Annotated in this window: 67 protein-coding genes (2 of these 67 only partly in view); 37 read left to right on the top strand and 30 right to left on the bottom strand. The window is 55.2% G+C overall.

Annotation, left to right across the window (positions count from 1 at the left end; translation table 11 throughout):
* The 5 genes in view from FFS12_RS14565 to FFS12_RS14545 are tightly spaced (at most 17 nt apart) and all read right to left on the bottom strand, a layout consistent with a single transcriptional unit that may run on beyond the window.
* Positions 1 to 1,444 carry the start of a type III restriction-modification system endonuclease gene (locus FFS12_RS14565; protein WP_137887654.1) on the bottom strand. Its footprint begins 1,577 nt before the window's first position, so the window shows 1,444 of its 3,021 coding nt (coding positions 1-1,444); it begins with the start codon at positions 1,442 to 1,444; its stop codon lies off the left edge, out of view.
* 12 nt (positions 1,445 to 1,456) lie between these two features.
* Positions 1,457 to 3,463: a site-specific DNA-methyltransferase gene (locus FFS12_RS14560; RefSeq protein WP_218568984.1), complete on the bottom strand. Its 2,007-nt coding sequence runs from the start codon at positions 3,461 to 3,463 to the stop codon at positions 1,457 to 1,459.
* Entirely contained in the window at positions 3,463 to 4,242 is a 780-nt protein-coding gene (locus FFS12_RS14555) for a DUF4391 domain-containing protein (RefSeq protein ID WP_137887652.1), read from the bottom strand. Before FFS12_RS14555 ends, FFS12_RS14560 begins: the two co-directional genes overlap by 1 nt.
* A 14-nt stretch (positions 4,243 to 4,256) precedes the next feature.
* Positions 4,257 to 7,466 (bottom strand): helicase-related protein, encoded by a 3,210-nt coding sequence (locus FFS12_RS14550; protein WP_137887650.1) that lies wholly within the window; start codon positions 7,464 to 7,466, stop codon positions 4,257 to 4,259.
* 17 nt (positions 7,467 to 7,483) lie between these two features.
* Positions 7,484 to 7,732, bottom strand: a complete 249-nt coding sequence (locus FFS12_RS14545) for a helix-turn-helix domain-containing protein (RefSeq protein ID WP_372239467.1) — start codon at positions 7,730 to 7,732, stop codon at positions 7,484 to 7,486.
* A 278-nt stretch (positions 7,733 to 8,010) separates the two neighbouring features.
* On the opposite strand from FFS12_RS14545, the gene FFS12_RS14540 reads away from it, so the two are divergent.
* The 10 genes from FFS12_RS14540 to FFS12_RS14495 all read left to right on the top strand — a co-directional run bounded on the left by FFS12_RS14540 (position 8,011) and on the right by FFS12_RS14495 (position 18,437).
* Entirely contained in the window at positions 8,011 to 9,744 is a 1,734-nt protein-coding gene (locus FFS12_RS14540) for a DUF4942 domain-containing protein (protein ID WP_137887648.1), read from the top strand.
* Positions 9,745 to 9,832: 88 nt separating this feature from the next.
* The gene (locus tag FFS12_RS14535; RefSeq protein WP_137887647.1) at positions 9,833 to 11,968 is read left to right on the top strand and encodes a hypothetical protein; all 2,136 of its coding nucleotides are present in this window, start codon (positions 9,833 to 9,835) and stop codon (positions 11,966 to 11,968) included.
* A 126-nt stretch (positions 11,969 to 12,094) separates the two neighbouring features.
* Complete coding sequence (locus FFS12_RS14530; protein WP_137887645.1) at positions 12,095 to 12,466, top strand: hypothetical protein; 372 nt, start codon at positions 12,095 to 12,097, stop codon at positions 12,464 to 12,466.
* A 65-nt stretch (positions 12,467 to 12,531) separates the two neighbouring features.
* Positions 12,532 to 13,284 (top strand): metallophosphoesterase, encoded by a 753-nt coding sequence (locus FFS12_RS14525; protein ID WP_137887643.1) that lies wholly within the window; start codon positions 12,532 to 12,534, stop codon positions 13,282 to 13,284.
* Positions 13,285 to 13,376: 92 nt separating this feature from the next.
* A complete protein-coding gene (locus tag FFS12_RS14520; RefSeq protein ID WP_137887641.1) occupies positions 13,377 to 14,423 on the top strand; it encodes a hypothetical protein in 1,047 nt (348 codons plus the stop codon).
* A 470-nt stretch (positions 14,424 to 14,893) separates the two neighbouring features.
* Positions 14,894 to 15,292: a hypothetical protein gene (locus FFS12_RS14515; RefSeq protein ID WP_137887639.1), complete on the top strand. Its 399-nt coding sequence runs from the start codon at positions 14,894 to 14,896 to the stop codon at positions 15,290 to 15,292.
* Positions 15,289 to 16,476: a site-specific integrase gene (locus tag FFS12_RS14510; protein WP_137887637.1), complete on the top strand. Its 1,188-nt coding sequence runs from the start codon at positions 15,289 to 15,291 to the stop codon at positions 16,474 to 16,476. The genes FFS12_RS14515 and FFS12_RS14510 overlap by 4 nt, the downstream gene beginning before the upstream one ends.
* A gap of 123 nt (positions 16,477 to 16,599) precedes the next feature.
* On the top strand, positions 16,600 to 17,136 hold the full coding sequence (locus FFS12_RS14505) for a hypothetical protein (protein WP_137887635.1): 537 nt from the start codon (positions 16,600 to 16,602) through the stop codon (positions 17,134 to 17,136).
* Between the two features lie 290 nt (positions 17,137 to 17,426).
* Entirely contained in the window at positions 17,427 to 17,750 is a 324-nt protein-coding gene (locus FFS12_RS14500; protein WP_137887633.1) for a hypothetical protein, read from the top strand.
* A 345-nt stretch (positions 17,751 to 18,095) separates the two neighbouring features.
* The gene (locus FFS12_RS14495) at positions 18,096 to 18,437 is read left to right on the top strand and encodes a hypothetical protein (RefSeq protein WP_137887631.1); all 342 of its coding nucleotides are present in this window, start codon (positions 18,096 to 18,098) and stop codon (positions 18,435 to 18,437) included.
* 610 nt (positions 18,438 to 19,047) lie between these two features.
* On the opposite strand, the gene FFS12_RS14490 is transcribed toward FFS12_RS14495, so the two are convergent.
* The 8 genes from FFS12_RS14490 to FFS12_RS14445 form a co-directional block, all read right to left on the bottom strand.
* On the bottom strand, positions 19,048 to 19,863 hold the full coding sequence (locus tag FFS12_RS14490) for a hypothetical protein (protein ID WP_137887629.1): 816 nt from the start codon (positions 19,861 to 19,863) through the stop codon (positions 19,048 to 19,050).
* A 512-nt stretch (positions 19,864 to 20,375) separates the two neighbouring features.
* Positions 20,376 to 20,996, bottom strand: a complete 621-nt coding sequence (locus FFS12_RS14480) for a hypothetical protein (protein WP_137887625.1) — start codon at positions 20,994 to 20,996, stop codon at positions 20,376 to 20,378.
* An 81-nt stretch (positions 20,997 to 21,077) separates the two neighbouring features.
* Positions 21,078 to 22,031 (bottom strand): ParB/RepB/Spo0J family partition protein, encoded by a 954-nt coding sequence (locus FFS12_RS14475; protein ID WP_137887623.1) that lies wholly within the window; start codon positions 22,029 to 22,031, stop codon positions 21,078 to 21,080.
* 788 nt (positions 22,032 to 22,819) lie between these two features.
* Complete coding sequence (locus FFS12_RS14465) at positions 22,820 to 23,119, bottom strand: hypothetical protein (RefSeq protein ID WP_137887620.1); 300 nt, start codon at positions 23,117 to 23,119, stop codon at positions 22,820 to 22,822.
* Positions 23,116 to 23,406, bottom strand: a complete 291-nt coding sequence (locus FFS12_RS14460; RefSeq protein WP_137887618.1) for a hypothetical protein — start codon at positions 23,404 to 23,406, stop codon at positions 23,116 to 23,118. The genes FFS12_RS14465 and FFS12_RS14460 overlap by 4 nt, the downstream gene beginning before the upstream one ends.
* Positions 23,407 to 23,519: 113 nt before the next feature.
* Positions 23,520 to 24,494, bottom strand: coding sequence for a ParB/RepB/Spo0J family partition protein (locus FFS12_RS14455; protein WP_171011884.1), 975 nt, complete (start codon positions 24,492 to 24,494; stop codon positions 23,520 to 23,522).
* 145 nt (positions 24,495 to 24,639) lie between these two features.
* Positions 24,640 to 25,776, bottom strand: coding sequence for an AAA family ATPase (locus tag FFS12_RS14450; RefSeq protein ID WP_137887616.1), 1,137 nt, complete (start codon positions 25,774 to 25,776; stop codon positions 24,640 to 24,642).
* Positions 25,777 to 25,956: 180 nt separating this feature from the next.
* Positions 25,957 to 26,442 (bottom strand): partitioning protein, encoded by a 486-nt coding sequence (locus FFS12_RS14445; RefSeq protein ID WP_137887614.1) that lies wholly within the window; start codon positions 26,440 to 26,442, stop codon positions 25,957 to 25,959.
* Positions 26,443 to 27,870: 1,428 nt separating this feature from the next.
* Here FFS12_RS14445 and FFS12_RS14440 point away from each other — a divergent pair.
* Positions 27,871 to 28,755, top strand: a complete 885-nt coding sequence (locus FFS12_RS14440) for a replication initiation protein (RefSeq protein ID WP_137887612.1) — start codon at positions 27,871 to 27,873, stop codon at positions 28,753 to 28,755.
* 324 nt (positions 28,756 to 29,079) lie between these two features.
* Here the strand turns inward: FFS12_RS14440 and FFS12_RS14435 are convergent, their stop codons facing one another.
* From FFS12_RS14435 to FFS12_RS14425, 3 genes are all read right to left on the bottom strand, one after another.
* The gene (locus tag FFS12_RS14435) at positions 29,080 to 29,421 is read right to left on the bottom strand and encodes a hypothetical protein (protein ID WP_137887610.1); all 342 of its coding nucleotides are present in this window, start codon (positions 29,419 to 29,421) and stop codon (positions 29,080 to 29,082) included.
* Positions 29,422 to 29,479: 58 nt separating this feature from the next.
* Positions 29,480 to 29,779, bottom strand: a complete 300-nt coding sequence (locus FFS12_RS14430) for a hypothetical protein (protein ID WP_137887608.1) — start codon at positions 29,777 to 29,779, stop codon at positions 29,480 to 29,482.
* A 117-nt stretch (positions 29,780 to 29,896) separates the two neighbouring features.
* Positions 29,897 to 30,184, bottom strand: a complete 288-nt coding sequence (locus FFS12_RS14425) for a hypothetical protein (protein WP_137887606.1) — start codon at positions 30,182 to 30,184, stop codon at positions 29,897 to 29,899.
* A 413-nt stretch (positions 30,185 to 30,597) separates the two neighbouring features.
* On the opposite strand from FFS12_RS14425, the gene FFS12_RS14420 reads away from it, so the two are divergent.
* The 8 genes from FFS12_RS14420 to FFS12_RS14385 all read left to right on the top strand — a co-directional run bounded on the left by FFS12_RS14420 (position 30,598) and on the right by FFS12_RS14385 (position 35,367).
* Complete coding sequence (locus FFS12_RS14420) at positions 30,598 to 31,452, top strand: hypothetical protein (RefSeq protein WP_137887604.1); 855 nt, start codon at positions 30,598 to 30,600, stop codon at positions 31,450 to 31,452.
* 2 nt (positions 31,453 to 31,454) lie between these two features.
* Positions 31,455 to 32,957, top strand: coding sequence for a UvrD-helicase domain-containing protein (locus tag FFS12_RS14415; RefSeq protein ID WP_137887742.1), 1,503 nt, complete (start codon positions 31,455 to 31,457; stop codon positions 32,955 to 32,957).
* A 285-nt stretch (positions 32,958 to 33,242) separates the two neighbouring features.
* Complete coding sequence (locus FFS12_RS14410; RefSeq protein WP_137887603.1) at positions 33,243 to 33,617, top strand: hypothetical protein; 375 nt, start codon at positions 33,243 to 33,245, stop codon at positions 33,615 to 33,617.
* Between the two features lie 141 nt (positions 33,618 to 33,758).
* A complete protein-coding gene (locus FFS12_RS14405) occupies positions 33,759 to 33,962 on the top strand; it encodes a hypothetical protein (protein WP_137887601.1) in 204 nt (67 codons plus the stop codon).
* A gap of 17 nt (positions 33,963 to 33,979) precedes the next feature.
* Entirely contained in the window at positions 33,980 to 34,174 is a 195-nt protein-coding gene (locus tag FFS12_RS14400) for a hypothetical protein (RefSeq protein WP_137887599.1), read from the top strand.
* Positions 34,155 to 34,601, top strand: a complete 447-nt coding sequence (locus FFS12_RS14395; protein WP_137887597.1) for a hypothetical protein — start codon at positions 34,155 to 34,157, stop codon at positions 34,599 to 34,601. The genes FFS12_RS14400 and FFS12_RS14395 overlap by 20 nt, the downstream gene beginning before the upstream one ends.
* 84 nt (positions 34,602 to 34,685) lie before the next feature.
* A complete protein-coding gene (locus FFS12_RS14390; RefSeq protein ID WP_137887595.1) occupies positions 34,686 to 35,153 on the top strand; it encodes a hypothetical protein in 468 nt (155 codons plus the stop codon).
* A 10-nt stretch (positions 35,154 to 35,163) separates the two neighbouring features.
* Positions 35,164 to 35,367, top strand: coding sequence for a hypothetical protein (locus FFS12_RS14385; RefSeq protein WP_137887593.1), 204 nt, complete (start codon positions 35,164 to 35,166; stop codon positions 35,365 to 35,367).
* Between the two features lie 75 nt (positions 35,368 to 35,442).
* Here FFS12_RS14385 and FFS12_RS14380 read toward each other — a convergent pair whose 3' ends face one another.
* Genes FFS12_RS14380 through FFS12_RS14370 form a run of 3 tightly spaced genes read right to left on the bottom strand, consistent with a single transcriptional unit; the run spans position 35,443 to position 37,163 of the window.
* A complete protein-coding gene (locus tag FFS12_RS14380; protein ID WP_137887591.1) occupies positions 35,443 to 35,724 on the bottom strand; it encodes a hypothetical protein in 282 nt (93 codons plus the stop codon).
* Positions 35,725 to 35,749: 25 nt separating this feature from the next.
* Entirely contained in the window at positions 35,750 to 36,727 is a 978-nt protein-coding gene (locus FFS12_RS14375; RefSeq protein ID WP_372239466.1) for an endonuclease, read from the bottom strand.
* Between the two features lie 7 nt (positions 36,728 to 36,734).
* On the bottom strand, positions 36,735 to 37,163 hold the full coding sequence (locus FFS12_RS14370; RefSeq protein ID WP_171011883.1) for a hypothetical protein: 429 nt from the start codon (positions 37,161 to 37,163) through the stop codon (positions 36,735 to 36,737).
* A gap of 239 nt (positions 37,164 to 37,402) precedes the next feature.
* On the opposite strand from FFS12_RS14370, the gene FFS12_RS14365 reads away from it, so the two are divergent.
* From FFS12_RS14365 to FFS12_RS20255, 7 genes are all read left to right on the top strand, one after another.
* A complete protein-coding gene (locus FFS12_RS14365) occupies positions 37,403 to 37,678 on the top strand; it encodes an ASCH domain-containing protein (protein WP_137887589.1) in 276 nt (91 codons plus the stop codon).
* 12 nt (positions 37,679 to 37,690) lie between these two features.
* Positions 37,691 to 37,954 (top strand): hypothetical protein, encoded by a 264-nt coding sequence (locus FFS12_RS14360; RefSeq protein ID WP_137887587.1) that lies wholly within the window; start codon positions 37,691 to 37,693, stop codon positions 37,952 to 37,954.
* A gap of 15 nt (positions 37,955 to 37,969) precedes the next feature.
* Complete coding sequence (locus FFS12_RS14355) at positions 37,970 to 38,197, top strand: hypothetical protein (protein ID WP_137887585.1); 228 nt, start codon at positions 37,970 to 37,972, stop codon at positions 38,195 to 38,197.
* Between the two features lie 17 nt (positions 38,198 to 38,214).
* Positions 38,215 to 38,460, top strand: coding sequence for a hypothetical protein (locus FFS12_RS14350; RefSeq protein ID WP_137887583.1), 246 nt, complete (start codon positions 38,215 to 38,217; stop codon positions 38,458 to 38,460).
* A 28-nt stretch (positions 38,461 to 38,488) separates the two neighbouring features.
* Positions 38,489 to 38,722, top strand: coding sequence for a hypothetical protein (locus FFS12_RS14345; protein ID WP_137887581.1), 234 nt, complete (start codon positions 38,489 to 38,491; stop codon positions 38,720 to 38,722).
* Positions 38,723 to 38,872: 150 nt separating this feature from the next.
* Positions 38,873 to 39,283 carry a hypothetical protein gene (locus FFS12_RS14340; RefSeq protein WP_137887579.1) on the top strand — a complete coding sequence of 137 codons (411 nt, stop codon included), beginning with the start codon at positions 38,873 to 38,875 and terminating at the stop codon, positions 39,281 to 39,283.
* Between the two features lie 152 nt (positions 39,284 to 39,435).
* Positions 39,436 to 39,558, top strand: coding sequence for a hypothetical protein (locus FFS12_RS20255; protein WP_256657397.1), 123 nt, complete (start codon positions 39,436 to 39,438; stop codon positions 39,556 to 39,558).
* A gap of 115 nt (positions 39,559 to 39,673) precedes the next feature.
* Here FFS12_RS20255 and FFS12_RS14335 read toward each other — a convergent pair whose 3' ends face one another.
* Positions 39,674 to 40,924 carry a DUF1173 family protein gene (locus FFS12_RS14335; protein ID WP_137887577.1) on the bottom strand — a complete coding sequence of 417 codons (1,251 nt, stop codon included), beginning with the start codon at positions 40,922 to 40,924 and terminating at the stop codon, positions 39,674 to 39,676.
* Between the two features lie 22 nt (positions 40,925 to 40,946).
* The gene (locus FFS12_RS14330) at positions 40,947 to 41,717 is read right to left on the bottom strand and encodes a hypothetical protein (RefSeq protein WP_137887575.1); all 771 of its coding nucleotides are present in this window, start codon (positions 41,715 to 41,717) and stop codon (positions 40,947 to 40,949) included.
* A 283-nt stretch (positions 41,718 to 42,000) separates the two neighbouring features.
* Here FFS12_RS14330 and FFS12_RS14325 point away from each other — a divergent pair, with 283 nt between their 5' ends.
* From FFS12_RS14325 to FFS12_RS14285, 9 genes are all read left to right on the top strand, one after another.
* Positions 42,001 to 42,567, top strand: coding sequence for a hypothetical protein (locus FFS12_RS14325; protein WP_137887573.1), 567 nt, complete (start codon positions 42,001 to 42,003; stop codon positions 42,565 to 42,567).
* Positions 42,568 to 42,765: 198 nt separating this feature from the next.
* Complete coding sequence (locus FFS12_RS14320; protein ID WP_137887571.1) at positions 42,766 to 43,077, top strand: hypothetical protein; 312 nt, start codon at positions 42,766 to 42,768, stop codon at positions 43,075 to 43,077.
* 184 nt (positions 43,078 to 43,261) lie between these two features.
* The gene (locus FFS12_RS14315) at positions 43,262 to 43,630 is read left to right on the top strand and encodes a hypothetical protein (protein WP_137887569.1); all 369 of its coding nucleotides are present in this window, start codon (positions 43,262 to 43,264) and stop codon (positions 43,628 to 43,630) included.
* A gap of 232 nt (positions 43,631 to 43,862) precedes the next feature.
* Positions 43,863 to 44,075 (top strand): hypothetical protein, encoded by a 213-nt coding sequence (locus tag FFS12_RS14310; RefSeq protein ID WP_137887567.1) that lies wholly within the window; start codon positions 43,863 to 43,865, stop codon positions 44,073 to 44,075.
* A gap of 10 nt (positions 44,076 to 44,085) precedes the next feature.
* Positions 44,086 to 44,352 (top strand): hypothetical protein, encoded by a 267-nt coding sequence (locus FFS12_RS14305; protein WP_137887565.1) that lies wholly within the window; start codon positions 44,086 to 44,088, stop codon positions 44,350 to 44,352.
* Between the two features lie 4 nt (positions 44,353 to 44,356).
* Complete coding sequence (locus FFS12_RS14300) at positions 44,357 to 44,626, top strand: nicotinamide mononucleotide transporter (protein ID WP_137887563.1); 270 nt, start codon at positions 44,357 to 44,359, stop codon at positions 44,624 to 44,626.
* A 79-nt stretch (positions 44,627 to 44,705) separates the two neighbouring features.
* Positions 44,706 to 45,053: a hypothetical protein gene (locus FFS12_RS14295; RefSeq protein WP_137887561.1), complete on the top strand. Its 348-nt coding sequence runs from the start codon at positions 44,706 to 44,708 to the stop codon at positions 45,051 to 45,053.
* A gap of 17 nt (positions 45,054 to 45,070) precedes the next feature.
* Positions 45,071 to 45,430 (top strand): hypothetical protein, encoded by a 360-nt coding sequence (locus tag FFS12_RS14290; RefSeq protein ID WP_137887559.1) that lies wholly within the window; start codon positions 45,071 to 45,073, stop codon positions 45,428 to 45,430.
* Positions 45,431 to 45,497: 67 nt separating this feature from the next.
* Positions 45,498 to 45,836 carry a hypothetical protein gene (locus FFS12_RS14285; protein ID WP_137887557.1) on the top strand — a complete coding sequence of 113 codons (339 nt, stop codon included), beginning with the start codon at positions 45,498 to 45,500 and terminating at the stop codon, positions 45,834 to 45,836.
* A 42-nt stretch (positions 45,837 to 45,878) separates the two neighbouring features.
* Here the strand turns inward: FFS12_RS14285 and FFS12_RS14280 are convergent, their stop codons facing one another.
* From FFS12_RS14280 to mobI, 9 genes are all read right to left on the bottom strand, one after another.
* Complete coding sequence (locus tag FFS12_RS14280) at positions 45,879 to 46,463, bottom strand: GNAT family N-acetyltransferase (RefSeq protein ID WP_137887555.1); 585 nt, start codon at positions 46,461 to 46,463, stop codon at positions 45,879 to 45,881.
* A 110-nt stretch (positions 46,464 to 46,573) separates the two neighbouring features.
* Complete coding sequence (locus FFS12_RS14275) at positions 46,574 to 47,176, bottom strand: hypothetical protein (protein WP_137887553.1); 603 nt, start codon at positions 47,174 to 47,176, stop codon at positions 46,574 to 46,576.
* Positions 47,173 to 48,576, bottom strand: coding sequence for an exodeoxyribonuclease VII large subunit (gene xseA, locus FFS12_RS14270; protein ID WP_256657396.1), 1,404 nt, complete (start codon positions 48,574 to 48,576; stop codon positions 47,173 to 47,175). The genes FFS12_RS14275 and xseA overlap by 4 nt, the downstream gene beginning before the upstream one ends.
* Positions 48,560 to 48,772, bottom strand: coding sequence for an exodeoxyribonuclease VII small subunit (locus tag FFS12_RS14265; protein ID WP_137887549.1), 213 nt, complete (start codon positions 48,770 to 48,772; stop codon positions 48,560 to 48,562). Before FFS12_RS14265 ends, xseA begins: the two co-directional genes overlap by 17 nt.
* Complete coding sequence (locus FFS12_RS14260; protein ID WP_137887547.1) at positions 48,769 to 49,011, bottom strand: hypothetical protein; 243 nt, start codon at positions 49,009 to 49,011, stop codon at positions 48,769 to 48,771. The genes FFS12_RS14265 and FFS12_RS14260 overlap by 4 nt, the downstream gene beginning before the upstream one ends.
* Positions 49,012 to 49,290: 279 nt before the next feature.
* Complete coding sequence (locus tag FFS12_RS14255; RefSeq protein WP_137887545.1) at positions 49,291 to 50,040, bottom strand: hypothetical protein; 750 nt, start codon at positions 50,038 to 50,040, stop codon at positions 49,291 to 49,293.
* A gap of 116 nt (positions 50,041 to 50,156) precedes the next feature.
* Complete coding sequence (locus tag FFS12_RS14250) at positions 50,157 to 50,630, bottom strand: hypothetical protein (protein WP_137887543.1); 474 nt, start codon at positions 50,628 to 50,630, stop codon at positions 50,157 to 50,159.
* Between the two features lie 84 nt (positions 50,631 to 50,714).
* Positions 50,715 to 51,077 carry a hypothetical protein gene (locus tag FFS12_RS14245; RefSeq protein WP_137887541.1) on the bottom strand — a complete coding sequence of 121 codons (363 nt, stop codon included), beginning with the start codon at positions 51,075 to 51,077 and terminating at the stop codon, positions 50,715 to 50,717.
* A gap of 839 nt (positions 51,078 to 51,916) precedes the next feature.
* Positions 51,917 to 52,387 carry a conjugative transfer protein MobI(A/C) gene (mobI, locus tag FFS12_RS14240; protein ID WP_137887539.1) on the bottom strand — a complete coding sequence of 157 codons (471 nt, stop codon included), beginning with the start codon at positions 52,385 to 52,387 and terminating at the stop codon, positions 51,917 to 51,919.
* A gap of 258 nt (positions 52,388 to 52,645) precedes the next feature.
* On the opposite strand from mobI, the gene FFS12_RS14235 reads away from it, so the two are divergent.
* Positions 52,646 to 53,626, top strand: coding sequence for a ParM/StbA family protein (locus tag FFS12_RS14235; RefSeq protein ID WP_137887537.1), 981 nt, complete (start codon positions 52,646 to 52,648; stop codon positions 53,624 to 53,626).
* A gap of 568 nt (positions 53,627 to 54,194) precedes the next feature.
* A protein-coding gene (locus tag FFS12_RS20250; RefSeq protein ID WP_256657395.1) for a transglycosylase SLT domain-containing protein crosses the window boundary here: on the top strand, positions 54,195 to 54,389 show its 5' portion. Its footprint extends 93 nt past the window's final position; the window shows 195 of its 288 coding nt (coding positions 1-195); the start codon lies at positions 54,195 to 54,197; its stop codon lies off the right edge, out of view.

Raw genomic sequence — 54,389 nt, 5'->3', positions numbered from 1 at the left:
TTTCCTTTTTGTCGATAGAGAAATAGCCGTTATGGACTTCGGCGGCATTAGCTTCTAAATCAATTTCATTGAAGAGGCTTTGATAGTCGCTGGACTTCGCAAGCTTGGTATATTCCTCTTCAAACATCGTGGCATATTTGCCTTTGACCGCGTTGCCGTCTTCGTCGTATTGACGATAGTGCTCGACACTATCAATGAAGAAGAGACTCAAAACCTTGATAGGCTGCTTGTTGGCAGCAAAGGTCAGCTCCTTATCGAGATGCTCTTTGATCGTCCGGCGGATCATCAGGCGCTTAATTTCATCAGGGCTAACGCCGCCCATGGCGTCACCGGGGCGCAGAGTCTCGTCGATTCCCGGCGCCTTGATCTGGATGGACTCGTTGTTCTTGCCGCAAGTAATCGTGCCGATCTGCATGTTTTCGTAGATGGCACGATTAGCAATCTGCTCCAGATCGTCGCCATCTTCTACCGTCAGTGTCTCGCGGCTGATTTTCTTGCCACGCTGCACGTCGATTTCGATTTTTGCGGTGATCGAACCTTTACGGTTATGGGTGGATTCGAGCTTTATATAAGGCTTGTTGTTGCCACCCTCGATCTGGAGGGAGGCAACCTCGATCTGCTTGACCAAGCCCTGGTCATAGGCATCGACTGCATCAAGACGATAAACCATATGGTGCTTATCGACGTGCGTCGCTGAATAGCGCAGGGTACAGAGCGGGTTCATGGCATCCAGAGCCTTCTTGCCCTGTCCTTGCAGACCGCCATCAACGCTTTGCGGTTCGTCCACAATAATAATCGGGCTAGTGGCCTTGATCAGGTCGATAGGCTTTTCGCCGCCCGTATTTTCATGCTCTTTATAGAGATTGTTGACGTCCTTTTTGTTGATAGCGCCAACAGTCGTCACCATGATTTGGATATTGGAACTCGTGGCGAAACTACGCACTTGCCCAGGCTTGGATGAGTCGTACAGGAAATACTCGTAGCCTTTCGCCTTGGGATACAGGTTCTCGAAATGGTCGCGCGTAATTTCAAGCGTTTTCTTCGTGCCTTCCTTAATCGCAACAGAAGGCACGACAATTACGAACTTTGTAAAGCCGTAATTCTTATTCAGCTCAAATATCGTGCGCAGATAGACGTAAGTTTTACCTGTGCCCGTTTCCATTTCAACCGTAAAGTCGCCGCTTGCGAGATTGCCAGCAGGGCGTAGACCGTTGTCGAGCTGGATAGTATGCAAATTGTCGAGAAGTTCTTCATCGACCAGTTGCAGGCGGTTGCCAACGCCGAGTTCATTTTCCGCCAAACCAAGTGAAGCCTGCGGCCCGGACTCAGGACGATAAGTGACAGTGAACTCCGAACGTGAGATTTCCTGTCCTTTAAAAAGACTAACGACGGATGCTATCGCCGCCATCTGATAATCAAGATTGTCTTCAAAATGCAGCTTCATCAGTGACACTCCTTACAAGCTGCGAACATGGGTGATACCGTTCTGTTCCAGAATGGCGGCCATGTTGGTCTTTGCTATGTCATCACTGAATGCACTGTCACGGAAAAAGACATGCGTATCTGAAGCTGGGTTAAGCTCCTCATGCCACTTGAGAATTCCCTGGGCAATATTTTCAACATCGGCCTGGGCGATAGATTGATCAAGGCACGCAAACAACACGCCGTAGCCAATACTGTAGATTTCTTTGCCGGATACATTTTTGCTTTCGATAGGCACAGCCAGATCAATGCCGCGCTTGATCAACAGCTCATATAGGATGTCCTGCTCGGTGCGCCCCTCGATTAAATGCTCCTGGTGAGAAAGCAATGTTTGTTCGAGATCGTTGCGATCCGGATTCCAGATCTTAATATTTGAACTAGCTAGTCTAAAGGCTTTAAACCCCAAATCCCCGCTATAGCCAGGGTTTGCCTTTTTTATCTCTTCTGCTGCTCTACGAATTCGGTGCATTGCAATTTCAGCAACGGTTTTATAGCCACCTTTTAACGCGGCAGCGTTGTCTTCGCACTTTTCAGGAAGTTGGATGCCAATGAAGCGCCTTCCTTTGGGTTGCTCTAGTTCAACCTCATAAAGGGCTTGTGCTAGCGTGCCTGACCCTAAGAAAAAGTCCAAGACAATATCGTCGGCACTGGTTCCGTAATAGATGCATCTTTTCAGCAGCTCGACAGATTTTGGATATTCGAGTGGAGCGCTTGGTATCAGCTTTTTAAAAGCCCTTTTCCCTGCGTCAGTAGAAAATTCACCGCCCATCCAAATGGACTTTGGAATTGAGCCATTGGACGAAAAGTCATCTTCGTCCTCGTCAAGATCATCATCACCTTCTATAGGCGTAGATGTGGCTGTTTGAAGATAGATTCTGTAAGAAATATTCCATTTGTCATTTTTCTTGACATAGGACGCTTCTAGATTATCTAGATTATCGATTACTCTTTCCTTTCCCCATCGCCACCGTCCATCTGAACCGTCACTCTTTTTAGGAGTAATTTCGATATCGTCTTCAGAAAGCCTTTCAATAGACAACTTTCGTGTTTTCACCGAGAGGTACAGTGGGAACCACATTTTTTGACGATCTGATCGATTATCCGGGCCGCCACGCTTCCTTAAGTCTCTCAGTTTGTATTTTTTTCCATCAGAATCTATTAATTTATACTCTGCAATCTGGCTTGCGGTTAAGGGGAGCCCGCCTGAGACAAAAGAAGACTTTTTATACGAAATTATATATTCGTGAGCCATGGCAACGTTCGTTTTGTCATTTCTGCCTTTGTAGTTGGTCACGACACTGAACTGAGCGATGAAATTCTCCTCGCCAAATATCTGGTCACAAATCATCCGGAGATTTAGCGATTCCTTTTCATCAATACTAATCATAATGACGCCATCGTCTTTGAGCAGGTTTCGCGCTGCGCAAAGCCGAGGAAACATCATGTTTAGCCAGTTCGTATGTTTTCTCCCAGAGACTTCTACATCACTGGAGAACTTCACGCCCTCATCATCAATCTGGCCAGTATATTTCAAATAGGTATCCAGATTATCTTGGAACCTGTCAGGATAAATAAATTCCTTACCCGTGTTATATGGAGGGTCGATATAGATCAGCTTAACTTTGCCTGCGTAGCTTTTTTGCAAAAGCTTTAACGCTTCAAGGTTATCACCTTCGATAAATAGGTTTTTTGTAGTGTTCCAATCGACGCTCTCTTCCGGGCAGGGTAATAGTGTGCCGGTCGATGGCGTTAGTGCGATCTGGCGAGCCTTCTTTTTTCCATGCCAGTTTAGGCCGTACTTTTCTTCGCCTTCGTCAATAACACCAGCATCACCCAGAAGCTGCCGTAGCGTGTCAAAATTGACGCTACCCTCACCAAAAGCCTCAGGGAATATACTTTTAAGCTGCTCAATATTTTCGCTCACGATGTTCGCGCTTTCACCATCCTGAAGCGTCACTAAGTCCATAGCGGGCTTGTTCATCAAATGCTCTCTCTAATTTTTTCAATTACGTCATTGATCTGTTTGATCTTGGTATTCAGCTCAACCTGCCGTCCCATCTGCCGTTCTTTTTTCAGCTTATTGGCGATTTCTGTTTTTTGCAGATTGAGCTTTTCAAGCTCGCGAAGCCGTTCCAGACGGCCCTCGCTCGGTTTATTTTCTATATTGTCGGCTGCGTCCCGCTCATAGCGTCCGCTATGGGCGGCGCAATTAATAGCTATGACACGTTCAGCCAAACTTTTATAGAAACTAAGGAAATTGGCGAAGGAAAAGCTGTTGATATTGCAGTCTTCCAGGAAAGCCGCCTGCGCAGCTGTTGGTGCGGCCAGGTCTATCCAGTCCGTGTAGAGGGGATCTTCGACGACCCATTTTTCCTTATCCGCCTGGTTGATGCGCTTGTCGGAAAGACTGAGGCAAAGCTGACTTTCGTGCGTAAACAGCAGGATGAGCGGGTACGGAATCGACCGCTGCATAAAGTTCGCGATGCGCTTTAGCCGTTTGGTTGATATGAGGTCTACCCGGAGAACCGCGATTTCAGAGAAGTCGCGCTCGCTGTCAACATAGGCAGCGACGTTGATCGTGGCGGCTTTAAGGGTGTACAACCAGCGTATTTTCTCAACATCGTCCTTCAGGGCCGTTTTATCGGCGATGTCCAGCACCCCGTTTTCAAGAAAGAGCTTCTTGAAAACGGGTTTGTTCAATTCACAGGATCTGGGAATTGAAAGATGGTCAATGAAGGCTTCCAGTGTACCTGGCGTCATAGCGTATCCTTGCCTTACGGAGCGTCCGTGATGATGAGGTAGGTTACAACGGCGAAATCCTCAATGCCCTGGCTGCTGGTCGCGGTGAGCACTGTGCCTCCTCTTGTGAAGAGGCTTTGCACACCTTTCTCTTCGCTCTTGCCTGCAATGCTATCCACCGCGACGGCCAGCAGGTGCTGGTACTGTTCCATGTCGGAACCATTCCTTGTACGGTCGTTTACCTGCCCGGCTGCCTCTCTATCAACGGATGTTGCCGAGAGGCCATGCTTCTTCAGGAGGTCGAGAACCTTCTTGCTCTGCGTGAAGTTGAGCTCGACGACAGCTTCATCTGACACATAAACCAGGAAATATGGCGCAAGCGGATAGTTCTCATCCACCTGGACGGCCCGATGACCATCCCTGATGCTCTTCAGGCAGAAGATGACGCCGGGCTTGAGGCCATCGGCTTTGAGGTCTGCATCAATGGTGACGGCGGCATGAAGGCCGTTAGGTGCCTGCGCCAGCAGGTGCAAACCCTTCTTCATATAGCCTGAAAGATCCATGCGGAAGTCGTTCAGGGTTAAGTCCGTGATGGAAACGCCGCCCGCCATATCTTCCAGATCGACCACGGCATCTTTGAGCTGCTGAAGTTGCGTACGGCGATACTCCAGGTCGTTCATTTCCTGGGCGTTGGCGTCGATGACGTTTTCCTCACCCGTGGCCGAGATGTCCAGAAGCATCATGCGGCCCGCCACCCTGGCTTCAAGGTTGATGTACTCGTCCAGCTCCATATTCGGCCAGAAGTTTATGAGCTGAATTTTCGTGTTTTTCGAGCCCAGACGGTCAACGCGGCCAAAGCGCTGGATGATCCTGACCGGGTTCCAGTGAATGTCGTAGTTGACGAGCGTGTCGCAGTCTTGAAGGTTCTGTCCCTCGCTGATGCAGTCGGTAGCGATCAGCAGATCGATCTCAGCCTTGGCATCGGGATCGATCTTGCCGCGCTCTTTCGACACAGGGGAGAAAGCCGTCAGGAGATTGTTCAGATCCGAGCCCGCCCCGGCCAGGGTCGTCTTGTTGGTGCCACCACCGGTAATGAGTGCGCTGTGGATTCCGAGCTCGTCCCGCGCCCAATCGACAAGATGGGCATAGAGATACTTCGCGGTATCGGCGAAGGCGGTGAAGACGATAACCTTCTTGTTTCCGGGGTTTAATGGCTCCCGGACTTTTTTGGCAATGACCTCTTTGAGCTTTTCGAGCTTGGCATCGCGGTGTTCGTCCACGGTTTGCGCGGATTCGACGATAGAGGTCAGGAAGACTCGATCAGCCTCAAGCTCCTGCCTGAACCGGATGAGATCCATGTCCTGGAGCAGGACACGGGTTTTGTTGCCGATCATAAAAGGCTCAAGCTCGGGCGAGTCCATTTCAAAGTCGTGAATATCCTCGATATTCAGGGCTTCGATGTCGCCGCTTTCGTGAGCGTCGATCTTCTGAAGCAGCACTTCCACCTGCGCCAGAAGTTTTTGCGAGGTCAGCGTGAAGGAGTTGATCGAGCTTTCCATGCGCTTGAGCAGGTTCACGCGCATCAGGTGGATCAGGCTCTCTTCCCGGTCAACCTGTTTGAAGACGCTCTTGCCGTCGCCAACAGCGTTGTCATAGCGCCGAGCGTACTCATCCTTCTTGTCAGTCCGGACGAATTTCATGGGCGAGTAGCCCGCCAGCGAGAGCCTGCGGATCGTTTTGTTCACTTCCTTCAGCGGCGGAAATTCGTGTGTTGAATCGAGATCGGCATAGATGTTCTGTGGTGGCAGTCGCACAGGGAACTCGCCGATATCTGCCGTGCCGTAATATTTCTGAATGTGCTTGCGGGAGCGTGCAATGGTGACGATATCGAGCAGCTTGAAATAGTCGAAGCTCATCGTATCCAGCAAGGACGCCACACTGCGGTTTTCAGGCGGTTGCTTGACCCACTGGTTAAACTGTTTCTGCGCCAGGCGCAGCGTGCTTTCCACATTTTTGATGCCGACATCGCTGAAGGCGTCGTCGCGCCCCTCGGTGATGAAGGCGACCTGGTTCTTCAGGTCGTTCATGCGGTTGTTCACTGGCGTGGCGGAGAGCATCAGCACTCTGGTTTTCACGCCTGACTGGATGATGTCCTCCATCAGGCGGCTATAGCGGTTTTTGGTGCCTTTGGTGGGGTTGTTGTTGCGGAAGTTGTGCGACTCATCGATGACGATGAGGTCGTAATTTCCCCAGTTCAGGGTTTCGAGATTGATCTCGCCGGAGCTGCCCTTCGTGCGAGACAGGTCGGTATGGTTCAGGACGTCATAATTGAAGCGGTCTTGCGCAAGCAGGTTGCGCTTGTCGTTGACGGTGTAGATCGTCCAGTTATCCCGTAGCTTCTTAGGGCAAAGCACCAGCACACGGTCATTACGCAGCTCGTAGTATTTGATGACCGCTAACGCTTCAAAGGTCTTACCGAGACCAACACTGTCGGCGATGATGCAGCCGTTGTGCTTCTCCAGCTTGTCAATAGCACCCAGCACACCATCCTTCTGGAACTTGTAAAGCTTGTTCCAGACAAGGGTGTCCTTGAACCCTGTTTTTGTCTTGATGATGCTGTCTTCGTCGATGTCATCGAGGAAGTCTTTAAAAATGTTGTAGAGCGTCAGGAAATAAATGAAGTCGCCCGGCTGATCGGCGGCGATGAACTCAAGCTTCTCAAGGAGCTCATCTTTGATGTCGCGGGCTCTCGGGGCATCTGCCCAGACGGAGTTGAACCAGGTCACTAGCTGCTTGGTAGTTTCTGGCTCGTTGATGCCGGTATTCATAAGCGGGGTATCGGCCTGAACTTCGCCCAGGCCGGCGGGGGTGAAGGCAGAGCTACCGTGGATGGCAAAGCTGCCCTGGCTGCCGTCTTCCACGAGGAACATGTTCTGGGCTGCGTTGGCAGAGCGAACCTCTGCCTTGCTGGCGAGCCAATTGGCGCATTCTCTGGCGATGCGTTTCTGGTCGAGCTGGTTCACGAGGCGCAGGTCGGCATCCGACCCGATGAGCGCCTGAAGCGGTGAGCCTTCCCAGCCGGACAGCAGGAGCCTTGCGCCGTCGATGCGGGAGAGCTCCTTCCTGAGCGCTGAGAAGCCATAGATAGTGAACAGGCCTGAAAGCACGGAAAGCTTCGATCCTGCGGCGAGGTGATCGCGCAGCGTGTTCCCTACGTGGCCGTTATTTCTGTTGTCCAGTAACAAAGCTTGTCCACCCCAACTCAAGTGCGATTTTTGGTCGTTTGCTGGTCGATCCAGTCTTCTATAGCGGTTTTTCGGAACCGCCAGCTACCCCCAACCTTGAAGCCGGGGATCTTCCCATCGGCGGCAAGACGGTATGCCGTCTTCTCCGCAAGCTTCAGGTACTCGGCCACTTCCTTCAGGGTCATTATGTCTTCAGGCATTTCACCGGCCCCTATTTTGAGCTTGAGAGAATAGGGGAAAATCGGGGAACCAACAATCGTGATCATGCCCTCATGGGCGGCCCACCAACCGCAGGAATGCCGACTCTCTATGGGGTGAGTCGCTACGCATTCGCCACAAGCTCAAAACCAGACGGCAGGTTTAAGTGGGTACCAAACAACGACACAGATGCAGGCGAATAGCGGCCCAGACCTCCGTCTGAGGCAAGTAAGTTTCCCCCCGTTTCTCGGTAGTGCTCAGGTTTCGTGCCATGCTCCACCACCCGCCCGGCTTGGGATTTTCCGAGCCAGTGAGAGGCTGAAGGCATCACCAAGGAGGCGATGCCATGCAGCTTTTCGATCACAACGAACCGCAACACCAGCCGATTATTTCCGGCGACATCATTGACCAGTTTTACGCCCCCGTTCAGTTCGACACCCTGACCCTGCTGGCCAGCGACTTCGAGCGCACCAAGGCCCGCCTGATCGAGGTTCACGGCATCATCACCCAGGAGAAAGTATCTGGGGTGCTGGGTTACTTCTTCGCCGGCAACTCGACCGACAAGTACGGTCACAGCTCCTCTCTGCGCCACGACGCATCATTCACGGAAACCTTCCTCCTCGAGGGAGCGCTCAACGAGTTGACCGCAAGCTTCTGGCAGCGCGCCCTGAGTCAGACCGACCTGATGGAGTTCATGCCGCAGAACCGCCGCAGCCAGTGGAATGAGACCCTCAACGCCTGGCGAAAGCACGGCTATAAGCGCGGTGAGAATCCAGAGATGGATTTGCCGGCGTTCACCCTGGATACGCTGCGTGCGACCGTTCAGGGACTTCTGGCCCGCCGTGCTGAGTTCCTCGCTGAGCGAGTAGACGGGATCTTCCAGGCGCTTTCACGCACCCATGTGAGTAACGCTCCCGAGGGTTTCCAGAAGCGCATGATTTTGAGTCATGTGTACAGCGACTGGGGTTCCGCTTGCCACGGTCGTGAGGGCTACATCCACGATCTGCGTCTAGTAGTAGCTAAATTCATGGGCAGGGATGAACCGTGCCGAGCCACTACCGCCAAGCTGCTTGCCGTGGCGCGAGCCAATCGTGGCGAATGGATTGAGGCCGATGGCGGCAGCATCCGCATCCGCGCCTATAAAGTCGGCACTGCGCACCTTGAAGTACACCCAGAGATGGCCTGGAGACTGAATAGCATCCTAGCCTATCTGCACCCGGCAGCCATCCCGGAGAGCTTCCGCAAGCGCCCTGCTCGCGCCAAAGCGGCTGGGTTCACCAGCAAGGCGCTCTTCGATAAACCGCTGTCCAACGCCATCGCAGCGATCCTCTGCGATATGGAGACCTACACGACCTTGGAGAAAACCGGCAACTTCCGCCGGGAATTCGACCGCAAGGAGGTGAAAAACTCGCTGTCGATCAGCTACAGGTCTGGCGAAACCAGCAAGCACCTGCTGGCCGAGGTCGGCGAGATTATGGAGGCCCTTGGCGGCGTGCTCACCACCTGCTCGAAGCATGGCCGGCTGACTTACTGGCAGTTCGACTACTACCCCAACGAGCTGGTAAAAGAGGTCGCCATTCAGGGCTTCATTCCCGACCAGAAGAGCCACCAGTTCTACCCGACTCCTACCGCCGTTGGGCAGCGCTTGGTCGATTGGCTGGACATTCAGCAGGCAGACACCTGCTGCGAGCCACAAGCCGGGCAAGGCGGTATCGCTGACCTACTGCCGAAGGACCGGACGTTGTGCGTCGAGATCAGCCCGCTGCACTGCAAGATCCTGCGCGAGAAAGGCCACACCGTACACGAGGGGGATTTTCTCGCCTGGAATCCGGGCATTTGCTTCAGCGTCATCGCGATGAATCCGCCGTTCTCCGAAGGGCGCTGGCAAGAACACCTGCGGTATTCTTCCGCCTTCGTCGAGGTCGGTGGCCGGATCGGTGCAGTGCTTCCCATGTCCGCCCGCAGCCAAGCTGTTGACCTCCTCCCCGGCTTCGACCTTGAGTTCTCCGAGCCAATAGAAAATGCCTTCTCGGGCACCACCATCAGCGTGCTGCTACTGAAAGCCACCAAGCGCGCTTAACCGGCGGCAGCCTCAGGGCTGCCCTTGGGTTTCACCCGATCTGCTCGATCCTTTGTGGACGACAAATGCTTACCGAATGGGCATGACCATGAACCAACAAGTTATCCTGTCAACCCCGACGCTCGAAGAGTCTGCAATCGCCGACGACAAAAGGCTGCATTCAGGTATGTCACTGGGCGAGGTATTTTCTGTCGACCGCCATAGAAGCAACATGGAGATGGGCTTCGACGCCGAGTACATGCTTCCGCCAGCCCTTCGGCACGAAGCCTATAGCGTGAACGCTTGGAATCAATGGTATGGAAGCCAGAAAGCAGCCTTGCGAGCTGCCGAGACGCTGCTGAGCGTCCGGACTCAAGAAACCACGCCGCTGCTCAAGCGCTTGCGTGGGGTTAAACCACTGGCCTTGATGACCTCAATCCTCAACTCGTCTCCCCTGAGTAGAGCTTTTCTTTCTGGATTAAGCCCGGCGGCAAGCGCCCTGGTTAGTCCGGAATCGAGGGTCAGTCACTACATTCAATCGCAGTACGGCGAAAGGTACAGCGACGCCTGCGAGGTCTTCACGGCCGGGTCTGCCACCCTTTCTGCGAGATTGGTCGAGTATTACTGGCCGTTCATGGGGGCACTGCACGATAGAGGCGGTTACTCGCCCAATTCGTATTGGTCAATGCTGTACCTTGGCTTCATCGCTAAGAAGTTGAACGGCGACGAAAAGATGACCGCCAATGAGCGCGGTCAGGCCATGATCGCGGTCAACCTCATCTGCCGTAGCATGCAACCCCGCCTTGCTGCGTTAGTCGTCATCCACACCAAAGCATTTGCCGAGGCCTTTACCTATTCCCACAAATTCTACGGCCTGACCGCCTCGACGCTCGATCCTTCGCGTTCGATCTGGGCCCAGGTGACCGCCGAGGACGTGCAAGCAACGGCCGACTATCTGAGCATCATTGCAGGCCAATTCAAGCCAGAACCTCAGAATCACTACGAGGAAATCCTGCTACCTCTAGAGGCCTGGGCCGTTGTTAATGCCGGATACGGAAAACATCTCAAAGAGGCCTACCAAAGATTCTGCACCGAGCATGCAGCCCCGCGTTACCAGCGGCTCCGCGAGGCGTTGCAGCGCTATGGGGAGCTGCTGGAAATCAAGTTAAACCAGAAAGACTACCCGGCAGATCTGATTGGAAGGTCAGTTGATTTCAGCGACGTAGCCACCCCTGAAGAAGCGCTCATTATGCTCCGCATGCTGATGACGTTTGAAATGAAAAACTTTGATGTAGAAGCTTTCACCGCCGATGCGGATAAGCGGATGTCGAAAATCAGCGAAATCCACCAGGCAATTACTCAGCGTAGTGCGGCACCTACCGTGTCGAACATGCTCCAGATTGCCAAGCTGGCCGAGGACGCAAAGGATCAGATACTCGCGAACCGCGACTGGTTCAAGGATATGTACAACCAAAGCAAGGCCTATGTCAGTCTCTGGAGCGAATTCTACGAGCGCGTTGCAAGCGTCAAAGCCAAGAAGACTGTGCAGTCTGAGAAAGCTCACCTTGCCAAGGTGGTTGAGTCCACTGTGGTCTCAGCGTCTCCGGTGGTGACTGTTCCAAACGATCATGCGGCTGAACTAGGTCTTGCCTTGGCTGACATCGAGCACTTGTCGACCGAGCTGAGGGAGTCGAAGGCCGAGAACCACCGGCTGCGCGCAGCCGCCGGGGCCATGGCATCGAAGACTACAAGGGAAAAAAATCCGCTGGAGTGCGCCGCAGTGATCAACCGCGTGGTTATGCGCCAGAACCACAAGCCGGCGGATGTCCTGGACTACTTCGACTGTGTGGCCAAAGATCGAATCGTCGTGCTCGACAGCGCACGCCGCAGCGTGAGCGCCTATACCGCCAACTTCGACGGCACCGAACGCATGCTGGATCTGATGCACAAGCTCGTCTACGGCTATCTCGATGCGATCAACACCGGGTCACCGGATACCGTGGCCCGCAAAGCCTTCGGCCCCAAGGCGTACAGTGCCCAGGAAAGCCAGACAACCTTGAGTGATGCGCGCCTGCGAGCTATGCGCGAGTTCGCCTACGAGGGTAAAAAGCGCCTCTTCACACGGCATCTGCGGGTCGGCAACGCCACGGGCCAGGAAGGTATGCGAATCTACTTCGACATCATCGACGGGCTGGTAGTCCTGGCCTATGTCGGGCCACACTTGGAGGTCAGATCAAGCTCCTGAGTCGCTGGATCTGGTACCAATCGGGGCGGCTTCGGCCGCCCCTATCGTTTGTGACCATGACTTCGGTTGGCATTTTTTGGCGGGGTGTCATGCTGCTGCTCGTAACCCATCATCAGAGATGCCCCAATGAACAAAACTCTCCTCACCTGCCTAGTGGGCCTAGCGCTTGCAGGCTGTGACGCGCCAAGCCAGAGCGATGCAGCCGCTAGCGCACCGGCTCACGAGCGCACCCTGAGCCTGGCCGAAGTCGACGGTGGCACCACCATTACCGCCACCCGAAAGGTTCCCGGCGGCGTCCAGGTTGCCGTGTCTAAGGTCGATAGCGCCATTAGCTCGGGCATCTTCTCCACAGATGTCACGTTTGAGGCCTGCGGGCGCGTGAAAGTGTTCATTGTCCCGACAAAAGCGAACACCGTTGGTATTGTTCATAGCGGTCGCGGGAATACCCGTGATTGCAAAATAACAAACTGGGATGGCGAGTGGATTATCACTCAATAAGCTTTCAATGCTGCGCTTAGTTAAACCTGTTTGCAGCGCAAAATCATAAATAAAGGAATATCACCATGTTCGGCGAAGTGGTTTACGCTGCACATCAAAAGCCAGTTGCGGTAAGTGATAACCGATACTTTGCTCGGTATGGCCGAAACTTACTTGGCCGCGACTTTGCCGTTGGCGATATACATGGTGAGTTCTCTAAGTTATCCAACCTGCTCGATAAGGCCGGCTTCAACACTGAAACTGACAGGCTATTTTCTGTTGGGGATTTGGTTGATCGCGGGGCGGAGTCGCACCTTGTCTACAAGTGGCTGATGTACCCCTGGTTCAAGGCCGTTCTTGGGAATCACGACTTCTGGTGCGTTGAAGGGGGCCTTATCGGCGAGCCAAACGGCCATCGAGAATACGGCGGCGAATGGTTCTATGCCCTCCCCCCTGAAACCCGTAGAGCGCTGGGTCGCCTGCTCTATACCCTGCCCGTTGCAATTGAGGTTGAAGGGACAAAAGGGGAGCGATTCGGGGTGGTTCACGGTGAATGCACCTGCTTGAGCTGGGGGCGCTTCATCGAAGCCCTTGAGGGCGAACTGGGTGAATCTTATCGAAACTATCATGCCCGTGAGGCTATGTGGCGGGTATCTCGGCACCAGAAATCCATTACCATTCCGATAGCAGGAATAGATTTGGTCTTTGTTGGCCACACAACAGTTGGTACAGTTAAAGACCTCGGAAATGTTCGCTACATTGACACTGGTGGCGTATTTGAAGGCGGCAAGCTGACGCTTGTTGAGATGGGCGGTACGCAATCTATTATTTCTGTATAATCAACATATCGCACTATAGGCTGTTGACTATGTTTTATCGAAAAAAATGGAGCACTGAGGACGAGCGTTATCTTCGAGAAAACGCCGGCACTATGAACCACTACGATATAGCCAAAATTCTATACAAGAAGCCATCCTCCGTATTATCGAAGTTGAAGACTATTGGCCATAGAATCAGCAATAAAAAAAGGATACTGTGGACTGATCAAGACGTTGCTACTCTCATCGAATTAGCACCGAACAAAACTGCAAAAGAACTCTCTACAATTTTCGACAGATCGCCAACTTCCATTGGATGCAAACTTAAATACCTCGGTCTTTCATCGAAGCCTGACAAGCATCCTGGCAGCGGTAGTAGACCGAAATTCTGTTGGATACTCAATTTGGCATCAAGGGAATACCTTATTGAGAACTTCAGCGATAATGGTGCTGTTGTTTGCGCGAAGCATCTTGGTATGCCAATAGATTTTATACGAAAAGAAGCATCTAAGCTCGGCCTACGTAAAAAACATCCAGGGACATTCACCGAAATCGAACTAAATTACATTAGAGATAATGTTTCCAATATTGGACTTGGTGCTTGCTCCGTGGCACTTCAAAGACCTAAGGAAATGATTCGCATCAACGCAAGGCGTCTCGGAATTAAAGACCTCGGAAAAGGTTCTAGGGTGCAGTGGAGTACCAAGGATGATCGGTTCATATCCAAGAATATAGGGCCGATGGGTACTAGATGGGTGGCACAGCAGCTCGGTCGCAAGCCTGATGGTGTTCGCCAGAGGGCCATAAAACTCTGCGTTTACAAAGGACGGAGCAGCCGATCAGATCACTTGATTGCGCTACATGGTGCCTTCATTGCCGATAATTACGGCAAACAAACTCAAAGATGGTGTGCTGAGCAGATCGGCATAGACGTGAAACAGGTCGAGTATCTTGTGAAAAAACTCGGGCTCCAAAAGCCAAAGCTGACTCAGTTGCAGACTAACTTTGACATTGAGGAACTTAGAACACAGTACCAGGAAGGCGGGATCTCTGGGGCAGAAAAGTACCTTAACCGTGGCAGGCAATCGACAGTAAATACTCTAGATAAGCTTGGTATAAGGAAAATTGTTAAACTTGGAAAAAGAAAGAAAGCTGTTTGAGCATTGTTTCAATCAGATCATGTTTCCTTGTTAATTGGACTCCCTCTAAACACTGGATTTTATATGGAAGGCACAAATTAAGTTAAAGCGCTGCCCCCTGTATCCGAACTGTTCTTCCATTACTACTCTTCTATTTGTTAATCCAAGGCAGCAGTCGGCGGCAAAGGGACTCAATCCCTCTCTGATACTGGCCTGCCCACCCCCTCCTCTCTTCAGTAAGGCAATCCCTCGATCAATAGACACAAGCCCCCTCCTCTCCCTGGATGGGGCTTTTTCTTGAATCGTACTGTGGGTTGCGATGTGGGACATTACATTTGGGTTTTAGAGAAACGTCCGTAGTTTCAGGCTTGCAGCCAATCTGTATGGGGATAGACTATCCCCTTACGTTGCGGCGAAATCTGGGCGTTTTGAGGCATAGCTGCCCCTGCTCAGTGAAAATCCAACAAGTTCGACAGCATAGGGACAGGAACATGAGCCGCGACAGTCAAACCGCTGAAATCGCCCTGGCAAACACCATCGACAAAAACACCATGCCCACCGGCCCGCTTTTTCACGTCACCCCTGAGCGTAACCTCGCCTCCATTTTGAGTGACGGCCTCGCCCCTCAAATCGGCCCCCGCTCTGGTGACCTCGGCGAACCCGCTCCCAGGATCTTCTTTTTCACCACTCTCGAAGCGGTCGAAACGGCACTGACCAACTGGCTTGGCGAGGCGTTCGAGGATGAGCCGGGGGCGCTCGTCGTGCTTTCGGTAGATCCATCCGGCCTCACCTTTTATTCCGAGGCCGACTACGAGGTGTTCACCCACGAGCCGATCCTGGCGGAAAATATCACTCTGGGGCTGGGCCTCGATCAGGAGGTGGAAACTTGAGCAAACTCACTCCCAAGCAGGTCAAGGATATTGACCAGCCTGGCAGTTACCAGGACGGTCGCGGCCTGATACTCAAGGTGTCGAGCACCCTGCGTAAAAGCTGGGTGTTCCGCTACATGCTGGCAAAAAAACGGCATGACCTGGCCATCGGTACCTACCCTGCCCTGAGCCTGCGTGACGCCCGTCTTGAAGCCGACAAACAGCGCCTCGAAATCGCCCGAGGAGTCGACCCAGCAGCAGAGCGCGCCAAGGCCCGCGAGACAGCATCGGCGCGGCCAAAGGATACCCATACGTTCCAGACCGAGGCTGAGGTCTACATGACCACTCATAGCAAGGCATGGAGCGCGAAGCACCACCAGCAGTGGCGCAACTCGATGCAGAAGCACGTCTTCCCCGTTATAGGCAGCTTCAAGGTATCCGAGGTGGACACAGACGATGTGCTCGATGTCATGCGCCCGATCTGGTCGAAGATTCCCGTCACCGCCAATCGCATCCGCAACCGCATTGAGCTCGTCCTGGATGCGTCCAAAGCCCTCAAGCTGCGCAACGGCGAGAACCCAGCTCTCTGGCGTGGCCACCTGGATAAGTTGCTGCCGAAGCAGCCGAGGTCAGGAGACCCCTTCCCGTCCTACCATTGGCCAGACGTACCAGAGCTGATGGTAAAGCTCGATGCCATGGATGGGCCTGCCGCTCGCGCCTGTGAGCTGATGATCATGACGGCCTGCCGAAGCTCCGAGGTTCTTGGTGCACGTTGGGAGGAGATCGACTTCGACGCAATGATCTGGTCGATCCCAGCCGAGCGCATGAAGGCCGGCAAGCGACATCGGGTACCGCTCACTCAGGCAATGGTCGATGTCCTCAGGCAGCAACATGGCAAGCACGCGGAGTGGGTATTCCTCAACAAGTGGCGATCCGGCCCGCTGCCGGGCAACGCGATTGGCCGCGTGCTCGATGCACTGAGGATCAAGGACGCGGTACCGCACGGCTTCCGATCCACCTTCCGCACTTGGTCTGCCGAGGTCACCAGTCACCCCCGTGAGGTGTGCGAAATGGCCCTCGCTCACACCCTCAGCAGCAAGGTCGAGGCAGCCTACAACCGTGGCGATTTGCTGGATAAGCGCCGGGCGCTCATGTCCGAGTGGTCGGCGTACCTATATCCCAACCAGGACGAGCAGGCGGCTTGAGCAGGTAGGCGCGGCCCCATTCAATGGCTTGTGATTGGCCTGGGCTTTTTCCTTCAGGATAAAATGACCATTCTTGGATAATGTATCCATGCCAACAGATTAACTAACAAATTATCGGCAGCTATGGACAACATCACTGAGCGATTCAAGGCCGTAATCTGGAGTAATACACCAGAAAAGAGGCGCTGGGCAGAGCTACAAACACTTACCGAAATCCCTGCAACCAGTTGGAATAAGGCCTGCATCGGAAAGCAACGGCCTACAGCAGAGATGATTCAAGCGGCGGCGCAGCTCTGGCCTGAGTACGCATTCTGGATGGCCACCGGAGTCACGGATGCCAAGCACGGGCACATTTCGTGTCGAGACGGGGGAAAGCGGCAATTCTACCCAGAACGAAGGTATGAACTTCGCAATGCCGCTAAGCCGTACTTCTCTCAGCTAATCGAGTCGATCAATCGCAGATATGGTGATGCAAACCCATTTGAAAATGCGGTTGAGGACTGTGAGGCTATGGTCAGGATCGCACGCCTGGAAGTGGCAAGGGAGGCAGAGGAGCAGGCCCTGAATTCAGAGGAAGGGGCATCAGCCATCGAGGCCCTAAGAACGGCACGCGCTCAGTGTTTAAAAAGCTCTACTGACATTGCCCATAAACCAGTTTAGTAATCACGGAAAAGCCATGTCGCATAACCCCATGAAGCACGAGACAGAAGAAGCCAGCCCCGGCCTGAGGCGAATAACGCTCCAACGGATGCGGCGAAAGATAGACTTTTTGAACTCATAGCTGAGGTCGGCGGTGTTCAAGCGCAGCAGCATCTCATCGGTAAAGCGAAAGAGGCTAAAACGGTCGCGAAGACAGAGAGGCTGCACAGTCTGATTGCCAAAGCATCGCGCCGCTCCTGAGAAACACAAACTGACGCAGGCATTCACCGAATGCCCATAGGGTAATTACGATGTTCACAAAACCGAACGAACTTGGTTTGCTGACAGATGAGGCGTACCAGAAAACGCATGAAGATTGCGGTGATGGGACAAATTTCCTCGACATTGGATCACATGAAGAACTTGCTCGGGCACTTGTGACTTGCCTCTGGGAGCAAGGCTTCCTCAATGCTGCTGAAATTAAGGGTGGTGACAGCCGACTGCTTGACTTGATGCTAATCGTAAAAGGCGCACTAAGTGAAGGTGGGCACATTGATGTGAAAGAACGTCTCGGGCCGCTACAGGAAAGCCTACGCAAGGTAGCAGATGAAATCCTAACGACGCTGGATGAGTAGCGATGAGCGAAGAATCCCAGCCCCACCTACCAGCCCGCCCTGCGCGAGCTTTGGCATTACCAGGGCGCTGCTTTCGCCCCTCGCTCTAGGAAACCGCCAGTGGAAAACGTGCGGATATGCCCCTGCGGCGGAAAGCTGACCGAGCTAGATTTCCCGATCACCAAACCCAAGGCAAAAGCGGAGTGGCTTTCGGTCGACATAAAGCAGGCTGGAGGTCGTCTCTTTCGAGGTCGGTACCGTTTTATAGGGCTGTGCTGTGCGACCGGGTGCAAGCGGATCACAGGCTCTGTTTTTGATCCCAAAGGGGTGGCTGTCGTCACCCGCTAAATGTTCAAGGAATCCAAAATGAAATTATCTGCTGACCAAGTGAAGTTCCTCCAGGATGTTGCCCGTCACGGTGTTGAGTTTGCTGCTGGCCACGGGGCGCTCGGCACCATCAGCCTTCAGCCTGATCAAATTGAGAGCTTCACTGATGACCCTGATCAGTTCGCTGCTAATGAATTGGGTGTTAGCAAGGAGCGTCTACACGCTTGGGGTGAGTTTTCACAGGGGTGGCAATGCTTGGGGACTACCAAGTTGGGCGTGCGCTGCAAAGCGATGGCTCCTGATGGCCACCGCGTCGGGTATCCGATTGATTTCGTTCCGTCGAACCAACATTGCTATTGCTCTAAGCATAAGCCGTCATAGGAAGAACCCAGGAACCCGCCCCATGCCGCTCGAACCAACAGAAGGCGGCGAACCGGCATCAAGAAACAACAAAGCCCGCACAGTGCGGGCTTTATTTTTCGCTGGGGCTCCTCACTCGGGTGCCGGCAAGGTTCGTGGATTCGACATAACAGCCAGACCGAGGAACAGCAGCACAAGAGCGCCCGCCACATAAGGTGAAGTCTGCATCAATGATATTTTGTCTTCGCAGGTACGTTTCCTACTGTTTGGGGCCGGGTCGATCACTACGACCAGAAAGAAAATTAGCCCGGTCTAACCAGAACTGTGCCTTTTGATAGCAGCGCTCGGCCTTAACGGTACGGCCCGCCTCGCGGGCTTGGTTACCATCGGCGAGCCATTGGCTTGCTCTGGTCTCGGCATCAATCACTCGGTCGGTTAGCGGCTTGCTGGGGGGCTTTTAAGGTCACAGGACGATGCCCCGTACACGTTGAGAGGCCGTATGAGGGATTGCCTCGGTAGTGCGCAGGTCAATCCACTGGCAGGTGCTCGACCCTTCGATGTTGCAGTTGGGCACGATGTACACAGGGACGATTTTTACATTTTGCGGGGGTGGTCAAGAAGACCGAAAATCTCAAGAGCCATGCTGTTTCCCTAATTCACCATCGAGCTGCATCGTCGCCTGAACCAGGGCAATCGTACCGGCTGTGTCGAGCCAGGGGCAGGCCTTATGGATCTGAAGAACATACAGCGAAGCCACGAAGAAAACATCCGCTGGATCTACCGGAACCGCCTTGATCGGCACGCCCTTGGCGAACACCTTCACGAATACCTTGCCGCCGGCCTGACGCTCCATGGAGAAGCCCTTGGAGCTGTCGGGGCCATGGTTCTTGAACTCGCACCGCTGACGCGAACCCATCAGCACAGCCGCGACTACCGGCAGCTCAGCCCGCGTCATTTGAATGCGGATCTTGCTCCCCCAGTCGTACTTCTTCGGCGATGTGCTGGAAGCGGCATCGAGTGCAACCGTGGGCACGCCGCCACGGGTCGAGTCGACCTCGAAGCACAGCGCAGCCTTGCCGCCGTAGACATGAAACTTCTCCCGCTCATCCTGGCCGGCACCTGGATTCCCACCCTGCCGGATCATAGCGTCGTCGTTGTTCGGCATCGGCTGTTCATCATCCGCCGGCTGAGCACCGTAGTGCTCGTCCTGGGCAGGATCGCCCTGCTGGGGAAAGGTGATCCCAGCTTGAACCATCACGCCCCGGAGGTATTCGGAGGCTTTAGCGTTTTCCAACTGACTCACGGCCCGGAGGATCTTTTCTCGGTCACCAGCCCCCAGTACGGCAGGAAGCTGTTCCCGGCTGATCGGTGGGAATGAGTGCTTGGTTAGGAGCTGATTGATCTCTCGAAGAGTCAATTGCCCATTAAATTGCTGTTGTGCTGACATTCCACACCCCACGGCTTGTTTGTTCCAGATTATTCCGGGGTACAGAAATCCCAAATCTTGGCTAATAAGAAAGCCAGCTCGGCTGGCTTCTCGTGAGGGACTGTAGGGTCAACTAATCAGTTACAGGTTTACTCTCAGAAAGGCGGCAACCTTTCCGGTTGATGATTTCCGTGTCACTTGGGCGTTCATGGACAAAGATGAATTCAAGGTCGTCATAGTGCTCCAGGTAACCCCACTCCAAGTCCATCTCATTCTGACCGGGAGCTGGCGGACTTGCCCACCAGGGCTCCCTGCTAAGTAGCTTTGCCATTTAGCTCCCTCCTGTTTTTCACTTTTGCAGCCAGGACTCCTCGGCTACAGCGACCTACTGTGTTTACCCGCTCTTGAGCGTTCTCTAGATTGCGCCCGCCGCACTAACCACAGAATACCCAGCGAGAAAGCCTACGCAGGGCCAGAACAGATAGAACTGGGTTTTTTTGAGAATGGCTTTAGTCATATTCGGGTAGGAAGGCCTAGCCCTCCTCCTCCAGTTGTTTGATGTCGTTGATTACAAGCTTCATTTTCACGATGGCATCTTCAGCAGCTTTTCGAGCCTTGCCGAATAGAGCTTCTTTTCCTTCGAGCAACGTATCCAGGCGGTTATTCTCCCGGCGAAGTTGCTTCGCAATCGAATCGAAGTCTTCACCTTCAGGGGCTTTTCCCCCTTGAAGTTTCAATTCCAGAGCGGCGCTTTGCTTCGTCAGGAGATCCCGAACAACAGTGCGCTGCTTAGCGCTCATGTCGTCGAAGCCGGTGATGCACTCGAACAGCTTGGCGGCATTCTTGGCGCTCGAAAGAGCTTCAGATCCAGCTTTCGACCTGCTTACGTCCTGGTCAGTCGACTGGCCTTCCTGCTGGCTGGGGAAGTCGATATCGCCCTCGCCTGCTTCCTTGGCTGGGAGAGTGCTCACGACGATGGTGGCCCCCTGCTGTGCGCCTGCACTTCCTTCGTCGCCAACCTGGCCATTGCTTTCGGCAACTAGCGCGCCACCCTCGAGCGAATTGGTGCTGGTGGACTCTGCCAGGTTGGTGGTCTCGCCGTTACCGAAGAGGTTCGGGCCGAAATCCATTGCTGGTGGGGTTTCTTGAAGCATTGTGGTGACTCCTTATCTGATCGCGTTTGGATCTATGGAATCACCTCCTCAGGAAAACCCAAGCGGGTTTTTTCTCGTGGCTTAATGCGCGTGCATCCTGGTCGCAAGGCGCTCGCGCAGCTTTACGGCGACCTCCACTGCAAAGGCCAACATCTGCATATCGATCCCGGCCTCCACGGAATCCATGATCTCTGCTGCCACGGTCTCAGCCTCAAGGCCTTCGAGCATGCCGGACTCGGCCAACTCAAACATGAGCTGCGCCGCTGGCTTGCGCGAGCCATACACCACCGGCTCCGGCTCCATCTCTTCTTCGCTGCTGAGCAGGTGCCCAATCTTTAGGATGTCGTCATCTGAATCTGCGCCTGTGAACTCAGCCACTTGAGTAGGCGCTTTTTCGCTGGGCTTCGCCTTCTTCGGCGAGTTGGCCCTGCCATCTTCTCGCATCTCCTTGGCCGCTTTGCGGATGGCTTTCGGGCCTCGGGTGCAGAGTTCCTGCTGGGCGCCCTTATCGAGTTTTGCTACCTGCTCCGCCGCCGATACGCTGACAGATCCAGACTTCACCGCGTCGAGCAGCTCCTGGGTACCGTCTCGCACGACCTTGCAGGCTGATGAGACCGAGCGCGGGCTGATGCCCAATACCTTTGCCGCCTCTTCTATCGCCATTCTCGCTGCCTCAACGTCATTTTCTTGGGCGTTATCCAGGTCGACGGTGATCGCTTTACTGCCGCGCAGAGAGGAAAGCTCAGCCGCAATCAAGGCGCGTTGCGCCACCGTAAGTTGGCGTCTGTAAAGGTTTAGTGAAAGCACATACCCGAGAGCGTCATCGCCTTCGAACTCCTCAATCTTCGGAGTCAGCAGCAATTCGGCACAGACCCGATATCGGTTACGCCCGTCGAGGATCTTGCCCTCGTAAACGATGATCGGCGCTCGCTGCCCGTTCATGTCGATGTCGTTGAGCAGGGCTTCGTACTCCTCCCCCACTATCAGGGGGAAGAGTTTGGCGTAGTCGTGGAACTCAAGATCGTAGGTTGGCATGGCTGCGCCTCAGGTAGGACATGCAGCCAAGATACGGGCTCTGGCGGGGATGTTGGACGGTTTTCAGGACGATTAAGCGACTGAAATGAGCCAGTTCTGGGGCTCGTGTAGCCAGGCGATTTCCTCCAGACAACAAAAACCCCCGTCTTTGAACAGGGGTTTCGTTGATTTGGCTATATATGCGGATTTACGCCTTAGATCTTCTTTTGAAGCTCGCTTATCAGCTTCTCAAGGGCTTCTTTGTCTGGTTCTGTGTCGACGAATCGAAGGGACTTGTCGGACATGACTTCCATGACCCCCCATTTGAGTTCGTGTAGATCCTGCCCTGGCTCCGGTGGTGTGTCCCAGTAGGGGAAACTTCTGACCACATGTGGTCTCGGCTTAGCGACCATTTTGAGCATCTCTATGTCTGCGCTGGATTTAAATATTAGTAGGACTGTTGACTGATCGATTAGGTATCGGCAGCAATAAGTCTAGCTTAATTACCGTTTATAACCGTCCTTTCCAATCTCAACAATCATTAGCTTATAACGATTGGTTCGTTTCCAGTGTGACACCATAGTCCCAAAGTCTATAACACGTTGACGTTGGATAGCGAAACAAGGCTTCCCCCTCTCTTGAATCCGGTTTCGGCGCACTCAGTCTTAACTTGACGTTTCGCACAGCCAATTAGCCACCGAATGTTATCCACCGGGAGGTCAATCGTGATTAGCGCTCCAGGCATCGTCTGTGCTGCCTCTTCGATCTCGGCTTCCAGTGCAAGAATCTCTTGTTCGCTCATCGCTGGCTCAGTCATTTGCTGTGCTTTTCATAGCCATCCAACGCAGATGCTTCAGCTCTTCTAACGCCGAGGTAAGTTCAGGGAAAGATGCTACATCCCCCTCAGCCGTTGGCCTCTTCCCTTTGCGATCAGTGGGAAGGCTCACCACAAACGTCTCGGGCCGGTCGAAGCTGATCGTAAAGTCCAGGCTTTGCAGATCATCGAACCGAATGATCATCTTCGACTGCTGGATCTCTACCAAGATGTTCTTCTTCTCACCGTCATGGTCGAAGCTGACGCTGAAGTCTTGCTTGTCAGGTTTTCTCATTCGTTCACCAGGCTGATGATGTCCCCTTCGCGGCATTCAGTGCCGGAGAAAGCCTTATTCTGCTCCCTCGCCTCGCTTCGGATGAAAAGGTCAGCGTGACAGAGAAGGAAGATCCGGGCTGACCTGCTGCATTCCATCCAGTGTTCAGCGACGACACTGAAAAGACCGATTCGGTTCAAGGACTCCAGGTCTTTCTTGTCATAGCTCATGTCAGCACCGAATCGGACGCTCTGGATGGCTGTTTCGCCCTCGAGGCTCATCGTTTGTGCTGCTGTATTACTGTGCATATAAATGTCCCTATTCGTTTTAAGCGGCAATTTTTCCACAAGCGCCTACGCAGTAAAGCGTCTTTTCAGACGCTATTTGCGTCTGAAATCATGCACATTAAAACGAATGATAATTATTCACTAGTAATAAGGGCTCGATCAACGTGCTTAAGGAACTCCTCAAACTGCTCCGTTAGTCTCTCCACGCTAACTCCTTTCTCGCAGAGTATCTCCATGCGCTTTCCTCTGAGGCGCAGCTTCCCTACCCCGGCCAGTGTCCGATCCTGAACCTGAGTCTTCGCACTAGCCTCCTTCTGCTCGATCTCCTTGGCGATCATGCGCAGAGCCTGTTCCTGGGTGATCAGCGAATCACGCATTGCAACTACTGCGTTCAAAACGAGATGCGAATGATCTTTGGCGTAGTCGATGAAAATTTTGGCTGTCTTACCACCAATCAGGCCCGGTGTTACATCCAAGATGTCGAGCACCGATGCTGGTAGCTGAAGTAGAAGCAAGCATCGGCTTACAATCGAGACGTTGACGCCAAGTCGGCGAGCCAATGACCGCAGGCTTGGCTCCGCACGGCTTTCAAGAATGTGCGCGTAGCTCTTGCCTCGCTCGTACTCAGTGAGCTGCTCCTGACCTTCGTTGTCGGTTATCGCGAGGATTCGAGCGGTGTCGTCGTCGACTTCTCTGATCATGGACTGTATGACTTTGATGCCTGCGAGCTTGTGTGCACGCCAACGTCTTTCACCACCGATCAGCTCAAACCAACCATCCTTAAGTGGACGCACAAGAATAGGTTTGATCAGTCCGAGCGATTGGATCGAGTTAGCCAGATCCTCGATGGCCACTTCGTCAAACGTGATTCGTGGCTGATAGGGTGACACCTTGATCATCGCAACATCGATGTCGTCGATCACAGCTCTGTCAGGCCCGGCCTCAATGTGGTGCTGAGCCTCATCTTTCCCGCTTGTAGCTTCATGTCCGTCGACCGCGCAGTGCGTCGCGAGCATTTCCGTGAGCGAAACCCGAAGATCCGCTTCCGGCATGGGCTCGGGTTTGCGAATACCGGTCATGTGCAGAGGTTCATCTTTTTTCCGCGCCATTTCTAACATTCCGTAAAAAGGTAATAGGTTTCTCTCTATCCACCACAGTGTTGCTCCGAGCAACACCTCTGGCCTTTCGTTCTCTGTTGCTCGGAGCAACACTCAAACACCAGTGATCCGCTGTTGCTCGGAGCAACACACGGCCTTATTTGTCTGAGGCAACCTTACGAATATGGTTCATCACTTCGCCGAATACGTTACGCATAGACTCTACTGTCTTTGCTGACGCTCCCTTCCAGACGACCAGAGGAACACCAGTATCCATCGCTTTGCCGTAATCCTCGGAGTAGTAAAGTTTCTCCTCTGATACCCGACCAGGGAACAAGTCATTGAGGATCATCAGGTTCGAGAGGATGCGCTTGCGGTTGCGGATAAACATGGTCGGAATCGCAAGCACACCTAGAGAACGACGGTAGTCACGGGAGAACCGGGCGAGGTAATCGCTCAGGCGCATCAGCGCACGGAAGGAAAATTTATCCATCCGAACTGGGCAGAGAATGAAATCGCTAGCGATGATTGAGTTCTTGGTTAGCCGGGAGGAGTGCGGAGGGTTGTCGAAAATGATGGTGTCGTAAGTGCTGAGGTCGAGACCGGGGATCTCATTCTTACGGCCACGCTCAAGCCAGGACGCATACCAGAAATCACTGTTGTTCTCGGCGTCCAGTGCAATCGGCAGATCCTCAAGATTCGCGTCTGCGGGAATGAGATGCGGCCCATTCTCGCCAAACGGCTTTTTCACCAGCTCATCGAAAGACATCGGCTGGAAGGCTCGAGTCCGGAGCTGCTCGGCCAGGAGGTTGCCGAAGTTGCCGGAAACATAGCGGTCAGCTGGGATGCCCATTTCAGCAAGTTCGTTTGGTTCAAGATCCGGGTCATAGCCAAGCAAGCTGGATGAGTCACCCTGAGCATCGTTGTCGATGATTAAGACGCGATGGCCGTGGAGTTGAAGGTGGATAGCCAGGTTCACCGAGCAGGTCGTTTTACCAGTGCCGCCTTTTTGGACGAAGGTGGAGATTACGATCTGGCGCGGCAGCCCTTTGGTGTGACCCTTGGCGCGACGCACTGCGGCGATGTTGAAAATGTCGCTCAGGGTGTATGCGCGAGAGGTGACTGTACCGCGTGGTACCCGGCGGATCTCAATACCATTTTCTTCTTCGATGTCTTTGAGGCGGCGAGTCGTCAGGCCGAAGCAGTCGGCTGCAAATTGCGGAGGGTAGAGGAGGGTATCGAAGTCCGCGTAGTTGATAGCGTCATCATCGACATTTTCGATTTCTGGCTGCATAACAATCCCTGCATTTAGTGGCTATGAGGGAATGATAAACATGTATTCGTGGCTTTCAAGTCATTTAGACGTAACTAGGTGGCTTATTCGCAGTATTTCCCGAACCGGAGTCGCTTTATTGGCATCCTAGTTCGGGTATTTATCGTTAGATGATTGTTTTACCTGAACCCAATTGATTGATTAGGCGTACAGCTTTCGTGCGTCATTGCGGGCCTGTTTAAATTCCTGACTGATAAAATTTACTGTGAACTTCTCGTCCAGGGGCAGGCTTTCAATGATGATTTCGTGCTCGCCCGAGATGAAGGTCACGTTGAGATAGTCATCCGAGATCTCTTCTTCGCTATTGAGTGTCAACTTCCCTTTGAACAGATCCACTACCTCGTGTAAGTGACCTTTTCTGGCCTTCACTGTAGCTACGTCGAGGAGCCCGTCTGCATTGAACGCGAGCTGCAAATCGGTGATGCCGTCAATGTTGATCTCCCACTCAGAGAGGTTGAGCACCGGCCCGCCAGTGTAGGAGGTGCCTATCTTGTCGATGATCGTCCAGTCACGCTCTATCTGTTCCAGGGTTGTGACCCCAAGGTCGAAGCTGCTGGGCTCGATAGTCGTGGTGACTGCCATGCTGAGTAGGTAGGGGGCTACGCTCGCAAGTGCGGCAGTTGTCATGTGTCCTCCAGAAACGGATCAGGTTGTGTTGACCTTATTGTCTCGCCTGGCTGGAGGATGTTGGCGCGCTTTCTTACCGGAATTTCGTCTGAAATCAACGCATTGCTTTTGACCTGGCTTTGGCCCTTTGCTTCTGATGTGCCCAAAATTAATAAGGCTTTTCACTTTTAAAGCCTTTTTATTTGTTTTTATCTTGTTTTTATCTTGTTTTTAGGACGCTGGAGGCCTAGTGCCACGCGGCTTTCAGAGCATCATCGACTATAGATTCCGGGTAAGCGACTACGAATTCCGGGCTAGCGACTACAGATTTCGGCTTGGTCGACTACAGATTCCGGCTTTGACGACTACGGATTCCGGCCGTTATCCACAGGCTCCTTTTTTGGCTTATCGACTACGTTTTCCGGCTCCCTGCATGACGGCTAGCACAGGATTCTTCTGCTGTGGCTCGGTTATTCGACACGAAAATCGCCTGAAATTGAATAGCGTCTAAATAAATCGCATAAGTTATTGATATATAAGGATATTATATTTATCAGCGAGCGGCGCATTCCCTTGGCCGATCTGAGCTACTGATCGCAAATTTGCGTGCTGAGGTATTCGCGGTTAGCCGCTATCGACTACGAATTCCGGCTGTGAATCTGGCCTAACGACTATGGATTCCGGCTACTGCCTCACCGGGTATCGACTACGAATTCCGGCTGCGAATCTGGGCTAACGACTATGAATTCCGGCTGTAGCCTCACCGGGTATCGACTACGAATTCCGGCTGTGATTCTGGGCTATCGACTATGAATTCCGGCTGTAGCCTCACCGGGTATCGACTACGAATTCCGGCTGTGAATCTGGGCTATCGACTATAAATTCCGGCTGTAGCCTCACCGGGTATCGACTACGAATTCCGGCTGTGAATCTGGGCTATCGACTACAAATTCCGGCTGCTGCCTCACCGGGTAACGACTACAAATTCCGGCTGCTGCAACACCGGGTATCGACTACGTTTTCCGGCTACGTCGAAGAGCACTAGCGACTAATGATTCCGGCTGGGACGAGTTGGTGGTATCGACTACAAGCTCCTCGTCTAGTTGCATGCAATCGACTACGAATTCCGGCTGTAGAATTGCTTGCAGCCCCCGACTCATAAGGGGTTAGATCAGGGGTAATTCAATCAAGCAGAGTGTGGGGCAGGGTAGGGGAAGCGACTATAAATTCCGGCTGGTGGTCTGAATCTGTCTCCATGGCCTGAGGCCAGGGGTTTCCGGATAGCCAGGGTAGGGTGGTTGCGACTAAGAATTCCGGCTCATCCCGTGCGGATTATTGAGATCAGACGACCAATCCTGCATTCGACTACTGGGGGTTTAAATTTTAGTTGTGAAGCCGCCGCCCTGGTGCTTTACTGCGGAAAAATTTTTCGATGGAGGGAATGCACTGATGGAGCGGAAGGAGAAAGCGGGCGAGGCCTCGATCAAGGTCACGAAGCACAACAACCTGATCACGGCGTCGTACAGCTTGTCGCTCGCAGAGCAACGACTCGTCCTCGCGGCAATAGCCAGGATCGACCCTCGCAAACCGATGCCCAAAAGCATCGTCATCGACTCAAGTAGCTATGCACGGATCTACGGCATCGAGCTGCGTCATGCCTATGAGCAGCTCAGCGATGCCTGCAAAAAGCTCTGGGACGCAGAGATTATCTCGATCACGGGTACCGGCAAAGGCGAGGCCATCAAAAAGGTGCGGTGGGTGGACTCTGCCACTTACCTCAAGGGGTTTGGCCAGGTTGAACTGTCCTTCAGCCAGAAGGTAAAACCTTATCTGTCGCTGCTGTATAGCAAGGTGACTAGCTATGAGCTGTGGCGCATCGCCCGGCTAGATTCCTCCTATAGCTTCCGCATGTTTGAGATGCTGATGCAGTTCCGGAGTACCGGATGGATGCAGGTAGATGTTGAGGATCTGCGCACTCGCCTGGGGCTTGGAGATGGTTATCAGCGCTTCAACAATCTGCGACAGAAGATCATTGACCCTGCACTGGCTGAGCTGCGGGAAAAAAGTGGGCTTGAGGTCGAATATGAACTCAAGCGCTCGGGTCGCACGGTCGTTTCGATTCTCTTTAAGTTCAGCGACTCACCGAAGCTCTCCGACCTGAGGAAGAGCCTATGGCCCCAGACTGCCGAGGATGCTCTGGGCATCGAGCTGGACGAAAGCGGAGGCGCTGACGAGACGCCACCAGCTTTTGCTGAGGATGACGTTGATGAATTGCCACTCCTAGAAGAGGAAGCCTTGGAGCCAGGCAACCTGGATCTCTTCTCCTCGCAGTGAACCAAGTCCCAACTGCCAAGCCCCCTTCAACTGGGGGCTTTTTCTTGGCCGCTGGTAAGCGCTCCAGGACGTGTCCGTTGAGTGTTCGTCGTCATTTGGCGACCGTTTCTTGCAGATCGAGGCCAAGGCGTACCGAGTGCAGCACTCTCTCGCTGTTGATCGTCGTCATCTGACAACCATCTACTGCCGAACCACTCGACAGTGGATGGTAGACGGTCAATGTGCGTCGTCATCTGACAACCATTTAGCGCCTACCAGAATCAGGGCAAAAAAAACCCGCCGGGGAGGCGGGGCTTACGAAAAGGAGTGGTGCTTGAATCGGTTCTATTCCTTCGGCACGAGGGTGAACAGGCTGCGCCGCCACTTGGCTACCTGAGTAGTAGTAGCGCGACCAGCCTCCTTGAGGGCCTCGAATACCGCCAGGGAGTACCGCATCGCTTCCTTGTCGTCTTCGTGCAGATCGACAATCACAACCGGGAAATCATCGCCGTACTTTCTGTCAGGCACGGCAATCGCCACCGTTTGAATGCCCCAGGTCAACCCGTCATCGTAAGGCTCTACGACGAAATTCTTCAGTCGCTGAACCATTCCGGCTCGGATCATCTGGATCAGGTCAGTGCATGCCCGAGGCTGTTTGACTGTCGGCAGTAGGTGAATGGCTGTCATGAGTATCTGTGCTCCATTTAACTCGTTTCATGCTGCCAGAAATGGCGAGGAACCCAAGCTACGCGGCGCAGCCGCGCTGATAGCTGTGATCCACAGATACTTCAACCAACACATCGGCCAGCCAATTAACGCCGGCCCCGTTGCTGTCCGCGTACATGATCTGGTTACCGTCCCCTGAGCGCATTGGCATGAGGGACACCGAGCCATTGCCGCTGGCAAGTTGCAAAAAGCAGTTGTGGAGGGAGAGGGTGATCAGCTCGAGCCCACGGGCTTCGTCCGGACAGTTGACCAGATAGCTGGCGTGGTACTGATCCACAGCAAAGGTCAGGCGAACCGACTTGGTTTTGCGTTTAGTCATGGTGGTCACACGGATTGTCAGGCCGCAGGTTTGCGGCGTGGTTGTGCGGGTTTACAGCTAATTTACAGACCTGAAACGCAGCATGGGCCTGCTATCAGGTCGAAAAACGGTCGGAAATTACAACTTTCCCTGGCAAGGGAGCTCTTCATACACCGGGGAGGCAATGCAGTTGCTCGTTTCCAAGCCGCTGACATCACCATCCCAGCACTCGCAGTCGGTGTCCCATGCGCTCTGGTCGAGGTCGAACGCGGTGGCGGGATCTGGCTGGCCGTCCAGGTTGGAGTAGATGCCGCAGAGGTGCCCGTCAATCAGCGCGGCATAACAGCCATCACCGATCCGTAGTGCTTTTCCTCGGTTCTCCTTGAGCAGCGACTCGTATGCGTTGAGCGTTTCTTTGTACGTCACGGCGACCACCTCGTTGATTCGATGAGTCCAGCGTCAGCTTGATCTGGAAAAACCCAACCAGGGCGAACGGTGAGGACGTGGGGCATGGCGGTAGGCGCTTGGTCTGGCACTCCAGGACGATCCGTCGAAGCGGGAAGGAAAAGCTCTGTGCGGAACCTGTCTGCCTGTTAAAGCAAAATTTGAAAAAATCACGTTTGCAGAAGATGGCGGCAAATGGCTGCACGATATCTGCGAGTCCTTCGCATAATAAGGATTATGTTAAATCAGTTATAATAAAACGTTTCAATATTTCATAAAGATATATAAGCGGTCAAGACTGACTAGCCAGCTTGATTCAGCTCAACTGCCGCCCAGCTTCTTGGGATTTTTCCAGTGCATGTGATGCTTCAAGCCTGCATGACAGGAGACCCAACATGACCACAGTTCCTCTTCCCGCCTGGCTCGAGACTTACCGCTCCGGTGATCGCCTCAGTAAGGCTCAGGCAAATCTCGCGTATGCGTCGTACTACTGCATGGCCGGGGAGTCCGATATGGAGGTGGACGTAGAGGAGCGACTCGGCTACATGCCACCCTCGATGGTTGCCTATGCCAGCCGTACTGGAACCCGTCGGAACCTTGATGCCTTGAGGAATGCCGGTTGGCGCTTGCTTGTCTCTGCTGCCGGTGTGCTGCGGACTGAAGGATTTGAGCGCTATGCCCTCGATAACGGCGCGTGGAGCGCATTTCAACAGGGCAGGTCTTTTGATGAGGCTGCTTTCGGCGTCGCACTCGACAAGCTGGGCGAGCACGCCGACTGGGTTGTAATACCTGACATCGTTGCCGGCGGGATGGAGTCACTCGATTTCAGCGTGAAGTGGCTGGATCGCCTCCAGGGATTCCCGCAAACACTCCTGTTGGCCGTACAGGACGGAATGCAACCGGATGATGTTCGCGAGTTGCTCAACCCCTCTGTCGGAATCTTCGTCGGGGGCTCAACTGCCTGGAAGCTGAAAACCATGGAGTCATGGGGTGTACTTGCCCGTCGTCGTAACTGCTACTTGCATGTCGGTCGGGTTAATTCAGCCCGCCGCATTGCTATGTGTGCCGCTGCCTGCGCAAGCTCTTTCGATGGAACCAGCGCGACTCGTTTCGCTCAATCTCTTCCGAACCTTGATGATGCGCTTGGGTATGCGGTCAACCAGTCGGATCTTTTCTCCGTAGCTACAGAAAACATTGAACAAACACCCTTCAATTGCCGCTGGCCGCTCGCCAATTTGGAGGCCGCATGACCTTGCAGTACACCACCGAACAAGAGCCAGCCATCAACTCGCTGGCCCGCATCGTCAAGCTTGTGGCCTTCGCCGGCACGGGCAAAACGACCACGCTTGTCGGTTATGCCAAGGCCCGCCCTCAGGCCCGGATTCTTTACCTTTCGTACAATAAGGCGGTGGAGGTCGCGGCCAAGCAGCGGTTCCCGCTTAACGTCACCTGCAAGACCGCACATGGTCTCGCTTACGCGACCTTCGGGGCCAAGTACAAGCACAAACTGAGTGGAAATCTTCGCCTCACAGACATCGCCCGGATCATCCAGTCGCAGAACTGGGAGTTGGTGCGCAGTGTCCAGGAAACGCTGAATAACTACCTCGCCAGCGCCGATGAAGACATCAGCATCGAGCATTGCCCTGCGGACAAGCTGAAGTCGGATCGGATGAAACGTGCCGCCGGCAACATCGTCGAAGGGGCTCGTGTGTTGTGGAGTCAGATGTGCGATCTGCATAACGAAGCCACACCGCAGATCCACGACGGCTACCTAAAAATGTGGGCACTATCAAAGCCGAACCTGCGCGACCGCTACGACATCATCATGGGGGACGAGGCCCAGGACATTAACCCTGTACTGGCCGGCGTGATTGCCCAGCAGGCCGCTTACGGCATGGGGGTTGTCGTCTGTGGCGATGGCCACCAGATGCTGTATCGCTTTCGTGGTGCGGTAGATGCCCTGAATGCCTCGTGGCTGGACAGGGCTGAAGTCCACTACCTCACCAAGTCCTTCCGCTTTGGCCCTGCCGTAGCGCATGTGGCGAACATGGTTCTTGCTTTCAAAAATGAAGAACGGCAGTTAGCCGGCCTTGGCAGCGACACTCGGGTCACCAAGAAGCTGCCCGAGGGGCTAGAGCATTGCACCGTGCTTTGCCGAACAGTGGTTGGCGTGATCGAGGCCGCACTGGAGCAGGTGAAAAACGGAGGGAAAATATTCTGGGTTGGCGGGATTGAGGGCTACAACCTTCAGGATCTCGAAGACTTGCACGCGCTCTCGAAGGGCCGGCGTGACCGAGTGAAGGGGAAAAAACTCCTCCAGGAATACCCTGACTATGACCTCTACAAGGAAGTTGCAGAGGAGAGCCAAGACCCGGAGATGAAACGCTCCATCAAGATCGTCGAGCAGTACAGCAAGGATCTGCCTGAGCTGTTTGCCGCGCTGCGCAAGTGCGCGGTCAAGGACGAGCTGGAGGCCGCGCTCACGCTGAGCACCTCGCACCGCTCGAAAGGCTTGGAGTGGGATGTCGTCCGCCTTGCAGAAGATTTCTCCCTCGATCCGTTCAACCCGGACAACGACAAGGAGTCTTGGATCGACGAGATGAACCTCCTCTATGTGTCCTGCACCCGCGCAATGCGTGTCCTGGTCGTGAACTCGGTGGTGTTGGAGGTCATGCGGGAGTTTGTGGATCGCCGGGATGGCAAGAAGCCGAATATCCCTCTGGTGTTCCGCCCGAAAACGGCGCGTGCGGCCTGATCGCGCCCTATTCCCCTGCAAATTTGCAACCTGCATTGTCTTGGGTTTTTCCTCACTGGTCGTAGCGTTTTCTCTATCTCAACGGAGCGAACGCCATGCCTGCAACAGCCTTCATCGACATCCTGCGCCTCGCGGCCAGCCACGGGGGCCGGATACCGGCGGGCATTCCCGATCACTATGTCCGCTATGTTGCAGTGCGCCACCGGGCGCGGACGCATGCTCGCATAGCACGGCGTCGCACTACCGCGGCTAATCAAAAGCCCGCTCAAAAGCCCGGAGCTGCACATGAAACGGTCTGAACCGCTTGACCGTGACCGCGAGCTTTGGAGCATGGCGACCATCGACAGCCAGCTTCCGGTCTCATTCGAGAACGGCCAGCGCTGGAGCGAGTTCAAAGGGTTGTGCCGTTCCTGCAATAAATACCTTCCAGTGCAGAACGTGCGTGGCGTCGTCCTGCGGCAGGCGCGAACATCCTACACAGTCGAAGCGGTTGGGCACTGCCCGTCCTGCAACACCCTCACTCGCTTCCTGGTTCGCCTTCATGACGATGCCCGTGTCACCGGCCCAATGGACGGTGAGTGGCGGACATGGCACCCGGAAAATCGCTCCTGGCTGCGCCGGGCGCTGAAGAAGTTGCGCAAGAGCTTCTCCAAGCGGTAGTCCTTGGGATTTATAGGGCGGCAGTTATGTTGGAGCCATCACCAACTCAGAGAGGCTCCTATGTCCGTCCCTACTCCGTCCTTATCCGTAAAGACTAAATCCGGCCTTGTGCTCGAGCTCCGTCCAGTTCCGATGAAGCTCATGCCCAGCAAGCGCAGCAACGACTGGCTGCGCTTCCAAGGCGCGCATGTACCTGGCACATCCCTCGAGGTCGATCAGGTTGATCGCATCCAGCGGTTCATGCTCACCCATCGAACCGAGTGCCTGAACGATGGCGAGCGCAATCTCACCATTGCAGGGGGCTCATTCGCTCTTTGCATGCCAGACGCCTTCGATCAGCTGTAATCCAGGGAGAAAACACCGTGCCCATAACTCCCGAAGAATCCGCCGTCATCGAGCAGCTGCGCAGCAAGGGCTTCGTCGTTGTCCTGGTAGATCCCAGCGAAACCGAACGCATAGACCGTGATCGCCTTGCAAGCCGCCTGCGGGCTGACGCGGCAGACCATATCGAGGATCTGCTGTCGCTGGAGGTGATCGTTGTCCGACGCACCGGCTGAGATCGAATTTGCTGTTCTGGTTGAGCAAATCGAGGGCATGACCACCCTGCCCCCAGCGGCTGCCATCGAGGTTCGCGTCCGAAAGTGCTTCTGTTCAGGGCTGCCGACCGACTACGCCAGCGGCTTGATCAGTGTTTGCCTGCTAACCCCGCTTGGCCCGGTAACGGTCAGTTCTGGGTGGACTGCCTACCCCCAGACGCGGCCTGAGAACGGCTGGTACATCGAGCGCTCGCCAGATCGCAAAGGCGAAGGTGTCCGCACTGAAGCCCCAGTGGTCGAGCTTGACGAGGATGAGGGCGAAAAGATCGTTCTCGAACCCGAGGAAGAGCGGCTCAAGGCTGTCGCCTGGGAGTTCTGGTCATATCTGGACATGGATGAGGCTGTACTGTCAGAGCTGGGCTCGCGGATCGGTGGCGAAGCCTGCTGAGCCTTGGGATTTCCGCTGCTGCCCTTACCGTGGTTTCAACACCTCAGGGCAGTAGCCCTCCCTTCCTCGTTACGGATCATCGACATGAAAAAGCCCAGCCAAGGTCTCTGGCTCGCCCTCCACTCCTCCTTCGACGAAACCCCGAGCTACCTGCACTTCGCAGGGCCGTATCTCGAATCCCTGCTAGAGCGCGCCGAGACGCTGGTTGGCACGGTTGACCAGCTCAACCTCAGCGAAGCCCGGATGTACGCACCTGCCGTCTGGGCCATGTTCTCCAGCTCGGTCAACGAGTGGAATCATGACATCTGCGACTTCCCTTCCATGGGCATGGAACTGGCCTGCACGGGCCGTCTCAATCTCTGGCTGACCTCTACCGGGAAAGAGGGCAATGCCGAGGTAGACACTTCCCCATTCACGCTGGAAGAGCTGCGTCAGGCTGTGGACGTGTGGAAGGAAACAAAGTCGGATCTTTTCAGCGTTGGCTACCAGCAGCTCGATGCTTTCGTCATCGACGAGATCGTGGCCTTCCGCGAAGCGCGGGCAGCCGCGTAAGGGGACGAGCATGCACACGAATCCAGCCGCAGCCCCTGAGCTCCCTTTCTGCATCATCAGCAGCAACTACACCGGGGAAGTGTTCGTCTGGCCTGGCACCCGAGACGAGAACGCAAAGTACCTGGGCAATCGGGAAATCGTCGCCACCGTGAAAGCCCTTGATGAGGTATCGGCAATGGCCAAGTGGAAGGAACAGGTTCAGCGGCAGGTGTGAACTGCGCTGGAATCCACCAGTCGCAGACAGCATAAAGCCCGGATTTCCGGGCTTTTTTGTGCGCGCAAGCTGCGTTCAGATGAAGTGCTTGGCAATCGGGATCATCGCAGTGAGCCCCCAGCCGAAAGCCTTTACACCAAGGATCGCGAATAGGCAGGCCAGCAGGAACCCGAACACCGAGCCGACTATGAAGGAAACGAACTTACCGCTCCTCCTGGTTGGGCCGCTGTAGTGGTCGGCAGCGTCGGAATCCGGGTCATGCGGCCATGCCCCCTTTGGGGCTGCACGGTACGCATCATCATCCTGAAGGCCCTCCTCTCCCCGCTCTCGCATGTAGTCCCTATCATCCAGTGTCATTGATCCCCCTCAGACGCAGTGCGATTTACCGGCAGTTTCCTGCGCGTTTGAACCCCGCAGATTCTGCGGCAGCGGCGCTCTTGAATTCGACCCGATTCCGCTGGCCAACCTTGTCATAACTCGGGCAGCCCTCTGGAAGGTGATAGACATGGCTATTGCGGTTGCCGATCACGGGAGAACCGATCACAGCCTTGGCAGGTGCTGTCGAAGCCTGAGCAGCCAATACCTGCTGCACTGGCCGAGTGCGCTGCTCACCGAACTCAGCCAACCCCTCGCCCAATGGCCGCTGGCCAATCGTCCAGGTGCGTTCGCCGGTTACGAACGGATTGCTGTGCCCCATTACCCGCGCAATCCGTTGATCTCGCTCCAGCTCCCAGGTTGTCACCGGGTATTGGCGATTCCAGGCAGAAAATAGCTGCTGCTGTTGCTTGGCCATGCTTAGGCCGTAGCGGTCGTGCATGTACAGGTAGATTCGGGCAACTTGGCCCTTGGCTTCATCACGGGGCTCAGCCACACGCTGCTTGAAGTCCACGCGGGTCTGGCATGCACCATACTGCTGAGGCGCGGAAACTATCTGGCTGTAGCGGAAGTTGCTGCGGTCACCGTTGACCTCGCCCACCGATGGCCAGAGGTTGTGCATGTCGGCTTCCATCGCCCGGAATACCGGGTCGTTGGCCGCGCAGTTCTCGCGCCCGCCCTTCTGCCAGCACTGGCGTTGATGTCCTAGCACCCAAGCAGGGGTCACATGCTCCCATTCCAGGCGCTGAGCGCGGTTGACCTGTGCCCGAACCTCGTAGCCGCATGAAGAAAGATCCATCCGGCCACCAGAGCGGCCCATCCACTGCCAGTTGCAGCCGCAGTACAGATCCCCGGCTGTGTTGCGGTCGAAAAAGACCTTCTGCCGAAGCTCGACCTTGGCCTGCTCAAAGGTAAGGGGGTAGGTAAGAGCAGGCAAAGAAATGGCCGTCATGCCGGCGGCCAGAATGAGGGAGATGATTTTCACGGGGTTCTCAGTAATCAATGTGAGAAGGATTTTTCAAAATCTCAACAGCCCTGGTCACAGCCTCAATGAGTACCGCCTGGTCGACCGGAGGCAGGTAGCTTGCAACAAGAGGAATGCAGAACCGAACAGCTCCGCGCATGTGCAGCATTGTCGGTGCGGTCACAATCCGATCCAGTAGCCATTGCCAGGATGCAACGAGGCGATCAGCCGGCGGAGTGCTCTCTTCCAGGTGTGCCTTGAATTCGGTGAATTGGGGTTCGGCGTGGGCATAGATCCCGGTTTGCTCGCACAGTTCGGCAAGGCTCCGAATATCTTCAGCGTGAGCGACGAGGGCTAAGTGCAAGTCCGCTTCGTTGTCGGTCGCATCGAGGAGATCAGCCATCATTCGGTCTATCAGGCGGGTTTCGTCTTGCACAGCTTTTACAGCATTGGCCATATCAGGCTCCAGTTCGGTGGCATGAACCTGTTCTACCCGTGCAGCGGGTAAAGCCAAGTTGCCACCATGCTACCGATGCCTCCAGCCCAGAAAGTTCGCTTTCCAACGCCTTTATCGCCTGAAATCGCTCAGCTCTCAGCGCGCTCAGCTGTGTGAGAAAATTCATGCCCTACTTGGGCTTTGGCTAACAGCCGTTATCCTGGTATCAGGTAATCGAATTACTGAATGGAACCCGCCCCATGCGAACGCTCACCCTGCCCCTGAAAGGCGAGTATTTCGACCAGATCAAGGCCGGCACCAAGCCTGAAGAGTTCCGCCAGGTGACGCCGTACTGGCGCCGCCGTCTGGAGGGTCGCGCCTATGACTGTATCGAGCTGACACGCGGCTATCCGAAGCGCGGGGACACGGCCCGGCGGCTGGTGTTGCCTTGGAAGGGCTACCGCCTGACGACCATCACGCACCCGCACTTCGGCGCCGAGCCGGTCGAGGTGTTCGCCATCGACGTGACACACTGAAAGGAACCCGATATGCCCGCACAGAAAGGAATGACTCTGCGTCAGCAGGAAGCGCACGCCCAGGCCCAGGTCATCGACTGGAACGCCAAGCACCCGATTGGCACCACTGTCAGCTTTGAGGAATTCAAAGGACGAGGCGAGACGCATCGCAGCAAGACCCGAAGCGAGGCGTCTGTGATGTGCTGCGAGGCGGTCGTGTGGATCGAAGCGCAGGGTAGTTGCGTGTCTCTGGATCATTGCACCGTCGTAGCCGAGTCGTTACCTGTCACGAACTGAAAGGAACCCGCCCCCATGAGCGACCGTAACAACCCCAGCACCCTTGCCGGCCTGCGCGACAAAATACGCACCCTAGTGGCCGCGACGACCCCGCACGACGCGCCCAACGACTACGGCTATATCAACGGCTGGCTCGGTGCGCTGTATTGGGCTGACGTGATCGACCGCCAGGCCCATGACGACTTGAAGGCCGAGGCGCACGCGGCCTTTGAGCACGCGCTAGCCGCTGCGCCCGCCCGCTGAGAGGAACCCGCCCCGCTATGAGCACGATTGACCCCCGCAAGAGTTTGAGCGCCGAGCAGGCAGCGCGCTGGCATTGGCTGCTGCGGGCTATCGACGTGGCCGAAACGCAAAGCCTGGTTGCGCGTGCCAAGTGCCGCGCCGATGGTTACCTGTTGGGCCTGCGCGATGCGCGTGTGATTAATGAGGCTGAGCGCGAAGCACTGGATCAGGAAGCGACCGCCCGCGAAGTGGCCGCCGCACACCGTACCGCGCCCCAGGCGTGACCTGTCACAACTGAAAGGAACCCCCGCAATGAGTGATATCCGTACACCGCCGCCGATTCTCGACGGGCCGTTGACGATTACCCTGGATCACGCAGCCTTGGCTGCCTTGAACAGCTATCGTCAGGCCTACCACGCTTGGTCGATGCACCCGGGATTCGGCCCGAAAGGTGAGCAGTTGGACCGTGAGCTGGCCGAGACGGCCACCGAGCTAGCGAAAGCGATGGCGAGGCTGGCCCGGGATACGAGCCGCGTGACGGAATAACCCGCGCGCTACGCATAACGGAGAGATTGGTAAATCGACCCCTACGCCGAGGGGAGTAGTGGTCAACGGACGATTAGGTGATGGTTGCCGATTTGGCACCATCCGGTATGCCGGGCCCCATGGGCTTGGTCACAGATAGGAAAGCACCGCATGAGCATCGAGCAACACGAGACCGCAGATCAACTGCCCTTCCATATCCATGTAGCGTTAAACGTGTGCGGGGCCACGCCTGAGGATCTACAGCAGGCGCTCAAGGAAGCCTGCGAGCAACTGGCCCAGGGTATCCCCGAAAGCCACACAGTAATGAAGGATCAGAAATCGGGGTTCACGTTCAAAGTCACCGCGAAGAACCTTGACGACAACAAACCCAGCCCAGTTCCACCGCCACCTCAGTTCACGCCAACCACTCGCGTCCAAGTGAACGACGCGACTTTCCCGAGCCTCACAGATGGCACTGTAGTAAGCGTTCGTCATGTAGATGGCGATGTATATGAATACGAGGTCACCAATCGATTGGAAACCCACTGGTTTCAAGCTGAGCAGTTGTCCGCGAAATGTTAAGGAGAATTGGCTTTGGCCACCAAAGCCGATGAAACCAGACGTAAGTGGGCCGGCGTGCTGTATACCCGACTTTTGCCCCGCTGCCGTATTGTTTCGGGTGTTGCTCCACGGGCACGCTGTAAATGGGCCATGTCGGCCCGTGGAGAACAACAATGAATGACGATCTGATCTTTCTGAAGCTGGCCGGCGTCCTGCTGGTGGCGTTCCTAGTGTTCATGTGGTGGCGGGGGCGCGGCGGCAAAGACGACGGAGCCTGGCCGCCGGGTGAATACTGAGCCCGCGACCGGCAAGGCCCGCCCGACTTGACGGAAACAGCCCCGGATCACACCCGCCAGTTTCGGTGAACCAAAAAAAGCCCGGCATTCACCGGGCTTTTTCGTCCTGCGCTGGCTATCGCCGCGTCTTCTCCGGGAACGGAGGGACATTCTTTCCCTGCGGGTCGCTGGCCGCGTTCCACGACCACCACCCATCGCCACCGTACTCTCGGTTGTACCAGGCCGTTTTCACAGCCTTGCGCTCGAGGTAGACAGGCGTGTTCATGCCGAATACTTCCAGGGGGAAGTCTTTCCCCGCATCGAGCAGCCAGAAATCAGGGAATACCTCGCTTTCGTCAGCGTCATACCGCAGCGGTTTGTCGAAGCTGCGCCCGGCGGCGTGTAGGCGGGCTTCGATCACCCCCTCATAGTCCGAGTCGAGTGGAATCCAGCGCTCGCTCACCTGCATCAGGGCCAGTTCCACGACATCTGCCTGAGGTACGGTAGTACCGTTGCGCGGCGTGACCTGGGCTACGGCGATGACCCGGCTGCCACGCTTCCAAGCAGAAATCTCCCGCTCGAAGCGTTTGACGGTGGTTGCCCATACAGCCGGCGGCAGATGGAGTGCAGGCATTCCGAACGGGCCAGAGAGCGGCAGCTTGAGCAGGTCGCCCGCATGGCGGTCTGCGTTGTAGCGGGCCAGCGGTGAAACAGCCACCAGGCGGTAATCCCGAGAGATGGCCGACATGGCAACCGTTTGGTTTCGAGCGGCGTCCTTACTGTCCTTCAGCGCGGCGAGCAGCAGAACGTCGCTGAGCTTCATGCGGCTCGCGGAGATCCGCTCGGCGGCTTGCAGGAGCGCGTAGTTCACGATGCCGGCATTGCGCTTGCCCTCCATTGCCGGGTACCAGGCGTTGATCCGGGCCTCAGACCAGAGCAGGTGCAGCAGGCCCAGGAGAGTCATGGCCGGCTTGCGCTTGCCGGGAGATTTTTTCTCCTCGGAGCTTTCGCCGCCTTCGGCTCTGGCCGCTTGCACGCGAATGCCTCGGGCCAACCGCACGCGAATGCTGCCATCATCGCCCTCCTCCACTACGCCGACATCATAACCCTGCATTCCAGATCGCTCTGGGGCCGGGGCGTAGAACCGACATTCGTTGGAGTGCTCGTGGCCGGTACCGGCGAAGCGCGCCAGGTGGAAACCGTCGCTGTCCTCGCGGCGCTTGATGGAGAGCTTACGGTCTCCACTGCTCGGGCATTGGCAGACGGCATGGGTGCCGTATGCCTTCTCCAAGACGGCCTTCCAGCTCTTCGCGTACTGCGGGTCGCTCTGGAATTCAGGCGAATAACGCTTACTGGCGACCAGAACGGGGAAACGTCGATTCAGCATTACCTGGCCTCACTCAATTGCCTTAAGCGGTGGCGCGCTGCCGGCGGGCGTGCTCGCTCGTTGCGCGGTTGGATTCGACCTGGACGTGCAGACGGATCATCAGGTCGTGGCCTGATTCCGGCGTCATCAGCGCAACCCCGAACAGCTTGTCCGCCGGCACGGAAACATCCTGGCCGCAGAAGGCTGTCTTGCGCTCGATCATGGAGAAAACGCCTTCAACATAGCCCACCTCGATCATGGCTTGCGTCAGGGCGGGGTTGCGCAGGCCGAATTCGTCCCCGCTCGGCCACAGCAGGTTGTCCAGCGGAGGCAGGTTCACCAGATCCCAGTACCCAGTGCGGAGGGTCTTGTAAGCCAGGGAGAACATTTCTTCGTCAGTCTGGTACCAGCCATCGACATCCTTCAGCATCTTGCGCGACCGTTGGAGCGTATCGATATCGGCTTGCCGTTCAGCTTGTTCGCTCATGGGCAGGGTGTCGAACGAATCGATCCAAACCGGCGCGACGCGCAGGGCGTGCCAGCGGAGCAGATAGTGCATGAGCCCAGGCCGGCTGCTGCACATGACAACGGTACCGGGCTCGATCATCTCGTTGGGAGCGTCGGGCAGGCCGATCATGCAGTAGCTGTGCCGCCAGCGGTTCTTCTCGATGAAATCAAGAATCTGAGCCGGTGCGGCTGTGAACGGGTCATCGCCAGGCTGGAGATTCAGACTTTTCGGCGACAGAACCGCGAACTGGCAATCGGCCTGGTCAGCCCTGAGCTTGGCAAGTGTGGTGAGGCTGCAAATTTGCATGCTGTTAATCCTCGTGTAGGTCTACGGGATAAGCCTACAGAGCTGACCCGAGGCCAGGGCTCGTTTTCAGACGGTTTAAGCGCCCGAAATTGCTCAATCCTCCCTACCTGGATGGGTAGGCTGTGCTTGCTGGAATCTCAGAAGGAAAAAATCTGTCTGCTTGCAGATAGGAGACTTGGGTTCTGGCTTGCTCGGGAGACGATGGTCATCGATCCACAACGATGCCTTTGGCGACCGGATTGACGTTTCGCTTTATGCTCGCTCCAATCTGAAGGAGAAGAACATGCGGAAATTGGCACTAGCCCTGAGCATCGGCGCTTTCATCGGCGCGGCTCATGCGGCTGAGCCGGAGATCATGGAGCCGGTCGACGACCTGATCTACTGCAGGACCCCCGAGGCGCTGAACAACGCCTACAACAATCCGGACTGCTACGTCCTCAAGTTCGGCTGGCCGGTGAAGGTCACCGAGAAGAGAGGCATCACGGCCAAAATCAGGTTCGTGCCCGACTTCATTACCCGAGTGCCGGTAGAGGCCTACGCCAGCCTCGACCAGCTCGCGCCGCGCAACAGCCAGCCCAAGCGCACCCCGAAATTCGTTGGTGACGCGCCGTTCTTCATGTGCTCGGAGGCTGAGACCACTATCGCCTACTGGAAGATCGTCGAGGCCGGCGAGAATGGGCAGGCTGAGCAGTTCGCGGTCTCGAAAGGCTGCCTGCCCATGGAGCCATCCCAGCGATTCGAGGTCGTTGGCCAAGACGACCCCGGCGTGTTCCGGATCAGGACGAAAACTAAGGTCGCCCGCGTGACGACTGATGTGCGTGGCTTCGTGCCGCGATCAACCATCCGCTAAGCAGAAACAGATGACCCGGCAGCGCCCGCCATCCAAGGCAAAACGAGGAAAAGCACAGGGAGGCAAGGATGCTTGCTGCCCTCACTGCGGCCAGCTCGGTTTCGTGTTCTGGGATGGCGTCTGCGAATGCCCGCAATTTCTGGCAACTAAGGCCTGCCCTGCGCAAGCGCCAAGCAACAACAGGAAGAGGTAACGAGAATGAGCTCCCGAAACGGGATCAAAGACATCCTGATGATCGTCCCGCTGCTTGGCTATGCGATTGTGACGACCCTGGCCGGTGCTCACTTTTACGAGCCATTAGGGCTCAAGTCGCCGTACACAGGCGCAGCGGTGGGCTTTGTGCTGGGATATGCCGCCATCGCGATGCTGCTCAGGCCAGCGTATGAGCTGGTGATGGAGATTCGCTCCTTTCGTGAAGACCGGATGCGCCTCAGTCTTGCTATTCGGATGGCCGAAGACGAGTGTGCGCACCAGAAGCGCCCCAATCCCATCCAGGAAGAGCTGGTCTAAGCATGCTGGGGGATAAATTCAGCCCAAACGAGCAAGGCCCACTTTCCGGTGAGCCTTTCTTTTCGCATGTCTCCAGGGGGAGGTTTCCACCAACACGTCCCAGAGATTGCGAGCAAATCTTTTCTGGCCACGCCAGCGCTGAATAGTGGCAGTGGCGTCAACCGAACAAAACCGAGGAACCACTATGCGTAATGCACTCCCCCTGGTATTCGCCATCAGCTTGCTCGCCGGCTGCGGACTTGATTCCCGTACCGACTTCCCAACCACGCCTGGCAACTACGTTCAGTTCTACGGGAAAGTGGCCGAGATCGCCGTTGTGGATGCTAAGGGGGCTATCAGGACCGAGCTTGGCCAGTTCAGCGGCGGGGCTCTCAAAGGCTCTTCCGACATGGCTCGCGCCCGGTTCGAGTTCTGCGGGTTGCTGGACTTCACGTTCGTTGAAGGCAGTAAAACGGAGATCAAGAGCAGCAACATGGCATACGGCAGCATGAAAAACTGCCAGTTCCGCCCGCTGCCGGCGCGCTGGAAGCTAGTAGGCCACCCGCAAGATTGATCGCAGCACCTGGAGGGATGCCCGAAAGGGCTCCTTTCCTGCCCTCGCCGCTTGGGATTAGGTGCCCTCCTTTCTCTGCGCCCCGGTGCAGATGCAATTGCCGGTACCGACCCCTACGTCCCCGCCGATTTTGATTCCGACCGGAATAACGCCTGAATTCGACCTCTCCTTCCTTGGGTTTTCCCTACCCTGACGCATCATCGAATCAAACGAACTTCAGGAGGGAGTCCCGATGACTCTACAGATCAGCGCCGTTCTCGTTGCCTCGAGCAACGGCTACCAGGACTACGACATTCAGGGCCATCCATGTGTGCGCCGGGCCTGCGTGCCGAACAACATCCGCCGGGGCGAAACCTTCAACGTCTACCACGGTGAAAGCTCGAAGTCTGGGGCGGTGTGGGACGGCGATCTCGCGTCCTCCCTTCGCAAATTTGCGACCAACTGAGGCATTACCCATGTGCTTCCCCCGCAAACCCGGCCTTGGTCGTTACCATGCCACCCGCTCGGAATGGACGCTCGCCTACCGGCAGGCGCGCATTGCCGCCGCCAAGGGCGCGGAGCCAGATCCGAAAACTACCGGTGTGATCTGGAAGGCCCAACTCATCGTGGCCAACGAGCGTAACCGCCCAGACGCTCTGGCCTGCTCAGTACAAAACAGGCTTGCGACATGCAAGCTGATCGACGAAATCGAAGCGGAAGAAATCCGCCTCAATCTGGAGTGACGGCATGACCTTGTATTTCGAGTGGATCGGAAGCATTTGCGGTGTGCTCGGCGCGCTCATGATCTCTAGCAACACTCGCGTCTCCCCGTGGGGCTGGTGGATGTTCCTCGCGTCAAGCCTGAGCCTCTGCGGCTATGCGCTTCTCCAGCAAGCCTGGGGTCTGCTGATGCTCAACGGCTTCTTCGTCGCGACCAACCTCATCGGCCTGATCCGCTGGTGGTACCCGGCGGTGTTCACCCTGCAATCAAATGCCACTGCCGGCGGCAAGGAGTAACAGAGCCAGACAACCCCGGACGTGGCTGACCAGTTGCAGCCAAAACGACCGCAGATTTGCGGCCAGTATGGAGAACATCATGGAAACCAGAATCTGGATGGCACAGAAAACGGCCACCGCGAGCGCATTGGAGTTTGATGGGATCATTGATCGGGCGTTCGTTATGGCTCACACCGTTGGCAAAGCCTACTGCGTCGAGGGCTACGAGCCCGGCCAGAGCATCCGCACTGCCCCGGTCGTCCGCATCGGCAGCCTGATCGGCTACGACTTCATCGAAACCCAGGACGGAAAACGCTTCCTGATCTGCACGCACGAAAACGAGACAGCAAAAGCCTCGCTGGAACAGATCAGAAGATGGATCGAACTGAACGCCGAGTTTTTCGCCTCGCTGCCACTGTTCAATCCGACAACGCCATCACTACCCTAGCCCCCGAGGATGACACCGTGGATCTCACCCTGGTCATGCAAACCCTTCAGCGCTTCGAGACCGAGCATAGCCGCCGGCCCATGAAGCTGGTCATTCCGATTCTCAAGCCGGGCATGATCGGAGGGACGCCATGCGTCGAGGTCAAATACATAAACCCCGGCTTCGACTGGGATCAAGGCAAGCTAATGCTGGTGGCCGATCAGCCGCTTACAACGCTGAGCCCAGAGGACGTTGAGGCCATCCGCTTCAGTGCCAGCAAGGGCCAGTCGTGGCATGCCGAGCAACGTAACAAAGCGCTCCGAGAGGAAAATATCCGCCTTAAATCTGAACTGGATCAGTTGCGTAGCCAGCTTCAGACCCAGTTAGGCCAGAATTGAACCCCATCGACTTGGGATTCCCCAAACCAATGCGAGCCTGAGCGTAGTCACCTACTGGAGAACGCTGATGCCCGCCAACACCATCGACAAGACCACCCTCATTGCTATCGCCGAGGAAGTCTCGCTCAAGGCATCCAAGAACGCTGGCGTCGCCGACCAGCTCATTTTCCCCCACCTGTATCTGGTGCTGAATAAACACCTGCGGCCCAATGGTGATGCGGTGCCAGATGCGGTGCCGGAGCAAACATCCGCCCTGCTGATGACTGCCCTACAGGCCGCTCAAGTTGCGCTCGACAACTGCGTTCAGGTCATGAGCCGCGACCTGGCCGGCTTGAAGCTCATCCAGCCGGAGCTGGTGTGCGCGCAGGAAGCGCTGGTGAAGGTGAACGCCGCGCTGGCTCAGTAGTCCAGAAATGAAAAAGCCCGGAGCAATGCCGGGCTTTCAGCTTTAGAGACCAAACACTGCACGAATGTCTTTATCGTTGAGCATAAAGATCGGAGCAGGCCTTCTCTCTGGTGAATTGGACATCACCACAGCACCGGAATACAGCCCCTCTGACAAGCTAAAGCCCTCCCCTCCAGGCACAGCTACAGGCCCATCGAGCCTTAATCCGTTGCGCTGGTAGAAGGGCACTTTGTCTGGCGGGCAGATGAGGGACAGCGAAAGCGGATCTGTTAGCAGGTGGCGCAACAGTATTGATCCGAGTCCCTGCCCTCGGTACGGATAGAGCACATGGATCTTGTGCAGGTACCGCAGGTCGGTGCCAGGCAGCATGAAGATCATGGCGTAACCATAGAGTTCATCCCCCTCGGACAGAATTGCCATCTGGAGATGGCCAAGGCGATAACACGACCCGAAAATGTCTGAAATCACCTTGAGTCCTTTCTCTGCATCCTCGTCACTCAGGGCTATCGTTGCGGCAAAGATGGTCGGCAAGGAGTGCAGTTCCGATACCAATGCTTTGGCTTCGGAGCGGAAGATTCCAGGGAGAAATTTATCTTGCGGAGTTGGTTGAATGCCTGTGGTTGTCATGTAGCCATAAGACCTGTTGTGGGGTTGGGATAAGGGGTAATGCTATCCCCACAAAAAAATGGCAGGTCTCGATTTCTGACGTGATTCTGGTCGGAAATCGCGCTACTTCCTCACTCCCAGAATGACCTGGACTCCAGGTTCAGCCAGAGCATGTCGTTGCCCAGGCTCACTGGCTGAAACCCGAGATTGGCAAAACGCAGCGCGACCTCGTTGTTAGCGGCGCTTTCTGGGCGACTGGGGTTGGCCATGACACTGCAACGCATGAAGGCCTTGGAGCAACCGCTGCTTAGCCCGATGAGTGCGCCGCGCAGCGCTTCGCACTCCAGGTCTGTGCCACGGCAACGCTCTTCAAGGTTGTATCGGAGCACGAAGAGGGAATCGCCGTGCATACCTTCCTCCACAAGCGGCTTATCTTCGTCGTAGGCCAGTTCGCAGACCTCCAACACATCGCCGGCAATTGAGTCGGCAACAATTATCGGGTCACTGCCTAGGTTGAGCGCAACATCGAATCTCAAGTGCGCAATCGTGAGGCGTCCAACAGAAATCTCAACCAGCTCCTCGTCTTCATCGTCGGTTCCATCGGTGGCGATAATTTCCATGTGGAATTGCCGCACGCACTCGTCGTAGATCGACTCGGCAGGGTCGGCGTGGATCTCAAAGCTGGTCTTGACGGCGAGCTTGAGGAATTTCAGCGCGGGGGTGGTGGGCGTCACGGTCGCGTTCCTATTTGGATTGTTGCGGTTACATGGCCATCGGCGAATGCTAGATCGAGCGTGCCGGCGGCGCGAGCTTGCTGAGCACTGCTGATGATTTCCCCGCTCGGGCCGCGCACCAGGGCGAAACCTCGATCCAGGAGAGCCAGTGGATTGGTCTTGTCGAAGATCGCTGACGCGAGTGTCAGGCGGGAAGATTCCCTCGAAAGCAAGGCTCGACTCAGCGAAACGACCTGGGATGCTGCTAGAACTGTCTTTTGCCGCTCAGATACGCAGAGGCCAGCGCCAAGGCGCGAAAAACGATCCTGCGCGAGCTGGAGGGCCATGCGCTGCTGTCCGACGAGCCGGTCTCGGCCCTTGTCGAGACTGACCTGAACTTCCAGCAGGTGACGGTGCTCGTTGTGCAGTGCCTCGCGTACCCAGTGCCGGAAGGTGTTCCAGTTGCGCTCAAGCGCCGGAGCCTGACCGGTTACTAGCCGAAGTATCAGACTGTTGGCTCGCTCAACGCGGGCACGAGCCGTCGAGGCCTCGGACATGAGGGCCGTTTTGATGAAGCCAATCACCTTCGACGGGGTGTCGAACCGGCGGTTGGCCACCAGATCGAGCACGCACTCATCAATCTCATGACCGATGCCGCAGAAGACGGGTACCGGCAGGCGGCAGACCCACGCAGCCACGTTGGCATCGTTGAGCCAGGCCAGATCCGCTTTCGCCCCACCGCCGCGAATGATGCACACAGCATCAAATGCCTCCTGCTGGTGACGCTCATGCACCGCACGCAGCGCCGACCGCAGACTCTCCGAAGCATCGCGACCCTGGAACGTCGCCCCGAAATACTCGAACCCGCACACTCCGGCCTGATCCATGACCTCGGCATCACGACGGAAGTCTGCCAGCCCCGCCGCCTCATGCGGAGCCACCACCGCCACACGCCAGAACCCGCCTGGTGAGGGAAGCCCCTTCTGGAGATCGAACCAACCACGCTCCTTCAGGGAGGCAATGATCTGCTGAACCTTGGCCTCCATGTCGCCCAGCGTGTAGCTCGGGTCGATGCCGGTCACCATCAGTGAGAAACCATACTGGGGGGAAAACTCCGCCCTTACCTTCAGCAGAACGTTCATCCCCGCCTGAGGCAAGCCGCCGGTTACCCGCTGCCACTCAGCCAGCACCTTGCCGGCCACGTTGGCGAACATCGTGCAGCGAGCCTTCGCAACCTCAGATCCGTCACGGGATTCCAGGATGTCCATGTAGCAATGACCGTTGGGCCGGCGCTTGAAGTCGCTCAACTCAGCAACCACCCAGCTACTGTCCGGTACCGCAGCACGGATAGCGCGCTGTACCTGCGTCAGGTAGGTGCTAAGAGTCAGGTGCTGTTCGGCGACCTCAGCCACGGTCAGCACTCTGCGAGTCATCACCACCCAAGGTGGCCTGTACAACGCTCTCGATGCGGGTCAGTCGATCCGCACAGAACTTGCGAGCGTCCGCAAATTCGCGAGCAAGGGTCTCCAGCTCGTCGATGCTCACCTCATTGCGCTCCAGGCGCTTTACCGTGGCGTCGATGAAGGCGATGTTCGATTCGTAGGTGTCGCGGCTCATTGGTGTTCCTTTTCGAGTAGGTGCTGCTGCCCGATCCGGGCAAGGCGGATGAGTTCAAGCATTACGTCAGGATTGGAGCTGGTCATGAAGCTGAGGTCTTCCTCGCTGGCCTCGTCCCCCAAGGAGTCAGCCTCGCTCGAGTAAATCACTATCTGGTGGCCGTACTCCGCTCGGATCTGATGCCAAGGCCCGCATTTAGCCTGTCGGGCTTTTTGTTCAAGGTTGTCGAGATCGAGCATTGGTGTGCTACCTGTTGCAATGCCTGGATTATCCCTATGCCCGGCAAAATCCCAATACCGGACTGATCACTTATTGATCGAACCCCTCCCGGCACCGTGGCATACCACGCGGTAGGTTTTATCCACAGGCTTACCCCCACTTTCCGTGGAAAACATTCAGGCAAAAAAAATCCCACCAGACTTGGAGGGATCTCTTTTGCTTCTAATGTCTATCTCTTGAGGGGAACTACCCGAGCTTCTGCGCTGGGCATGTCTTCAGGGCACCCGCTTACCATCCGGCTACCCCTGCTCGTGCCATGACCATTTTTCTGAGATTGGCTGAGCCGGCTTGATGTTCTCTTGCTGAATATTCCTCAAGATACGCTCGTAGAGCTCCTTCTCTGCTTTGGCAACGTCTTCGTCCACATAGCCATCTGGCGGTAACCAGAAAACACTGTTTGGGGGGACGGACGGAAAATTATTTTGTCCGTCTTGATCGTAAAACCCGAACTCTTCCAAGTATGGCTTTCTGCATGCAGGCGATAGCCGCATTACCTGGCGCGCAACCATCGCGGCGTACAAGAAGTAATTGGGGTGAATCTTTGTGTATCCACCGCTGTCTGCCCTTGCTCGTGATCTTCGATACCAAGTGTGAAGGATAGTTAATAGGTTTTCGTACTGCTTCTCCAGCGCTTCGGGCTTCTGTAGCGCTTTCATTGCATTGGACTTTTCAATTTCAAACCCGATCAATGGGGAGCGCTCACCCTCAGCCAACATCTGCTGTTTCTCATAGGCGTAATGCACAGTCTGGTGCGCGTCACGTTCACCTTTTACTTTCGGGCTGAAAGCGTAGCCGCAATCTTTGCACTCAATGCACCAGTTACCGATTGGCGTGCATTTAGAGTCCAGGGCATTGCGCAGCATCACAAGTAATTCCCTGTAACTCCGAACGCCATGTTTTTCTCTGGCAAATTCGTCGCGCTGATTGGCATCCTTTGCCAGCTTCTTTATCTCCTGTACTTCAGTAATCGTAATTGGTGACTTTTCCACCATCCTGTCTACCCCTTAAATATCCGCTTCGCGACACGGTGTTATTGCATTTCGCCTATCAATTCCACCGCGTCAAACTCACAAAGACGTTAACATCCGCTGCGCGACACAGGAGGTCAAACAACCTTGAGCGTCAGCCAGTAACGGGAAATAGTCGGGTGCGAAAGTAGGAATACCTCTTCCATACTCTCGAAACTGGTTTCAATACCTGATGCCGTTATACCCAAATATTCAATAGTAGTCAGATCAACCTTCTCAACTTCCTCATGTGGAAGTTTGCCCAGTGCATCGAGCAGCATTTTTAACTCCGTAACCGCAGCAACAAAGAACGTCCGCGCCCGAAGTTTGTCTTGGGAGCCAAGTGTCGATTCGTAGTCGCCCAATACCGATGCAATTGCAATCGAACTAGCCGAGCGCAAAGATTCAGCACTTTGCATTAACAGAATCGGAATCAGAAGATCATGGCTTGACGGAATATCCGTATGCACAACCTCAAGCATGTCGTACAACCACGCCCGATCTTCCGGAAGTCTGTAACCTTCCAGCGAAATAACTCCATTCGTTCCGTACAGTTTAGTGAAGCCTTCCATCTGCTACCTCTCGCCTTGACACTCTGACAACTTACCGACGCAACTATCCGCTGCGCGACACGGGGCCAAACTCAGCACCGCACACTACTTCAACTCACCGCCGTTAGATTCAAACGTGATTCGATTCATCAGGCAGTAATCAACGCCGTATCCATTCATTCTCGCTATGCGTTCACCGTCAGCAGTCTTTAGGAAAGACATGCCAGGGTGGAACGCCAAACCGCCTGAGCGGTATTTGTCGCTGTTAATTCGGAAGCCATCATTAGGCGTCAGCGATATACCAGTTATGTCGCTCCACAAGTAATGCAATCCGGCAGCGTATAAGCCGTCTTCATTCACAGTGAACAGTAACTGCTGGAAATCGCCGCCAAGGGCAATTCCGTAAAACTCACCGTTAGGTAAAACCGGAGGGAAGTAACCCCCGTCTGGTCGTTTCTTAAACTCCAAACTCAAGCTCCTCGATCATCGCTTGGCCGCACCCGAACACTTTACCCAGGGCGCAACCTTCACTGCACACAGCGCCGCCTTAACCAGCACGCCGATGCAGCAGAAAAACCCCATCACGCACATCCCAGTGAATACCGCCCCGTGGATTGCAGATGTCCAGATCCCAAAATCAGGCAGCCCGGAGAAAATCATCTCTCCGTACCTCTGTCAGATCCCCAGCCTCTCAACTGGCTTACACGCGCTTTCAGATCCTCCATGTCGCGCTTCATGTCAGCCACCACCACTGCTGAAACCATCCATGTCAGCGATGCGATTACTAATCCTGCCCCAAGGCTCAGTACCGACCCCAGCAGCAACTCAAACTCTGGATTTCCCAGCACAGGACTCCTCCCCCTCAATTCGGTATCTCGCAAATTTGCGGCACATATTCTGTTGTCGGTTCATCCTCTCACCCGGCCCACCAATCCCAATTTCCGACCCCTCGGTTGTGCTCTCTGCGGTTTGCCATTTGCATCGCCTACATCCGCTACGCGACACGGGGGTGAGATTTATAGGCTGCACTTCACACCACCTACCTATTGGAGTGAGCCTCTGCACTTCCAATATGCAATAAGCTCAAATTCGTCACGGTTTACTGCGAAGGTGTGAAAGTGGCTGGAGGCCTTGCAGTTACTTGCTTTGAGTGTTTTCACAGCTTTAACGGTTTGCGGTTCGTGATGGAAGCTGTGCGCCAGGCTCGCATTTAAGCTGTGCATGTAAGGTGTGAAAATGCTGGAGGCCTTGCAGGTACTGGCTTTGAGCATTTTCACACCTTTCAGGCGCTAGGTGAGTTGTGCCCGTTACGCTGCACCGCTTACTTGAGCTGTCACGGCTGCGATTTTCGCAACTTTTACTGTGTGCGGTACCAATTGGCGGCGAATCCTGCGGTTGACCGAGCAGGCTTCACGAATGTCAGCAAGCTGGGCTTCGTAGGAACGGACGATCTCCTTCAGAGGTTCCTTGACGAAGGAGAAAGAGCCAACCCGGTACCGACTCCCCACGCCCTTGTTGATGGAAAAGTAAAGGTTCTCCTTTTTGCCTTTCGCTTTCGATTTCATGATTATTTTGATCCACTCAATCGTCTTGGCATTGGGGCTGGTCTGCCGAATGCGGATGGCAATTGGGACGTGGCCTGGTTTGCCTTCATGCAGGCTCAAGGCTGTCTGAAAGAAAGCGTCTCGCAGTTCTTCAGTTTGTCCGATGAGTTCGCTGTAGATGGCGTCCAGGCTCTCAATAGCAATCTGTGATGTGGTCTTTTGTGTCGTGTCCATGGGCATCTCCGGTTGTGGAGTCCCGATTGTCCTTGCCCTCGCATTCTAAATGGTGCGTTTTCAGACGGTTTTATGGTCTGAATTCGCCACCTTTCTCACTCCTCCTCCCTCAAAATGGCTCTCATCGTCATCTGACGCCCATTTGTTGTTCGTTCCCTGGTTGGGTTTTTCAGAAGGTGGGTTTCCATGGGGTGTGGGTCATTCGTCGTCGTCATTTGACGACCGTCTGTTGTTGTTTGTCTCTTGGAGTGGGGTTCTATGAGTAGTGCTTTGGGGTTGGATATTGGCTACAGCAACGTGGTCGCGGTATTCAGCGGGGCTGACGGGAGGTCGGAATCCATTGTTCGGCCTGCTCAGGCTGCGCCGCTGAGCGTTCTGCCGGGGGATGCAGGTCTTCGTGCTGGGGAGGTCGTTGTGGATGTTGCTGGAGAACCTTGGGTTGCGTTCGCTGCCCCTGGTCGAGTCCAGGAGGGCCGCGAGCTGCATGAGGATTACACCTCCTCCCACGCCTATGAGGCGCTATTTAAAGGCGCTCTGTTGCATGCCGCAGGTGATGGCGATGTTGTAGATACCCTGGTGACTGGACTGCCGGTGTCCCAGGCGCGGGATAAAGACTATGTAGAGTCTCTCGTGAAGAGAATGACTGGTACCCACAAGATCAGCGCCAAACGCGAAATCACCGTAAAGAGCGTGCAAGTAGTAGCACAACCAATCGGTACTCTCACTGAGGTGTACTGCAACTCTGAAGCTGCTGAAGTTATTGAGGAGTCGGTATCCATCATTATCGATCCAGGCTTCTTCAGTGTTGACTGGGTTGTTTTCGATCACCGCGAGCTCGTTGCAAGTTCAAGCAGCAGCAGCCTGAAAGCAATGTCTGTTTTGCTTGATGCCTGTAACGAGGAGATTGCCAAAGACCATGGCGGCATTCCGGGCGTGGAAAAGATCGAGCACGCGCTCCAGTCCGGTAAAACTTGGATTCATTTGTTCGGTCGCAAGGTCGAACTTGGCGAGTATCTTGAGCGAGCATCAGATCGCGTTATCCCGACCGTTTTTACTGAGATCAAGCAGGGCTTGCGCTTTCTCAAAGGGCGTGCGATTGACTGCGTAATCCTAGGCGGCGGCGGAGCCTCACTTTACGAGCCATTCTCTCGTAAAGAGTTTCCCGAAGCTCTAATTGTTAAGCCTGCAAACAGCGTCACCAGTAACGCTGAGGGCTTCTGGCATATCGCTCGTTCTTAACATTGCTGAGCGCAAGGATGCGCTCTTCTGGAGGTTTAAATGAGATTGCAGTGCAGAGTTACCCCGGCGCACTCCGAGTTACTCCAGCATCTTGAGAGCATCGAACAAGAGTATCGAGGCAAGAGGCTGGTAGCGATGGCGGCAATGTACTTGGGTATGTTGAGTTCTGGTGTAGAGTCGGTAGTAAAGATGGCGCCTCCTCCTGTTGGAGTTCTTGAGGAAGTGGCTGTTTCTGAAACAACAGAAGTTGAAGCGCGTCCAGTCGCAAACTGGATCAGGGGGGCTAGTGTTTAAACGCACGATAACGAAATCAGCCATCGTTGTTGTTTGCTTTTTTGTTGCAGGTAACTCCTTCGCGCAGAATGGATCTTTCTCGCTAAAGGGTACTATGTGGGATCGGGCGTCGCGAGCAGTTTCGTGTAAGCCTGATCCGCTACTGCTGTACTCATTGGCGCTTAACGAGTCCAAAACGTCTGTGGGCAATGGTTATATTAAGCCACACCCATTTGCCTTAAGGAATGAACCCAGCGGCCCTCTTTACCCTGTTAGTTACGCACAAGCAGAGAAGGTGCTGAAACGTTACATCTCTGAAGATATCCTTACGGATATTGGGATTATGCAGATTAACTACCGTTGGAATGGCTCCCGTGTCGCGAGCCCGGAATTATTGCTAGATCCGGAAGTGAATATCCGAGTTGGTGCTGAAATACTCTGTGAGTCCATAGCCCAGTTCCCAGTGGATATGCAATTGGCAATTGGTGGT

Origin of the sequence: Pseudomonas sp. 2FE (assembly GCF_005503735.1) — a bacterium.
In the GTDB taxonomy this organism is placed as follows: Bacteria; Pseudomonadota; Gammaproteobacteria; order Pseudomonadales; family Pseudomonadaceae; genus Aquipseudomonas.
The sequence above is the reverse complement of the archived record's forward strand: the minus strand, read 5'-3'. Positions and strand labels throughout refer to the sequence as shown.

Excerpts from the sequence above, each read along its gene's own strand:
- FFS12_RS14560 (WP_218568984.1), bottom strand. The coding sequence starts at position 3,463 with ATGAACAAGCCCGCTATGGACTTAGTGACGCTTCAGGATGGTGAAAGC.
- FFS12_RS14555 (WP_137887652.1), bottom strand. The coding sequence starts at position 4,242 with ATGACGCCAGGTACACTGGAAGCCTTCATTGACCATCTTTCAATTCCC.
- FFS12_RS14545 (WP_372239467.1), bottom strand. The coding sequence starts at position 7,732 with ATGATCACGATTGTTGGTTCCCCGATTTTCCCCTATTCTCTCAAGCTC.
- FFS12_RS14540 (WP_137887648.1), top strand. The coding sequence starts at position 8,011 with ATGCAGCTTTTCGATCACAACGAACCGCAACACCAGCCGATTATTTCC.
- FFS12_RS14535 (WP_137887647.1), top strand. The coding sequence starts at position 9,833 with ATGAACCAACAAGTTATCCTGTCAACCCCGACGCTCGAAGAGTCTGCA.
- FFS12_RS14530 (WP_137887645.1), top strand. The coding sequence starts at position 12,095 with ATGAACAAAACTCTCCTCACCTGCCTAGTGGGCCTAGCGCTTGCAGGC.
- FFS12_RS14525 (WP_137887643.1), top strand. The coding sequence starts at position 12,532 with ATGTTCGGCGAAGTGGTTTACGCTGCACATCAAAAGCCAGTTGCGGTA.
- FFS12_RS14520 (WP_137887641.1), top strand. The coding sequence starts at position 13,377 with ATGAACCACTACGATATAGCCAAAATTCTATACAAGAAGCCATCCTCC.
- FFS12_RS14515 (WP_137887639.1), top strand. The coding sequence starts at position 14,894 with ATGAGCCGCGACAGTCAAACCGCTGAAATCGCCCTGGCAAACACCATC.
- FFS12_RS14505 (WP_137887635.1), top strand. The coding sequence starts at position 16,600 with ATGGACAACATCACTGAGCGATTCAAGGCCGTAATCTGGAGTAATACA.
- FFS12_RS14500 (WP_137887633.1), top strand. The coding sequence starts at position 17,427 with ATGTTCACAAAACCGAACGAACTTGGTTTGCTGACAGATGAGGCGTAC.
- FFS12_RS14495 (WP_137887631.1), top strand. The coding sequence starts at position 18,096 with ATGAAATTATCTGCTGACCAAGTGAAGTTCCTCCAGGATGTTGCCCGT.
- FFS12_RS14490 (WP_137887629.1), bottom strand. The coding sequence starts at position 19,863 with ATGTCAGCACAACAGCAATTTAATGGGCAATTGACTCTTCGAGAGATC.
- FFS12_RS14480 (WP_137887625.1), bottom strand. The coding sequence starts at position 20,996 with ATGCTTCAAGAAACCCCACCAGCAATGGATTTCGGCCCGAACCTCTTC.
- FFS12_RS14475 (WP_137887623.1), bottom strand. The coding sequence starts at position 22,031 with ATGCCAACCTACGATCTTGAGTTCCACGACTACGCCAAACTCTTCCCC.
- FFS12_RS14465 (WP_137887620.1), bottom strand. The coding sequence starts at position 23,119 with ATGAGAAAACCTGACAAGCAAGACTTCAGCGTCAGCTTCGACCATGAC.
- FFS12_RS14460 (WP_137887618.1), bottom strand. The coding sequence starts at position 23,406 with ATGCACAGTAATACAGCAGCACAAACGATGAGCCTCGAGGGCGAAACA.
- FFS12_RS14455 (WP_171011884.1), bottom strand. The coding sequence starts at position 24,494 with ATGGCGCGGAAAAAAGATGAACCTCTGCACATGACCGGTATTCGCAAA.
- FFS12_RS14450 (WP_137887616.1), bottom strand. The coding sequence starts at position 25,776 with ATGCAGCCAGAAATCGAAAATGTCGATGATGACGCTATCAACTACGCG.
- FFS12_RS14445 (WP_137887614.1), bottom strand. The coding sequence starts at position 26,442 with ATGACAACTGCCGCACTTGCGAGCGTAGCCCCCTACCTACTCAGCATG.
- FFS12_RS14440 (WP_137887612.1), top strand. The coding sequence starts at position 27,871 with ATGGAGCGGAAGGAGAAAGCGGGCGAGGCCTCGATCAAGGTCACGAAG.
- FFS12_RS14435 (WP_137887610.1), bottom strand. The coding sequence starts at position 29,421 with ATGACAGCCATTCACCTACTGCCGACAGTCAAACAGCCTCGGGCATGC.
- FFS12_RS14430 (WP_137887608.1), bottom strand. The coding sequence starts at position 29,779 with ATGACTAAACGCAAAACCAAGTCGGTTCGCCTGACCTTTGCTGTGGAT.
- FFS12_RS14420 (WP_137887604.1), top strand. The coding sequence starts at position 30,598 with ATGACCACAGTTCCTCTTCCCGCCTGGCTCGAGACTTACCGCTCCGGT.
- FFS12_RS14410 (WP_137887603.1), top strand. The coding sequence starts at position 33,243 with ATGAAACGGTCTGAACCGCTTGACCGTGACCGCGAGCTTTGGAGCATG.
- FFS12_RS14405 (WP_137887601.1), top strand. The coding sequence starts at position 33,759 with ATGCCCAGCAAGCGCAGCAACGACTGGCTGCGCTTCCAAGGCGCGCAT.
- FFS12_RS14390 (WP_137887595.1), top strand. The coding sequence starts at position 34,686 with ATGAAAAAGCCCAGCCAAGGTCTCTGGCTCGCCCTCCACTCCTCCTTC.
- FFS12_RS14385 (WP_137887593.1), top strand. The coding sequence starts at position 35,164 with ATGCACACGAATCCAGCCGCAGCCCCTGAGCTCCCTTTCTGCATCATC.
- FFS12_RS14380 (WP_137887591.1), bottom strand. The coding sequence starts at position 35,724 with ATGACACTGGATGATAGGGACTACATGCGAGAGCGGGGAGAGGAGGGC.
- FFS12_RS14370 (WP_171011883.1), bottom strand. The coding sequence starts at position 37,163 with ATGGCCAATGCTGTAAAAGCTGTGCAAGACGAAACCCGCCTGATAGAC.
- FFS12_RS14365 (WP_137887589.1), top strand. The coding sequence starts at position 37,403 with ATGCGAACGCTCACCCTGCCCCTGAAAGGCGAGTATTTCGACCAGATC.
- FFS12_RS14360 (WP_137887587.1), top strand. The coding sequence starts at position 37,691 with ATGCCCGCACAGAAAGGAATGACTCTGCGTCAGCAGGAAGCGCACGCC.
- FFS12_RS14355 (WP_137887585.1), top strand. The coding sequence starts at position 37,970 with ATGAGCGACCGTAACAACCCCAGCACCCTTGCCGGCCTGCGCGACAAA.
- FFS12_RS14350 (WP_137887583.1), top strand. The coding sequence starts at position 38,215 with ATGAGCACGATTGACCCCCGCAAGAGTTTGAGCGCCGAGCAGGCAGCG.
- FFS12_RS14345 (WP_137887581.1), top strand. The coding sequence starts at position 38,489 with ATGAGTGATATCCGTACACCGCCGCCGATTCTCGACGGGCCGTTGACG.
- FFS12_RS14340 (WP_137887579.1), top strand. The coding sequence starts at position 38,873 with ATGAGCATCGAGCAACACGAGACCGCAGATCAACTGCCCTTCCATATC.
- FFS12_RS20255 (WP_256657397.1), top strand. The coding sequence starts at position 39,436 with ATGAATGACGATCTGATCTTTCTGAAGCTGGCCGGCGTCCTGCTGGTG.
- FFS12_RS14335 (WP_137887577.1), bottom strand. The coding sequence starts at position 40,924 with ATGCTGAATCGACGTTTCCCCGTTCTGGTCGCCAGTAAGCGTTATTCG.
- FFS12_RS14330 (WP_137887575.1), bottom strand. The coding sequence starts at position 41,717 with ATGCAAATTTGCAGCCTCACCACACTTGCCAAGCTCAGGGCTGACCAG.
- FFS12_RS14325 (WP_137887573.1), top strand. The coding sequence starts at position 42,001 with ATGCGGAAATTGGCACTAGCCCTGAGCATCGGCGCTTTCATCGGCGCG.
- FFS12_RS14320 (WP_137887571.1), top strand. The coding sequence starts at position 42,766 with ATGAGCTCCCGAAACGGGATCAAAGACATCCTGATGATCGTCCCGCTG.
- FFS12_RS14315 (WP_137887569.1), top strand. The coding sequence starts at position 43,262 with ATGCGTAATGCACTCCCCCTGGTATTCGCCATCAGCTTGCTCGCCGGC.
- FFS12_RS14310 (WP_137887567.1), top strand. The coding sequence starts at position 43,863 with ATGACTCTACAGATCAGCGCCGTTCTCGTTGCCTCGAGCAACGGCTAC.
- FFS12_RS14305 (WP_137887565.1), top strand. The coding sequence starts at position 44,086 with ATGTGCTTCCCCCGCAAACCCGGCCTTGGTCGTTACCATGCCACCCGC.
- FFS12_RS14300 (WP_137887563.1), top strand. The coding sequence starts at position 44,357 with ATGACCTTGTATTTCGAGTGGATCGGAAGCATTTGCGGTGTGCTCGGC.
- FFS12_RS14295 (WP_137887561.1), top strand. The coding sequence starts at position 44,706 with ATGGAAACCAGAATCTGGATGGCACAGAAAACGGCCACCGCGAGCGCA.
- FFS12_RS14285 (WP_137887557.1), top strand. The coding sequence starts at position 45,498 with ATGCCCGCCAACACCATCGACAAGACCACCCTCATTGCTATCGCCGAG.
- FFS12_RS14280 (WP_137887555.1), bottom strand. The coding sequence starts at position 46,463 with ATGACAACCACAGGCATTCAACCAACTCCGCAAGATAAATTTCTCCCT.
- FFS12_RS14265 (WP_137887549.1), bottom strand. The coding sequence starts at position 48,772 with ATGAGCCGCGACACCTACGAATCGAACATCGCCTTCATCGACGCCACG.
- FFS12_RS14260 (WP_137887547.1), bottom strand. The coding sequence starts at position 49,011 with ATGCTCGATCTCGACAACCTTGAACAAAAAGCCCGACAGGCTAAATGC.
- FFS12_RS14250 (WP_137887543.1), bottom strand. The coding sequence starts at position 50,630 with ATGGAAGGCTTCACTAAACTGTACGGAACGAATGGAGTTATTTCGCTG.
- mobI (WP_137887539.1), bottom strand. The coding sequence starts at position 52,387 with ATGGACACGACACAAAAGACCACATCACAGATTGCTATTGAGAGCCTG.
- FFS12_RS14235 (WP_137887537.1), top strand. The coding sequence starts at position 52,646 with ATGAGTAGTGCTTTGGGGTTGGATATTGGCTACAGCAACGTGGTCGCG.